Raw genomic sequence first — 56,681 nt, 5'->3', positions numbered from 1 at the left:
TAAGGCTTCCTTTTTTGTTTCTTTTGATTGGTGCTCACCTAGGTTTTGATTAGTTGGTCGTTCAACTTTCTTAACCAAAGTGGGCACTCTTTTTATCCATAACTACCTTTTAAAACAGCTTCTTACTTTTACGATAGTTTTTAAATAAACATAAATTTCATTTAAATTAATCCAGAGGATGTTAATTAGCTAGGAGCTTAACCCTAACCATGCAGGGAAGCATTGGTGCAAGTGAGGATGGAAAACATAAAACGTATGCAGAATGATAAAGTAGAGGTATGGCTGCGTGGCCCCTTGCCGGATATGCCCCCATTGCTACAGCCAGTGGCTCATGCGCTGCTGCAGGCCCGCGAAGAAGTGACGGAGTTGATGGCTGATTTCCCGGAGGAATGGCTGTGGGATCGGCCCGCTGGTCTGGCTTCCGTTGGCTTCCACCTCCAGCACCTCACAGGCGTGTTGAGCCGCCTGTTGACCTATGCCCGAGGAGAGGCGCTGACGGCGCAACAGCTAGCAGCGCTGGCTGCGGAGGGTATAAAGCTAGAAACGGGCACTTGCCATACCCAGGAGTTGGTAAAGGCCTTCGACAGGCAGGTAGACCAGGCACTTGAGCAACTCCGGGGCACAGCAGAGCAAACACTTCCAGAAAAACGCGGAGTCGGACGCGCCCAGGTTCCTTCCACTGTCATCGGGCTATTGGTGCATGCCGCAGAGCATACCATGCGGCATGTAGGGCAGTTGCTGGTGACAACACGCATTATTCGGCAAAAGGCCAACTAGCGTTCTTTTGGAGTGTTACTTATCTATCCCCAAAAGGCGTTCGGCCCGAAACAAATCATCTGCAGCCTGTAGGATCTTGGCGCGGAGTTTTGGGTTATAGTCCGGGTGCGCCTGCAGGAAGCTGCGCACAGTTGCCGCTGCCGAAGCCGTTTGGTATGCTCCAAAAGTGGCCTGTAGCCAGGAGTAGGGGAAAAAGATGTCACCGGTTTGCTGTATCTCTTCTAGTAGTTGCAGGCTTTCAGCTAGGTACTTTTCCGAAGTAGCGCTGCGTTGCGGGTGGTGCAAATATGCCAGCGCCGCATTCACCCAAGCCTCCTTCTCTCTGTTCTTTTCCTGCTTCAGCGAATTGAAAAATGCATCGCGCACCTGCACATTTCCTGAAAGCGCAGGCATCATAAACTGTAGCCGCTTTTTCCTGTCAGGGTTCTGTACGCGCGCCAACTGCTGGCTCAGGATTTTTTCTGATGCCAGGTAATCACGCAGGGCCAAAGCCAGGGCTAGCGCCGTGTAGTCGTCCTCGGTCAACTTCACGCCACCAGGGGCTTCCTGCTGTTTCCAGATCATGTAGAGGCGGTCCTGGGCCTCTTTGCTTAAGGCAATGTTTTGATAAGCCTTGAATAATAGCTTTTTGGCGTTAGCTGCCGTTTGCTGTTGCAGGGCCTGCCAAAGCTCCATTTCCAGTTTGGGTGCCAGTGCAGTGCGTGTGGCCGGGGTAGTAAACTTCCAGAAGATATCCCCTAACTGGCTTGTCAGCAACTTCAGGTTCAGCTCTTCTTTTTCCATCGTCAGGCCGGTGCGGTATAGATCCAGCAACTGCTTCGGGCTGATTGTCCGGCCGTTCAGCATGTTCTCGTACAGGCTAATATAGGCAGAGGCCCTTTCTACTGGGTTTTCCAGTGTAAACAATTTGGGAAGCATTTGCCCGTCCACCGGAAACACGCCATACCCTTTTCCGGTAGAGTTGAAAAGGATGTAGCTTGGCACCGGCTCTCCGGCAGCGGCGGCAATCGTTTTGGTTGCCCGGTCCATCTGAACTGTTATTTCTTTCTGATGGTTGGGGTACACCAGGGTCAGTTCAAAGATTTGTGGCCATACCCTGTCCGAGCCGTCCTCGCCTCGCTGGTTAAGCTCCAATTGCTCAATCCTGCCTCCAGTCGTCTGCAGGTCATAGGTAAAAACAGGGCGGCCCGGCTCATTCACCCATACCTGGTTCCAGGCTTGCAGGTCAGTCGTGGTACGGGCATCCAGCAGCTCAATCAGGTCAGGCCACGCGGCGTTCTGGTGCGCGTAAGTTTTTAGGTACTCTTGCAACCCCTGCCGAAAGGCCGTTTCACCCATCAGCCGTTCGAGCTGGCGCATCACCACGGGTGCTTTGTGGTAAATGATGCTGCCGTAAAGCGAGCCGGCATCCTGCAGGTTATTCAGTGGCTGCCGGATAGGGTTAGCCCCCTCGGTGCGGTCCACGCCATAGGCTGCCGGAAAATGGTCGAGCAGGAACTTCAGGTCGTCATTTGAATCCTGGAGCGACACGTTGGTGATTTTATCTGCCATAAAGTTGGCAAACACCTCCTTCATCCATACATCATCAAACCACTCCATCGTCACGAGGTCGCCAAACCACATGTGCGCCGTTTCGTGGGCAATCAGGTTGGCCCGGGAGATTTTCTGGTCCTGCGTGGCGCCTTCGTCCAGAAACAGTGAGGACGCTTTGTAATCGATGGCCCCAACGTGTTCCATGCCGCCATACTGAAAATCAGGAATGGCGATAAAGTCAAACTTCTGGAAAGGGTAGGGGATTTGGGTATAATCGCTCATAAATGCCAGCGCATCCCCGTGTATCCTGAAAATGGGGTCCAGCGACTGGGCGAGTTTGCTGGCGTCGGTCTCGCGGTGGTAGAAGTTCATCGTCCGGCCATCTACTTTTCGTGTCACCTGCTCAAACTTGCCAGCCGCAAACGAGAAGAGGTAAGTGCTGATCTCATCGGAAGCTCCGAAGCGGTAGGTCTTGGTGTTGCCCGAGGTCAGGGAGTCTTGCAGCAGCCCGTTGGCCAGCGCGTTCCAGCCCTTGGGTACTGTCAGGGTCAGGGCAAAGGTGGCTTTCAGGTTGGGTTGATCAAAGACTGGGAATACCGTGCGCGCCCGGTCCGGCACCAGGAGAGTGTACAGGTAATCTTCATTCCGGTTAAGGGAGAGGTTACCGGCGACAAACTGCAGTTTTACTTCATTCCGGCCTACGCGCAGCGCGGACTGGGGCAACACCAGGTGCTCGTGCTGGTACACAATAGCGACCGGTTTGTCGTTCACGGTTACCTGCTGCAGGTGGTCGGCGGGGGCTTTGAAGTCGAGCTGCAGCGGCCTGCTGTTCTCGCTCAACTGAAAGGTAATGCTCTCGGACGCCAGCACGGGCTCCGCGATATCGGCGGGCACGTTCAGGGTTAGGTCGTAGGCGAGGTTACTGATGGCTTTCTTGCGGTAATCCGCCAGTTCCTTCGATACGCCGGTTTCTACGGTGGCCGTCTCGGCTACAGGTGCCAGTTTGTTGCTGCAGCCAGTGCTGGTGAGTCCGCTGACAAACAACAAGGCCAGGCCCACCCGAGGAATATATTTCTTTTTCATGTTGCCCAAAATTACGATGTATTCCTATATTTATATAACCCCGGTAGCGGCAAATTAGGTATATATGCTTGGCACTGGGCAGAACAGGGCTTCCCAAAAGGGCATTGAATAGGCGCAAATAAGGTGAAGGGGCCGATTCCAGCGCATGGTATACCATACATGAGAGGCATAATGAAAAACCTGAAAGAAAGCGATATTCCCACTGTGCGTTTATACCCACTTGGCGATGCCGCCGTAGTGGTGCACTTCGGGGATGAGATATGCGAGGAGACCAACAGGAAAGTGCGGGCCTTCACAGATCACCTTTCGCTACACCCGTTTGTGGGGCTGGTGGAACTAGTCCCGGCTTTTACCACCGTTACCGTATACTACGACCCCTGGGTTATCAGCGAAAAAGGGCAGTTAAACCCTTATACCAAAGTTACAGGTTGCCTGCAGCGCATGCTGCCCTTGCTGACAGAGGCGGATCATAGTTCGCCCCGGCTTGTCGAGATACCAGTTTTATACGGCGGGGAGTATGGCCCTGATTTAGATGTTGTAGCCTCACACAACGGGCTCTCGGCAGAGGAGGTAATCGCGCTGCACAGCGGCCGGGATTACCTGGTTTACATGATCGGCTTCGTTCCCGGTTTCCCATACCTTGGCGGGTTGAACCCAGAGCTGGCAACGCCTCGCCGGGAAACGCCGCGACCTTCCATACCCGCTGGCTCGGTGGGCATTGCCGGAAACCAGACCGGTATTTATCCGCTTGAAACGCCAGGCGGCTGGCAACTGATCGGCCGTACGCCCCGTGTTCTCTTTAACCCTGCTCAGTCAAAGCCCAGTTTATTAAAGGCCGGTGATGCCGTGCGGTTCATTCCGATAACGGAAGCAGCATTTGCGCAAGAAAAGGAGGTAGTGCATGAGTCTTAACTTTATCAGCCCCGGTTTACTGACTACCATACAGGACCTGGGCCGGAAGGGGTTTCAGAAAGATGGTATGGTGGTGAGCGGTGCCATGGACACATTTGCGCTACGGGCGGCCAACCTGCTGGTCGGGAATGCGGAAGGAGAGGCCGGGCTGGAAATCACGCTGATAGGCCCCAAGGTGTTTTTCCCGGATGCGCAGCTGGTTGCCCTCACGGGTGCCGATCTTTCGCCGATGCTCAATGGTAGACCCGTAAAAGGCTGGCGGCCGATATTTGTAGAGGAGGGAAGCGTGCTGGAATTCGGCACGCCGGTAAGTGGCTGCCGTTCTTACCTGGCAGTAGCAGGTGGCCTGGATGTGCCGGAGGTATTGGGTAGCAAGTCCACGTACCTGCGGGCGGGCATAGGCGGCTATCAGGGGCGGGCGTTGCAAACCGGCGATTCGATTGCCTGCCACGGGATTCCAGCCAGGATGCGAGACTTTCTTCAACTAAAGCACGGGCAGCATGCAAAGCCGGGCGCACAGCCAAACTGGTTCGTGGACTCGTCGATGCAGGTGGCGCACCACAACCCGCAGGAAATACGCGTAATAAAGGGGCCCGAGTATCTGCTGTTCTCAGAACTGAGCCAGCAGGAATTCTTTACGAAGCCCTATCAGGTAAGCGCTCAATCCGACCGGATGGGCTACCAGTTGCGGGGCACGCGCCTACTATTGGATACGACAGAAGAGGCCGTCTCCAGCGCCGTTACTTTCGGCACGGTGCAGGTGCCCCCCTCCGGTAACCCGATTCTGCTCATGGCTGATCACCAGACCACGGGAGGCTATCCGCGTTTGGCGCAGGTTATCTCGGCAGACTTTTCTAAATTAGCCCAATTGGTGCCCCGTCACAAAATCCAGTTTGCAGAAGTCACCCTGGAAGAGGCGCAGTCGCTTTACCTCCGGCAGGAAAAAAACCTCGAGAAACTGCGAGGCGCATTGTCATTCAAAACCACTATATGAGCATACATCAGGCGACGGTAGACCTGAACTGCGACCTGGGCGAGAGCTTTGGGGCGTACCGATTAGGCAACGATGCCGCCATCCTTCCCTTTGTCACCTCCGCCAACATCGCCTGTGGCTATCATGCCGGCGACCCCTTGGTGATGCAGCAAACTGTACGGCTGGCCATGACCCACAACGTAGCCATCGGGGCACATCCGGGACTACCCGACCTGGTAGGTTTTGGGCGGCGTGAGATGGCAATTTCTGTGGAAGAAGCTTATGCCTTCTCGGTTTACCAGATCGGTGCGTTAAAGGCCTTTGTACAAGCAGAAGGAGGCGTGCTACACCATGTAAAGCCGCATGGCGCCCTGTACAACATGGCTGCCGTCAACCCACAATTGGCCGAGGCATTATGTGAAGCCGTTTACAGGGTACAGCCAGAGACGATATTGTATGGCCTGGCAGGCAGCGAACTGATCAAGGCCGGACAGCGCCTGGGACTGGCAACGGCTCATGAAGTGTTTGCCGACAGAACATACCAACCGGACGGCACGCTTACGCCCCGCAGCAAACCCGGTGCCTTGATCACAGACGAGGCGAAAGCCCTCAAGCAAGTGCTGCAAATGGTGCAGGAGGGAAAAGTTGAATCGCAGCAGGGGCAAGTGGTAGAGATACAGGCCGACACGATCTGTATTCACGGCGATGGCCCGCACGCGCTGGACTTTGCCCGAAGAATAGGCGCTGAACTTCAAGCGGCCAACATACAGGTGCAGGCAGTAAACAGGCAAGCCCATGGGCAGTAAGCGCAACTGGAGTGTCTTGTTTGGGGCAGCTTTCCTGATGGCCACCTCCGCTGTTGGCCCTGGCTTCCTGACGCAGACCACGGTTTTTACACAGCGTTTACAGGCCAGTTTTGGTTTTGTCATCCTCATTTCCATTCTCATCGATATTGGGGTGCAGCTGAATGTGTGGCGGGTGATTGCTGTGTCGGAAAAGCGCGCCCAGGACATTGCCAACGCAGTGCTGCCGGGTCTGGGGCTGTTTATCGCTGTGCTGATCATGCTTGGGGGGCTCGCCTTTAACATCGGTAACGTGGGTGGCGCGGGCTTAGGCTTCCAGGTACTGTTCGGCATCTCCCCGGAAGTTGGGGCGGTGCTGGCCGCCGCCATTGCGATAGGCATTTTTCTAGTGCGGGAGGCCGGCAAGGTGATGGACCGCTTCGCGCAGGTGATGGGATTACTGATGATCCTGTTGATCGTGGTGGTGGCCATCACTTCGGCACCTCCGGCCGGGGAGGCGCTAAAACGCACTATATGGCCGGAGGAAGTAGATATTATCGCGATCATTACCCTGGTGGGTGGCACGGTAGGCGGCTATATTACGTTTGCGGGAGGCCACCGCCTGTTAGATGCCGGCGTGAAGGGCCAGCAGGCACTCAGACAAGTTTCTAACAGTGCCGTTTCGGGTATCACGGTAGCATCCGTCATCCGTATATTTTTATTCCTGGCGGCATTGGGCGTAACCAGTAAAGGCTTGAGCATAGATACAGCCAACCCGCCCGCCTCGGTTTTTCAACTGGCAGCGGGTAATCTGGGGTATAAATTCTTCGGCATCGTGATGGTGTCGGCTGCTGTCACGTCGGTGATCGGGGCTGCCTATACCTCTGTTTCCTTCATCAAATCTTTTCATCCCAAGATCAGCAGCAATGAGAATGTGATAATTATCGGCTTTATTGCAGTGTCCACGCTTATTTTCGTGCTAACTGGCCAACCTGTAAAGCTGCTCATACTAGCGGGTGCCCTCAACGGGTTGATCCTGCCGCTCACACTTTCCACGATTTTGATAGCAGCCCATAAACCCGGTTTGGTTGGGAATTACCGGCATCCGTTGTGGCTTACCTTGTTCGGAACATTGGTCGTGCTGGTGATGGCAGGTATGGGCGGATACACGTTAATGAAGCAGTTGCCGATGTTCTTTTAACGGGCGCTAGGTAGGTCAGGATAAAGTAATTCCTGAGTTTTTGCGCTTATATTTGGTTTTCTGCTGATTTTTTCGTATAATACGTAAGAGGAGGTTATGCATGGCATTCCACGTTGTCTCCTGCAGGTCAAGTTTCGGCTGTTGTACAGCCCTCGCGCCGGTTTGGTGCTTTCCTTAATTCCGGCTTCTCAACCACATCACCTCAAGCGGCTTATATTATACTGTCTGCCACTATTGCACGGAGTTATCACACATTTCAAGGGGAAGCACTGCTGCAGTGCAAACACCAGCGAAAGCTTTGCCACATGCCCGTTAGGTAACAGGCGTGCCTATTTTTCACTTAACAATTTACACATGCTCTACACACAGAAAGAAACACAAGAATACAACAAGTTCGCGGCTCAGGTTATCCAATTTGCAGAGAAGTCCGGTTTCGAAGACATCAAAGCAGATTTTGACGGCTATACCACACCTGCGTCGCTCAACATGGTCAGCAAAAACATCACCCTCACGCCAGACTTTACCGCCAAGCGCGGCGAGGACAAATATTATTTCGAACTGGTTGTGAAGAACCCGGAAGAAGACGCGCAACGCAGATTGATCAGCAAATGGAAAGCATTGGAATCCATTGCGAAGATGAAAGGCGGCGACCTGCGGCTTTTCGTGCCACGCGGGAGTTATAAATATGCCCATGCCTTGGTGCAGGAAAATCACATTGAGGCAAAACTCACCAAACTGGCTGACCTATAAGCCTTAAGCCAGTTTACCGGCTGCTCCAGTAAATAGCTATACAATGGCTTGGTCCCATCCCTGGGAAATGCCCTCCAAACCGCTGATATTATTTTAGCAAAGTTCGACACAAAATCCATGAAATTGTACTTTATAGGATTTGTGTTGATTTTTGGCGCTCTTTCGCGGAAGTTCCATTTGCCTGACACCCCACGCATGCGTATTTTGAACATCCAAGATGCTTAAATCAACCGCGCCCATGAAGGCTAGACCAAACGCCCTTTTACTTTCCTTTTGCGCAGCCCTGCTACTGATCGGGTGCGCCCCTGTGAAACCAATTGACAGTGCCGCCACTAGCGAAACCAAAGCCCTGTATAAAAACATGGGCAGGCTTTCAGATAAGCATACCCTGTTCGGGCACCAACATGCAACCGAGTACGGTCACGGCTGGTCAGGGGAGGACAATCGGTCTGATGTAAAGGCGGTCACCGGCTCGCACCCCGCCGTTATCGGGGTTGATTTTAGCGGCTTTTCCGGGCGCTCGCCTGAGGCAATAGCCCAAGCAAAGGAGAGCGTGCGCAAGAATGTGGTGGATACCTATAACCGGGGAGGCGTGACGACAGCGGCCTGGCATTTTTCGAACCCGGTGTCGGGGGGAGGCTTTTATTGGGTGGATTCGCTCTCAAAGCCTGCCGTACGCTACCTCATACCCGGAGGAGAGGCGCACGCGCAATACAAGGAGATTCTGAATGGGATAGGAGAGTGGGCGCATAGCCTGCAAGGGGCGGACGGTAACCTGGCTCCAATCATTTTCAGGCCATACCATGAATTTGACGGAGGGTGGTTTTGGTGGGGAAAGCCCTACGCTACCCGCGAGGAATTTATCTCCTTGTGGCGCTTTACGGTTTCCTACTTACGTGACAGCCTGGGGGTGCACAATTTCATTTATGCTTACTCGCCGGATAACAAGTTCAGGACGGAGGCTGAGTTTCTGGAGCGATACCCCGGAGATGACTGGGTAGACATGGTGGGGATGGACAATTACGGTGACATGGGGCGCGACCGCTACGCCGTAGACACAGCTGCAATGAAACTTAAAATCGTATCGGATTACGCCAAAAAAGCCCGCAAACTGGCGGCTTTTACCGAAACCGGCTTGGAGTCTATCCCGGACACCGCCTGGTGGACGAATACGCTGCTCAAAACCATGAAGCGCGATGACCTGCAACTGGCCTATGTATTGGTCTGGCGCAACGACCGAACCAGCCCAACCCACTATTATGCGCCCTTTCCTGGACAGGTAAGCGTTCCAAACTTCTTGAAGTTCTACCAGGACCCTTATACCCTCTTCGAAAACGACCTGAAAGGCATCTACAAGCGCCGGAAGCTTTTGGGCATTTTCTAGTTTAGCCGTGTTCCAGCTTTTTAAGGGCTTGGATTCTTATTTTCAAAACTGGCCAAAGCTTTTGCTCTGATTTACCCATCCCTGCCTCTCCCAGGAGCAGGGCTGTTTCATTCTAAGCTTGCCTTCGCACGCATCTTGCGCGTGTAGGATATAGTTGGGCCTATGGCCCAGTCGATACGAACTGCATCCGCGCTAACGGACAAACATGGTAGGCACAGTATATCAGGCATCCTGGGTGGCTGCACTGTGCATGATTGCCTGTTCTGAAACTTCGCCCTCTACAAAGTACATATCAATCTCGCCTTTGTTTTTGGCATCCACGCGCCCGCGGTAGGTGCACTGGAAGTCGTCTTTGATGATCTCGTAGGTGGCACCGGAGATATTGACTTTCCCTTCCTCCCCGCACGATTCCATACGTGCCGCCGTGTTTACGGTATCTCCCCAGATGTCGTAGGCAAACTTGGTGGTGCCCACAATGCCCGCTACCACCGGCCCGGTATGAATGCCCACCCGAATCTCAAACTTATGCTTTTTGATATGGCTGTCGTTTGGGTTCAGGTTATTGACGAACTGCACAATTTCGAGGGCAGCTTTCACCACATCGGCCGGGGTATTGGCGCTAGGGTTTGGTATACCGCCAGCACACATATAGGCATCTCCAATAGTCTTGATTTTCTCGATGTTGTAATTGCTGATGATGCGATCGAAAGCGCAGAAATAGAAATCAATAACGGCCACCAGTTCTTCCGGCGTAAGGTGTTCGCTAATCTGGGTAAAGTTCTTGAAATCCGTGAACAGCACCGTCACGTTTTTATAGCTGCGGGCCAGCGTGCGGCCATTCGCCTTCAGTTCCTCGGCTGTTTTGGCGGGCAGGATGTTCAGCAGCAGGTCATCGCTCTTCTTCTTCTCCGCTTCCAGTTCGGCTGTCCGCTCATGCACCAACTTCTCCAGCCCTTTTTGAGTCGTGATGAGGTGGCGGTGCTTGATCTTGACGATGCCCCAGATCACAAGGCCATACAGCAGTACATACAGGGTATACGCCCACCAGGTACGGTAGAAGGGCGGCAATGACACAAACTCAAACGTAGAGGCCAGGTTCACGGTGCCGTAGATGTTCTTGGATCGGACCTTGAACACGTAAGTGCCCTCGTCCAGACCTGTAAATTCCTTTTTGGTCTCGCTTGTCCAGTGCGACCATGTTTTGTCTTCGCCTTCCAGCATGTAGCTGTAGAGCAATTGGTCAGGGGCATCATAGGAGGTGGCGGCATACTCAAAGCTGATGGATTTGACCGCGTGGGGCAACACAAACCTGAAGCGTTTGGTCTGGTTCACAATGGGTTTCCCCTGTTCGCCAAAAGCCCCGAAAAACACGGTGGAGTCGCCGAGCAGCTTTACCTTCCGGAGTACCGTCTGCTGGCGCGTGCCGTAATTCTTTGGCACTTCGGGGTTATACCTGAATATTCCTTCGGTGGTGCCAAGCCATACCACTCCGTCCCTGTCCGTGTGAATCGCCCACACATCTACCCGTGGTATCCGGCTGAGCGGAATCGTATCCCAGACGTAACCATTCTCTGAGACTTTCTTGAACACACCTGTGCTGAACTCAGAGGTGAGCCATACCTTGCCGTCTTGCCCTTGCGTAAGGTTGATGGCCTCACGGGTGCCGTTGGCAAACCGCTTTCCAAAGCTCGTGTCCGGTTTCAGTAGCAGCTTTTTCCCTTCCCTGCGGATGCTGTAGATGCCCTTGCTGGTGCCAAAGTAAATTTTACCATTGATGCTGGAAGCCTGGAACCTGTTAAGCTTTTTAACCAGCTCTTCGGAGGGTTTGTAAGTCGAGACGGCCAGGGTGGGGATGCTGTCTGACTGCACATCGATGGTGGAAATATGATGGTCCGCAGAAGCCCACAGCAGGCCATCGCGGTCTTCCGCCAGCCAGATCACATCATGCATCACCTGCTTCACCTTTCCTTCCCAACGCCACTTGCCGGTCTGCCGCCGCAAGAGCCATACCCCATCAGACGACCCAACGAAGTACAGAGACGGATGCCGCCTGGAGCGTATAATCGTCTTGAAAACAGTTCCGCCCGATTCAGGCGACAGTTGCTGCAGCTGGTTGTTGAGCAGGGTATAAATGCCCGTAGAGCAGACCACCAGAACCGTATCGCCGCCTGCCGGCAGGAGCTTCCACACCTCATTTTGTAGCTGCGGGAACTTCCGGAATTCAGGGTTCGGAGTGTCCTCCTGCGCAACGTACAAGCCAGAGGATGTGCCGGCATACAGGAGGGTGTTGTGTTTGAGTATATCAAGCACAATACCGTCCAGGGCTGCGTTTTCGTTTAGGTAACTGATGGGAGAAGGGTAGTCGATACGGCTGATGCCGATGTTAAGCGAGGCCCACAAGCCGCCTTCCCGGTCTGTGGAAAGGTGGATGACGGTATTGTCGTTCAGCCCCTTCTGCTTGTTAATGACCTGCCGGATGATTCCCTCTTGGTCCATCACGACCACACCCTCTGAAGTTGTCGCCAGCGCAATGGTGCTATCGGACAGCTGCACGGCATGCATAAAAGCAGTGCCCTCTAAAATGTTACCTGGCGTGGGGGAGAGCCTATCCAAAACATCCTCCCGAAACGTGAATAGCCCGTCATCAAAGGTCACGACAACAAAGTCGTGCAGGGATTGGGATTGCTGTTTCAGGGGAATCAGGGCCGTGACGTTGAGCCCTTTGAGTGCTTCGCCGCCCGGCAAGGGAAACAGCTGGCCATGTTGCAACACAGCAAGGCCTATGCCTTTATCAAGCACATAGATTCGGTTGTTGCTCTCGAAGATGCGCGTAAACCCGGCCTCGCTGCTCCACGAGGTCATACGGCCGCCCGACCAGCGGTATAACTTGTCTGCTGTGTTAAAATAGACATCCCGGCCTTCTGTCACCACCTTGTTGATCCTTATTTCCGTGGGTTGCCCCTTGAATGCCGGAAGCAACGAGACAAACTCCATCCGGCCGGCAGAGTCAGGGGCCAGGTACCCGAAGTTATTCAGGCTTCCGACAAAAAGCTGCCCTTCGCTGTTTCTGGCCAACTGGAAGCGCCCGCCATAGCTAGTGCCTTTCACCAGCTGCCACGAGATACCGTCATACTCCAGTACCCCACTGGTATTGCTCACATACATGATTCCCCGGTTGTCCTGAATAATCCCCCAGTTCTGAGGACTCGAGATATAGGCATTGCTTTGATAGTCGGAGGGCGTGAAGCTCTGAATGAACGGGTTCCCAAGCTGCGCGAGGGCATGCAGGCTACTTATCAAAGAGAAAAAGGCAATAAGTAGGTGTTTCTGCATAAAAAATTTTCTGGTAAGCCGATTCTAATGTAGTATATACGTGATGTGCTTATTTAGATTTTAATTTGTATTTTATTTCATGTAAAATTGGTAATAAATTGATTATAAGCGTATAAACTTCTAAAAAATTGTCTTATGCCACAAGGAGTAGTAATTGCTGTAAAGCCGAGCCTGTTAATTGACTATGAGTGGATTGAGCCGTTGGTTGATTTTCTGAGGGATAACAACCGGGTAAATCTGAAAATAGGTGTGATTGAAACCTGTGACACAGAGGGGGAGACAAGCCTCACGGAAGGCCAGAAACTGATGTTTATCATCCCTGTAAAAGACTACCCGGCAGGTATAGAAACCGGTGCTGACTGCAATGCCAAAGGAGCGACGAAGGTTAAGTTCAAGACCAAAAATGATCCATTCACTTACATCTACGAGATCAAATTATAGCATACTTATTCAATTCATACACCATTAAATTTTAACACTATGCCACAAGGAAAAGTAGTACCCGTAAAACCAGCTGCCTCCACTGAGGAAGAAATAACCAGCACATCGTCGCAGCAGATTACCGGAAGCCAGACGACCAGCACAGAAGATAGCGTGAATACCACGACATCTTCAACAAGTACCTCGCAGCCTTCAGACGGACAAACCGGCTCGAGCACAAAGTTCTGAGTTTTGCCAGGATGTAACCCAGCCGTGTAGCCGTTGCATAGGACACCTCATGTTTCGGCCTGAAAAAAGTATTGCCTATTAAATCCGCTTAAGCTATGCCTCAAGGAAAAGTAATTGCCGTAAAGCCATCTTATACCGAAGGCACCAGAAGTGTGCCCCAAGATGAAGGCCACCTGTTCAAGAACCAAAAACCCAAGGAGCGCATCGTTTATATTGGGGTATGCAATGAAGATGGCACTTTCAGATGCAGCAGAAGAAAAGTCCAGGACATTGTCTGGTTCACTGATCTGGAGCGTGAATTCCATGTAGGGGATATCGTGTCCTTTGAAACTGACAGCAACCACACCGAAACCATAGACGCCGCTGTTTTTGTAAAGAAAGTGGGGCATGGGGGCGTGCACCTGCCCGGCAATATTTTCGCGAAAGTGGCTGTGCTGGCTACCTTGCTTTTGTTAGTGACCCTCATAAAAGAGAGCTAACTACATGCCATAGCAACAAATGTGTCTATGAAACTCGCCTGGGAACCACTATCCCGGACGCTTTTTGGTGCCCCGTGTTGCGGGGGCCGTTAAGGGGTCTTCGGGCCAGTTGTGCTTGGGGTAGCGGCCGCGCAGGTCCTTGCGCACCTCGAAGTAACCCGAGGTCCAGAAGCTGCGCAGATCCTGCGTCACCTGCACCGGGCGCGAGGCTGGTGAGAGGAGATGAAGCAGCAGAGGCACCTTGCCGCCCCCGATTAAGGGTGTGTCGAAGAGGCCAAACACCTCCTGCAGCCGCACAGCCAAAATGGGCGTGCGGGCATCTGAGTAATCCAAGGCAATGCGGGAGCCACTTGGCACCTGCAGATGCGTAGGAGCCAGGCGATGCATCTCCTGGCGCTTTTCCCAGGACAGATCCACCAATAGTATTTCCCTGAAGTCAAGTTTAGCCACTTGTTCCATGCTTCGCAATCCCAGCAGATACGGCCCAAGCCATACTTCCATCGTTTCGCTCAGGGTTTCGTCAGATACGTCTGGCCATTCCTGTGGGTGCAGGTGATGCAAAAAGGCCAGGCGTTGGCGTGTGCGCAACGCCTCATCCGTCCAACCAAGCTGGCTTATTCCTTTTTCCTGGAGGGCTTTCAGGAGTACGGCCGTTACTTCTTCCGGATCAGGGTTTGCCAATGGCGACTCTCCGAAGACGAGCGCGCCCAATCTTGTTAGCTGGCGGGCGACGATACGTTCCTTTGTATTGTCCCAACGTATCTCCCGGACTTCCTCTAACTGGCTTTGAAAATGCTGGCGCATCTCCTCTTTAGCGATTGGAGCAGCCAGGAGCACACGCGGCTGCTTGCCGACCTCCAGGTGAGCCACCGCGTAAAAGTCCGCCTCCCCGAATAATTCTGTTGCCAAGCTGGCGCGCTGCCCACTCAGCAGGCGCACCTTTCCCGTGGCTTCACGCTGTGCCAGCCGGTCGGGGTAAGCAAGCGCTGTCAGGATGCCAGCCGCTTCCGGATGTTGCGGGTTGTTTGTTTCCCGGAGGCGTTGGCGTAGGTTCTGTGCCTGTTCCCGCACCCGGCGCAGCGCATTTTCATCTACCACAAACCCAGGTGTAGGTACCCGCCGGCCTGCCAGCAGTTCTATCCGCAGGGGCAAGTCGGGGAGCGGCGCGCTGTAGCCTTGCTGCTGGGATTTGAGTATGTCGCGCTCGGCCAGCAGCGCCGCCAACGCGCAGGCTGTAGCACCGAGGCCAAGGGCATGGCCCCGCATGACAAGGTGCCCCAGCCGGGGCGACAAGCCCAGCGCCGCCAGGGCTTTGCCATGGGGAGTAGCTTGTCCGGTGTCAGTAATGGCCTCCAGGCGGCGCAGCAAGTCCTGCGCCAATGCCAGGGCGGCTTGTGGAGGCGTATCCAGCCAACTCAATGCTGAGGCGTCTTTCACTCCCCAAATAGCTAGCTCCAGGGCCAAGCCAGTTAAATCTGCTTCGCGAATTTCCGGTACCTGGCGGTCGGCGAGTTGCAGTTGGTCGGCAGAGGACCAGAGCCGGTAGCAAACGCCGGGGCCCAGACGGCCCGCGCGACCCCTGCGCTGATCAGCCGCCGCTCTGGACACCACGGTCGTCTCGAGCGTGGTGAGTCCGGTACGGGGTATGAAACGCGGCGCACGGGCGTAGCCGCCGTCAATCACTACTTTCACCCCTTCTATCGTTAAGCTGGTCTCGGCAATGCTGGTGGCCAGCACCACTTTACGGGTGCCTGCCGGTGCAGGCTGAATGGCATCCAGCTGTTTGCTGAGGGGTAGGTCGCCGTGCAGCAGGTGCAGGTCCGTGCCGTACGGCAGTTTACCTTCCAGGCGTTGCGCTACCTTACGCATTTCGCCCATACCGGGCAAAAACACCAACACATCGCCGGTGGCCTCGGTGTTAAAGACCTGCCGAAGGGCAGCAGGTACCAGGTTGGCCAGGCGCTCGGCGGGCCACTTGCCTGCAGCAGCGGCCTCTGCCGGTGTCAGGTAATGGGTTTCAACCGGGTACTGGCGTCCCTCGCTCCGAACAACGGGGGCCTGCAGCCAATTCCCTACCATCGTGGCATCCAGGGTGGCGCTCATCACCAGCAAGCGCAGATCAGGCCGTAACACGGCTTGTGCGTCTAAGGCCAAAGCGAGGCCAAGGTCGGCTTGCAGGCTGCGCTCATGAAACTCATCAAAGATCACGGCGGCTATACCCTCCAGCGCGGGGTCGTCTTGTAGCAGGCGCGTCAGGATTCCTTCGGTCACCACCTCGATCCGGGTTTTGTTCGATACTACATGCTCCATCCGTACCCAGTAACCTACTGTCTGGCCTACCGCCTCGCCCAGCAAATCGGACATGCGCTGTGCGGCTGCACGGGCAGCGAGTCGCCGAGGCTCCAGCACCAGGATCCTGCCTTTCTGGCACCAGTCTGCCTGTAATATGGCAAGGGGCACCAAGGTGGTTTTACCGGCACCGGGAGGGGCCTCCAGCACGGCTTTTGCATTGTTTTCAAAGGCAGCCAGCAGTGCGGGCAGCGCTTCTTTTACAGGCAGGTCAGGCAGGGTAGGGAGTAAGTCTTGAAACGGCATACCTCTCAAAGTTCTGAATTCTTTTGGAGATATAAAGCGGCAGCGCGCATTTCGCGTGATTTATCCTTTTGGTGAGGCCAGCCTCCAACCCGTTAATTATACTTTAGACTAGTTTTGAGATGTTAGCTAATGGGGAAGTTCTGAGAATGGCCCATGTGTATTGGCGTGTTAGCGTGCGTGAATGGGTTGATTTATAAGGGACTATGAGCTAAACTTCCTGGGCTAAAAATCAACCAAAATAAAGGCAGGCACGTTAAATTAATTATAGGATAGTTGACATTTTATACCCCCTTGGCATCGTGTTTTTTTGTTTAGAGAATTAGTTTTTCACATCTAAAGCTTAAAGTACTATGGCAAACTTAGAAAAAAGAAACGGAGGCGTATCAAGTCCCTCCCGCTCTATCTTCTCGGATTTATTTGCAGACGTGGACAGGATGTTTGACAACGACATGTTCCTGATGCCAATGCCCTGGAAGAGAATGAGCGAGCGAAGCGTTCCGGCAGTAAACATCAAAGACAACCAAAAGGAGTACCAGATCGAGATTGCTGCCCCCGGTATGAAGAAGGAGGATTTCAACGTGGACATGGAAAATGGCAGGTTAACGATCAGCAGCCATAAAGAGGAGGAGAAAAACGAGGACAAGGAAAACTACCATCGTCGTGAGTACAACTACAGCTCATTTAGCCGCTCTTTCAACCTGCCTGAGAATGTGAAGCCCGAGGATGTGAAGGCCCAGTATACCGACGGCATCCTGCGCCTGACCGTGCCCAAAAAAGAAGAGCAGGAGAAACCAAAAAAGAGAATCAAAATCGACTAATCGTTCCTGTTGAAAGGAAGAAACAGACCGGGGCCGAAGCAACATACATGCTTCGGCCCCGGTCTGTTTTGTGTCTGTAGGCGTACGGATCGCCTACTTCGTTACAGCTTGAGGTTTCTTGCCCATCACTTCGGCCACGATCTCATAAGAGCGCAGACGGGCTTTCGGTTCGTAGATATGCGACGTGATCATCACCTCATCCACCTGAGTTGCTGCGGCAAACTCTTGTAGTTGCTGCCGGATTGTCTCCGGCGAACCTATGAAAGTGTACTGCAGCATTTGCCGCACGGCATACTGCTCTGAGGCGTCCCATATTCCGGCCATACTGTCCACGGGTGGGTTCATCGGTTTTGCGGTTCCCCGGATCACGTTCAGAAAGGACTGGTAGAGCGATGTGGCCAGGTGCGCAGCCTCTTCATCGGAGTCTGCGGCCACCACATTGATACCCGCCATGGTATAGGGTTTGTCCAGCGTGTCGGAGGGTTGAAAATGGTCGCGGTATATCTTGAGGGCTGTGTGCAACAGGCTTGGCGCGAAGTGGCTGGCAAAGGCGAAAGGCAAGCCTTTGCTGGCAGCCAACTGTGCGCTAAACGTGCTGGAGCCAAGCAACCAGATGGGGATGTCCAGGCCTTCACCCGGCACGGCCCGCACCCGCGAAGAAGCATCTCGCGGCTCCAGGTAACTTTGCAGCTCCTCCAGGTTATCGGGGAAGTCCTCCCCGGCTCCCTGAAGATCGCGGCGCAGGGCCATGGCCGTCACGTGGTCGGTGCCGGGCGCCCGCCCCAGACCCAGGTCGATGCGGCCGGGGTAAAGGGTTTCGAGGGTCCCGAACTGCTCCGCCACCACCAAAGGGGCATGGTTGGGCAGCATAATGCCGCCAGAACCCACCCGAATGGTGGAAGTGCCACCGGCTACATACCCGATCAGCACGGAGGTGGCTGAACTGGCAATGCCGGGCATGTTGTGGTGCTCCGCCATCCAGAAACGCTTGTACCCCCATTTCTCGACATGTTGGGCGAGCGAAAGGGTATGGCTGAAGGATGCAGCCGGAGTTTTGCCAGATAAGACAGGAACAAGGTCCAGCACCGATATTTGCAGGTCTGACGGGTTGATTTCGGGGTTAATCATATGCTTTGATTCTGTTTAAAACGCGGTGGATGGAATGGTACTACTTAGAAAAAAGCGAAGACTTTCAGAAGCGAGAAGCCAAGGCTTAGTCATACCCCTATCAACTGGGAAAAGGCGAAATGGTTTTCAACCGACCAAAAGGGTGCCCGTATGAGTAAAGTCATGAACCTATGATCACTGAAAAACAACTTACATGATGGAGGAAAAATCAACAGCGAAAACATTCAGGCTCGGAGGTGACTTGGAAGTAAACCGCATGGGGTATGGCGCGATGCGCATCACTGGTGAAGGAATCTGGGGACCACCAAAAGACAAGCAAGCAGCCATGAAGGTACTGCAGCGGGCTGTGGAATTGGGTATAAACTTCATCGATACAGCCGACAGCTATGGGCCGAACGTTTCGGAAGAACTGATAGCCGAGGCGCTGCACCCCTACAAGGAGGGGCTGGTAATTGCCACTAAAGGCGGCTTGCTGCGTACCGGCCCAAACGAGTGGCCGATCAATTCGCATCCCGACCACCTGCGCAAAGCACTGGAAGGAAGCCTGGAGCGCCTGAAACTTGACCGGATTGATCTATACCAACTACATCGCGTTGATCCGGAGGTGCCCTTTGAAAAGTCGCTGGAGTTTTTGCAGCAGGCGCAGGAAGAGGGGTTGGTAAAGCACATCGGGCTATCGGAGGTATCGGTGGAGCAAATTAAAAAAGCGCAGGAGTACGTGCAAGTGGTATCGGTACAGAACAAATACAGCGTAAATAACCGGGAGTGGGAGGACGAACTGACTTACTGCCGCGAGCAACAGATGGCCTTTATACCCTGGTACCCTCTGGGTGGCGGCAACCAGGAAATACTGGACAAGGTAGTGCAGGTAGCGAAGAAGCATGCTGCCTCTGCCCATCAGATCGCGTTGAGTTGGCTGCTGCATCATTCCCCGAACATCCTGCTGATTCCGGGAACCTCTCAGGTGAAGCACCTGGAGGAGAACTATGCAGCAGCTTCTATCTCGCTGTCCGAGGAAGACATGCAGGAATTAAACAAGCTTGGCAGTGCTTAAGCTTAGCGTACTTTAGTAAACACAAAGGGAGCCATTCGATTGAGTGGCTCCCTTTGTGTTTAAATGCTTTTCCTTTTTGAGGATTGCAGCGCTTCCGTCAGGAGCTGCAGGACAGCATAGAGCAGCCGGCTTTCTGACTTGCCCAGTCTGGTCGCTTTTTCAAGAACTTGTCGAAATCCCTGGAATAAGGGGCTGCGATGGCCTCCTGCAACTCCCTGAAAAGCTGGTCCTCCCCGCGCTCTAACTCCTCAATGGCCTGGTGGAGCAGGTAATTCCGGAGTATAAACCGAGGATTAGCTGCCCGCATCATCGCCTGGGATTCGCTTCGGGGGCACGTATTCCGCTGTAAGCGCGTGCTGTACTGCAGCATGATGTCGTGCAGGGATTTGGCACTTGTCTGATCGGGGGTATCGTAAAAGCTTTCCTGAAAATGGCTTAAAACCTCTTCCTGGCTTTTTACTTCAAGCGGCAACTCCGTAAGCAGCTGGTAGAATAGGGTCATATCCGGATTGAGGGCAGAGAGCATCTCCTCGAACTGCACGATGAAATCGCTGTCGCCCTCCGTTACCGCATCCAGTCCTAATTTGCGGCCCATCATGGCGTAATACTTTGTATAGAACAGCTCACGGTAAGTTTCCAGCGCAGCCACCAGTTCTTTGGTATCGGGCAGCAGGGGCGCCAGGGCACTGGCCAGGCAGCCCAAATTCCAGTAGGCAACAGAATGCTGCTTCCCGAAAGCATACCTCCGACCGGGCAAATCGGTGGTATTGGGCGTGAAGTCGGGGTCATAATTGTCCAGGAACGAGTATGGGCCGTAGTCGATGGTGAGCCCCAGGATCGACATATTATCGGTGTTCATGACGCCATGCACAAAGCCGACACGCAGCCACTCCACCACCATGGTAGCCGTGCGCTCCACCACTTCCGCATACCAGGCCAGGATTCTGGCGTCGCCTTCGCCGGGTATGTGTGGGTAATAGCGGTTGATTGTCCAATCCGTCAGTTGCTGGAGGTTTTCTTTTTCCTTGCGGGCGGCCAGCATCTCAAAATTCCCGAAACGCAAAAAACTGGGTGCCACGCGCATCACAATGGCTCCGGGCTCATAGGCGGCGTTGCCGTTGTAAAACATATCCCGCATCACCTGGTCGCCGGTGCTCACCAGGCTGAGGGCGCGGGTAGTAGGCACCCCGAGGTAGTGCATGGCTTCGCTCATCAGGTACTCGCGCACCGAAGAGCGCAATACCGCACGTCCGTCGGCCCGGCGGGAGTATGGCGTGGGGCCAGCGCCTTTTAACTGCAGTTCCCAGGTTTTGCCGGCGTCTGTCTCTAGCTCGCCCAGGGTCATGGCGCGTCCGTCGCCCAGTTGTCCGGCCCAGTTGCCGAACTGGTGCCCGGCATAGCAGGCGGCATAAGGCTTCATGCTGTCGGCCACAGCGTTGCCGCCGAGCAAGGCAACCGCCTCTGGGGTATCGGGTTTGGCTATACCTAATTCTTTGGCCAGGGCCGGGGACCATGCCAGCAGGGTTGGGTTCCGGACAGGGGAGGGCTGCACACGGCTGTAGAGCACCCCCGGTGTTTGGCGTGGGCGCAGGTCGCCGCTGCCATCCCCGGGGAAAGTCTCAACAAAGTCATTTTTATAGTGGAGGGTATGGATGGGTTGCATATGTCGTTTTTTAAGGAAAAGGCATGGAAGCCAAAAAGGCTTATCCGGGTTTAAAGGTATGAACTGTTTCGGACATGGTATGGCTAGGCAGGCTCATCCAGTTTTATTAGGCTCGCCGAGTTGATGCAGTAGCGCAGCCCGGTCGGTTCGGGCCCATCGTTCGAGACATGGCCGAGGTGCCCGCCGCATGTATTGCACAACGCCTCCATTCGGTTCATTTTGTGGCTGTCGTCAAACTGGTACCGGATGGCGCTTTTGGTATACGGCTGCTTAAAGCTTGGCCACCCCGAGATGGCATGATACTTTGTGTCCGCATCGAATAAAGGATTTCCGCATCCCGCGCAAGCGTAAAGCCCAGGGGTATAAACCTTGCAGTAGGCATTTCGGTAAGCCTTTTCGGTGTCTTTCTGCCGCAGCACCGCGTACTGCTCCGGCGTTAACTGCCGCCGCCAGGCCTCCTCCGTTTTCTGGACAACCCGCGCCGGCTCCGGATTCCCGTATGTGGCATACTTGATAATGTCGAACCAGCGCAGCATGGGCATAAAAGGTGGCTACTATGTGCTATACCCCAACAGGGTTTCTGCAGCTTTTGTTTACCGTGCTTAAGTAATCGGGCTGTAGTATATTTATGAAGGAATCAAAGCACTGCCGAAACCGGCTAATCCCATCCCTACGTTAATTCATTACCCCGGCATTGTTTATCGATTCAGGGATATTGTTCGTACCATTGTGTAAAAATACCAAGTATATGTCGATCATGATATTTAGCCAGCGGAAGGATGTGAGTCCCTGGGTGAATGCACTAAAGGAAAAAAGGCCCGATGTTCCCGTGCGGGTATACCCGGATGGGGAGGAGAATGAGGGCGTTACATTTGCGCTTGCCTGGAACCATCCCCTGGGTGCATTTCAAGAGTTTCCGAACCTGAAGTGTATCTCCTCGATGGGCGCAGGCGCCGACCATATCCTGAAAGACCCGACTATCCCCGCCGATGTGACCATTACCAGAATCAAGGACATCAACCTGACCCGCGACATGGGTGCTTTCGTGCTGTCGCTTGTCTTGAATCACCTGCGGGGGCTTGCAGCTTACAAGGACAAGCAACAAGCAAATATCTGGAAACCAAGGCGCTATACCCGCCCTGAGGAGGTTACGGTCGGCATTATGGGTATGGGCGAATTAGGGGGCCACGTAGCCCGGTTGATGCGGCAACTTGGCTGCAAGGTATGCGGCTGGGCCACTTCCAGAAAAGCGATAGAAGGGATGCAGGTGTTTGCCGGCCCAACTGAATTAAGTGCATTTCTGGCCCAGACGGACATATTGGTTTGCCTCCTGCCACTGACCCCTGATACTGCCAACATCCTGAACAAAGATACTTTGTCGCAGTTGCCTAAGGGTGCTTTCCTGATCAACGTGGCCCGTGGGGAGCATTTGGTGGAAGAAGATCTGCTGGAGTTATTAGAAACAGGCCACCTGTCTGGCGCGAGCCTGGACGTGTTCCGTCAGGAGCCCTTGCCAGCTGGGCACCCTTTCTGGAGCCATCCCCGCATCAGCATTACCCCTCATATTGCCAGCATCACGGATCCTGGTTCGGTTGTAGAGCAGGTGCTGGAGAACTATGACCGATTACAGGCAGGCCAACCCCTCCAAAATATTGTTTCCCGGACAAAAGGATATTAACCCCTCCATCTCTATGAACCCATTTCACTACGCTTTCAAAGTAAAGGACATCGCTTCTACCCGAACTTTCTATACCGAAATTTTAGGCTGCGCCGAAGGCCGCAGCACAGCGCAATGGATAGACTTCGACTTCTTCGGGCATCAGTTGTCAGCGCACGTAAGCACTAACCGTCCTGCGCTTGACTATTGCGGGAAAGTAGATGGCGTTAGCGTACCGATTCCGCATTTCGGGTGCATCTTGTCTATGGAGGAATTTGAGCAGGTGCAGGCGCGTCTGCAACAGCACCAGATCGAGTTTGTGGTAGAGCCCCAAACCAGGTATGAAGGCCAGAAGGGAGAGCAGCGGACCATGTTCGTGCTGGACCTAAGTGGCAACCCCATTGAGTTCAAGGCTTTCCGCAACCGGGAAGAGGTGTTTGTAGCGTAGGAAGGAAAAAGCCTTTACTGCCTGGTAAGGTTTGTCGGGACCTCAGCCAATGAAAACCAGTCATGCCAGGCGCGGTGATCAATCAGGGCCGGAAGTTTGGTGTTGATACCGAAAAAAGTATGGCCATACCTTCAGCTCCTGGTTTTTCAAAAAAAAAATTGCTTGTAACAAGTAAGTAATTCGAGCAATTACGAAGCTGTTTATGCGGTACTTTCAGTGCAATTACCTTTTTTTGAAGCGATGCTTTTTCTTACTCTACAAGTTAATTGGCAAGGGTGGGGCTGAGTTTGACCAAAATATTTTGTGTAGTTAAGCATCTCCTAACCCACACCATGCTTAACTTATGAATAAAGCAGGTCAATTTTAAGATGGCTACTTTATTTCGGGATAAGGTTTTTTCTATATTAAAATGTATTTTATATATAACACACGGTAAAGGTTTACACGTAATATGAAGCATGCCTCATGATTGATATTTGGGTTTGCTGGTTGCAGGCGCTTGCAGGTCTCAGTTGTGGCTAAATTTCATGCTATACAATTAAACCATTTATCATGACAAAAAATCTTTACAAACTCTGTTTTGCTTTAGCGTTTTGTCTTTTGCAGTTATCTGTTGCAAAGTCAGCTTCTGCCACCACCGCGCCAGGCGGTGATACGCCTCCAACTTATGCATGCAGGGTAGGAGAGGGCGCTTTCTCTAATGTTGTGTATACCTCAGGAGGTAATACATCAACCAGTTTAACTCCCGAATTTGTGAAACCAGGCGAAATTCTGAAAGTGTGTTTCGACATCTCGAATGTTTCCAGTACGAATACAGTTCCCTGGTAAGTTATGAAGCTCCTAATGCTACATCAGACAATATTGAAGAACAGGAAGTGCATGATTTTATGACAATGGATATCACTTCAAACGGATCCTATTGCCTGGAGATTGTTGTGCCGAACTGCTACTACCAGGTTGACTTTGTAAAAGGGTGTATCATTGAGAAACTAGGCAGCGGAAATCTATATGGCACCAGAAAAATCTCTTTCGCCAATGGTGGAACCACTGCCTGTGTTCCTACAGAGCCGGAAGGTTGTACGCCAGGTTACTGGAAAAACCACACCGATCGATGGGTGGGGTATAGCACGAGTGAAAGCTTCCAGACTGTTTTTGGCATTACCAATATGCAAGGATTGGGCAACCTTACGCTGTTGGGCGCGCTTAACCTGGGCGGTGGCGGCTTTGCCAGCCTGGCGCGCCATGCGACAGCTGGTTTACTGAGTGCTTCGCACAGTGATGTAGATTATACCTATTCGGCTGACAATATAAAGGCTTTGGTAAAAAGTGCCTTTGATGCAGGAGAACTAGGGGATCTTAAAAGTAATCTTGAGCGCGCCAATGAAGCAGGTTGCCCTCTAGGCGGATCATCGGCTACTACTTCATTGCAGGGAAACAGTAGCAAGAAGTCGATGCAGCAGTTGCAGGGTATCAGCCTCAGCGCTTACCCAACGCCGTTTGCTGATAAAGCCACGATTGCATTCACGCTGCAGCGCACAGAACAATTTACCATAGACCTGTATGATATGAAAGGCAGCCTGGTGAAGCGGTTAAAAGCCGGTACAGCCGTAGGCGGTCAATTGACTGAGGTTGAGGTTGATGGTGCCAGCTTAGGCAATGGGCTGTATCTGGCCCGTTTAGTAAGCCAGTCAGAGTCTAAAGTTGTAAAGCTGCTGCTGAAGAAACAGTAACTTACAGCACATCAATTGTAAGGAAGGGTATACTGCGAGAGATCGCAGTATACCCTTCCTTTTTTTAGGGTAACCCGCTGCACACATTTTGCTGCATCCAGACTCTGAGCACTATCCTTATTTAACCTAATTCTAAATTGGGCTTCTGAGCGTGCTTTGTGCAACTATGCAAGGCTAAATCCTAGTATAAAAGGCTGGTAACATGATGTTGAATTTAAATACTACGAACATGGAAGCAACATGCAATCACTGCTCTCACTGGGAGCAAGATCCAAATAAAATAGAAATGCAAACCAAGGACTTCGGCGTATGCGATGAGCTGACAGGCCAGCATGCCATGGAGCCATCCTATGTGCTGCCTCTGGTACACGAAGGGCCGAGCGGGGATATGAAGCCAAAGCAATTCGAAATGATCACAGGTGCTACCTTTGGCTGTAACCATTTTAGCAGTCGCGGAAACTGGGTGAAGTAGCCTAATATTGATTTTACCCGGACGAGGGGTGGGTTTATACGAACGGCAGGTATAAACCCACCCCTCGTTTATTTTTAGATTATACCTGACCAGAACTGTTAAGAGAGCGCATATGCCGGTAGTATTTCCGTTCTTTGCGCTTTAGCTGATTCCGGTATAAACGCATTACTCCCATGGTCTTCGATTTCCGGCTGCAGGTTTTCTATCAGGTAGCCCAAAAACTCAGTTTCACCAAAGCTGCCCAGGCGTTGTTTATCAGTCAGCCCGCCGTAACCAAGCACATCAACGAACTAGAGCAGCAATTGGGAACTGGCCTGTTTAAGCGGCATGGCAACAGCATCAGCCTGACCCCGGCCGGCACTATTCTGGTTACTTATGCCGAGAAGATTCTCAGAACCTATACCGAGCTCGAAAACGAACTGCTGCAACTGCAGGAAGCGACAAGTGGCCAACTGCGCATTGGGGCCAGCACCACCCTGGCGCAGTATGTACTGCCTAAAGTGCTAGCCTCTTTCCGCAGTGCTTACCCAGCTATTCATTTCTCGTTTGCGGCGGGCAATACCGAGGCGATCGAAGAACAGGTGATTTGCGGGAAAGCTGATCTGGGGGTAGTGGAAGGCGATTCGCATCACCCGCAAATAACATACGCCCCCTTCCTGAAAGACGAAATCGTGCTGGTGACCCGCACATCCAACAAGCACGTTACGCAAGCCGAGATAAAACCTGAGCTGCTGAAATCCCTGCCACTGGTTTTGCGCGAGCCTGGTTCCGGTACCCTTGATGTACTGTATAAAGCACTCGCCAAAGTCCAGATCCAGCCGAAAGACCTGCAGCCCGAGCTATACCTGGAGAGCACGGAGAGTATAAAACAGTACCTGCTGCACTCCGACAGCCTTGCATTCTTGTCTGTTCATGCGGTGCTGCAAGAAATCACCCGAAACGAGTTGCGCATCCTGGACGTGAGAGGGCTCAGTGTATCACGCACCTTCCAGTTCGTGCAGCTGCATGGGCAAACCTCTAAACTGGCTGATTTTTTCAGAAGGCATTGTATTAGTCATTATAACTTAAAGTAATACCAAATTACTTTTTGTGATTTGATTTCGGTATGCTTAAATGGCACCTTTGCTTGCTCCATAGGATAACGCCAGGTGCCATGAAAAAAGTAAAGGATGACAGCCGGAAACAAACGAAGCACCCCGAGGGGGCGCTCGACCGGCGTATCACCACACGGCAGCTGCTGTTTCTGCTGTTCGTGGTGCTGTGCCTGACGCCCTACATTTCAGCGCCGTTTGCCTTATTACTGGGAGTGGTTGTCGCACAGTTTATCGGGCACCCGTTTCTGCACCTTAACCACAAGGCCACGCACCTGTTGCTGCAAGTGTCAGTGGTAGGGTTAGGGTTTGGCATGAATGGGCATGCGGCGTTAGTGGCTGGCAAGAGCGGCTTGCTGCTAACGGTGGTTTCCATTGCATTCACGCTGGTGCTGGGAACATTGCTGGGCAAGTGGTTGGGCATAGAGCAAAAAACAACTCACCTCATCACTGCCGGTACTGCCATCTGCGGCGGCAGCGCTATTGCCGCTTTGTCTCCCCTGGTAGGTGCTGGTGAAAGGCGCATTTCTGTAGCCTTGGGCACCGTGTTTATTCTCAATGCGGTGGCGCTGTTTCTTTTTCCGGCAATTGGCAGGTATCTGGGCCTGTCGCAGGCGCAGTTTGGGCTGTGGTGCGCCATCGCCATCCACGACACCAGTTCGGTGGTAGGGGCAGCCAGCAAATACGGTCCACAGGCCCTGGAGGTGGCTACTACCGTTAAACTGGCCAGGGCCCTCTGGATTATACCCCTCAGCCTGGCGACAGCCTATGCGTTCAAAAATAAAGCGGGTCATCTTAAATTCCCTTATTTTATTTTAGCCTTTGTGCTGGCTATGCTGGCGAATACTTATTTGCCGATGGTGCAGCAGGCGAGCCCGTTTTTTGTTCAAGTGGCCAAAGCCGGTCTTACCTTAACCCTTTTCCTCATCGGGGCAGGGCTTTCCCGCAAGGCACTAAAGGCGGTGGGGGCAAAGCCGCTCCTGTTGGGTGTGCTGCTGTGGGCGGCAATCTCAGCCCTTTCTTTACGCATCATTCTGCATTAGGCAGCCTACCTTTCAAGCACTCAACCCGGAGGGTAAAAGCAACCACACGGGGACATTTGGGTTTTGTAAACGACTGCTGCATCAGGAAAAAATTTTCATGTTATAAGGCAATGGACCGCAAGCTGCCGCCACGCTATTTTTTATTGTTTCAGTTCAATTTATCCTCTGCGTAAAATATGCTGGCAGCGCGGCCACTAACTGCTTCGGAAAGATAAAAGAGCTTGCCTGATAGCTTATTTACAAGGATTCTGCGTGTTTTTGTGACCTCAGGGGCAAAGTCCCCGTAAAAATATATAAGCCGCAACCAACCTCTAAAGCTATACAATTATGGTAGTTAACTTATACCCCACTGCTTCTAAAGACGGGAGAAGAAAGAAGCGTCTGGCCATCCTTAAATGGACTTTGCTGGGAGCGCTGGTGCTGGTGATCGGCGTGGTAGCTGCTATCGTGTTATATGAGGTAAAAACATCCCGGTTCCAGGCCCAGGAACTTTCAGCCTATGCCAAGTCCCTGACCTACGAATTGAAGGAGGGCCCAAGCGATGCCATCGAGTTTCCGAAAGGAGGCCCCTTTGATACCCGGCTCGGGTATGCGCAAATGCCAAACCTATTAACCAGAGCCAATAAGCGGGGCCTGGAGGTAAAACAACAAGCACGGTTCTCACCTGAACTGCTAACTTATACCTCCGAGGGCTTTTATGTGCCTTATGCTGAGAAAACGCAGGTAGGCTTACATATCATGGACAGCAAAGGGCAACCCATCTACCAATTCACGTATCCCCAGCGCATTTATCCGGACTTTGCCTCCATTCCACCTCTGGTAGTACAGTCGCTGTTGTTTATTGAAAACCGCACGCTATTGGATACCACGCAGCTTTTCATGAACCCGGCAGTGGATTGGGTTCGTTTCACGAAGGCGTCTATCCATGAGGCAGCCAAAATGGTAGGACTGAACTACAAAACCATCGGAGGCAGTACCTTGGCTACCCAAATCGAAAAATACCGCCATTCCCCTGAGGGGATCACCGCCAGCCCTATCCAAAAATTGCAGCAAATGGCCTCTGCCAGTGTGCGGGTATATCAACAGGGGGCTAAAACGCTGCCTGCGCGTAAAAACCTGGTGCTGACCTATGTCAACACGGTGCCACTATCCGGTGCGCCGGGGTATGGGGAGGTGCACGGCCTGGGCGATGGCCTCTGGGTATGGTTTAATGCTGATTTGAACAACGTCAATCAACTCCTGACAACCTCTAGCACCAATACTGATACACTGCTTGCACAGGGACAGGCACTCCGGCAGGTGCTTTCGCTGATGATCGCCCAGCGCAGGCCTTCTTTTTACCTGAGCGCGCAGGGCAGAAATGAACTGAACGGCCTGACGGGGAGCTATCTGCGGCTGCTTGCTAACAACGGATACATTAGCCCGGAACTGCGCGATGCCGGTCTGGCACAGGAGGTCAATTTCCGGGATTTCAAGAACAATGCGCCTGATTTCCCGAACAAAACAGACAAGGGCTCTTTAATGGCGCGTACCCACCTTTCCGGGATGCTGGGCAAAACACTCTACGACCTCGACCGCCTGGATTTATCCGCCACGACAACCCTGCAAAACGACCTCCAGAAGAAAATAGGCGCTTACTTGGATAGCCTGAACAATGGTGCTTTCGCCAAGGAAGCCGGTATGTTCGGGGACAGACTGCTGTCATCGGGCGGAACGGAGCAGGTACATTATAGCTTTACGCTGTTCAAGCGGAGCCCTTACGGGAACCTAGTGCGGGTACAGACAGATAACACGGACCAGCCTTTCGACCTGAACGAGGGCAGTAAGCTTGAACTCGGGTCCACTGCCAAACTGCGCGTGTTGGCTACGTATTTAGAGGTGATCGCAGAAGTGCACGGGAAATATGCCAATCAGCCGAAAGAGGCCATTCAGAAAGCGCTGAAAGAGCCGCAGGATAACCTGAGCCTTTGGGTGCTGCAGTACCTGGCCTATTCCAAAGACAGTAGCCTAAAAGCGACGTTGGAAGCTTCCCTGGAGCGCAGCTACTCCGCTAGCCCGTATGAGTCGTTCTTTACGGGTGGGGGGATGCACACTTTTCATAATTACCGCAACGAAGACAATGGCCGCCGCCCTACCGTTCGGGAAGCTTTCCTGAAGTCAATCAACCTGCCCTTTATCCGGATGATGCGTGATATCGTGAAGTACACGACCTACCAGCAAGTGGAGAACGTGCCTGCCCTCATGGGCAACGACCACGACCCGCGCCGCCGCGCCTACCTTACGGAATTTGCCGACCGGGAAGGGAAAAAATACATGCGCCGCTTCTGGAACAAGTATAACGGGAAAAACGCTGAGGAACGACTGACTTTGCTTTTGGATGGGCTGCGCCAGAACCCGGTGCGCTTGGCGGTAGCGCATCGCTACCTGTATCCTAACACGGATTCGGTGCAGTTCGAGAAAATGCTGCGCTCCAGAGTGGATGACCGAAAACTGACGCACGATCGGGTTATGGAGCTTTACCACCGGTACGGGCCAGAGGCTTACAGCCTGCCTGACCAGGGATATGTTGCTAAGGTGCACCCTTTGGAACTATGGATGCTCGGCTATAAGCTGCAACACCCCGATGCTACCTGGGCTAACGTAGTAGAGGCAAGCCAGGCCCAACGACAGGAAGTTTATACCTGGTTGTTCCGAACAAAATACAAGAGCGCCCGCGATTCTCGCATCCGAACCATGATGGAATTAGATGCCTTCAAGGACATCCAGCAGCGCTGGGCAAGACTGGGATACCCTTTCAGGGAGATGGTGCCCTCTTTGGCAAGTGCATTGGGCTCGTCCGGTGACCGCCCGGAAGCCTTGGCTGAACTGATGGGCATTATCCTTAACAAGGGCTTGCGGCAGCCAACGCTACGCATCGAGTCGTTGCATTTTGCGGCAGACACCCCTTACGAGACCCTTTTGCGCCAGCAGGCCCATGCCGGGAAGCAAGTCATGGCACCGGAAGTGGCCGAGGTGCTGCGGGGTGCCTTACTCGATGTGGTGGACGAAGGAACAGCCCGCCGCTTGGTAGGCGGCTTTAAAAAGCCAAACGGTGAGCCCATGCAGATGGGAGGCAAGACCGGTACCGGCGACAACCGCTATGTAACGCTGAGCGTACGGGGGCACCGGGTTGCCTCGCGCGCCGTGAACCGCACCGCCACATTTGTTTTCTTTTTAGGGGATAGCCACTTTGGTGCCCTGACAGCCTTTGTGCCAGGGCGCAAGGCGGAGAGTTTTCATTTCACTTCTTCGTTGCCCGTGCAGGTGCTAAAAGGTATGGCCCCCATCCTGGAACCATACCTGGCCGCTGACGCCGCCAACCAGGACCTAAACCTGAAAAATGAAAACTTATTGGCAACACAAGACACCCTCGGAAACTCTTTCATCAAAACAAGTTACAAGAATAGCCCTGCGCCAGTCGCAAGCCAAAAACAGTAGTTGCCCGAGGCTTGTATTTGGTCAGCAGCGATAAACAAACCCAGCCCTTGGTTTAAGTATAATAACTGCCCGCTATCTGTTGATGGCGGGCACACACTTATCAAACTTAAGAGTATGGCTCCATTCATCAAACTATTCCGTGACATCAGCTATAAAGACCTGAGCCTGGTAGGCGGTAAAAATGCCTCCCTGGGCGAGATGTTCAACCAATTGAACCCCGAGGGTATACTGGTGCCCAATGGCTACGCTACTACAGCTGATGCGTACTGGCATTTCCTGGACCACAATAACCTGCGTGAGAAACTGGGGCAGGTGCTGGACAACCTCGACAAGGATAGCTTCGATAACTTGTCTGCAGTAGGGCAGGAGGCAAGGGCGCTGATTCTGGAAGGCGAGTTTCCGGGAGATGTGAAGCAGGAAATAGCAAAGGGGTATGAGTACCTGCAATCAGAGTGCGAGGAGGAGCTGTCGTTGGCGGTACGGAGCAGCGCCACTGCCGAGGATCTGCCCAAGGCCAGCTTTGCGGGACAGTTGGAGACCTACCTGAACGTTTGCGGCTTACAGAACCTGTACAAAGCTTGCCACCACAGCTACGCCTCGCTTTTCACGGATCGGGCGATCAAGTATCGGGTAGATAACGGGTTTGAGCACATGCAGGTGGCGCTGTCGGTGGGGGTGCAGGTCATGGTGCGTTCTGACCTATCCTGCTCTGGCGTTATGTTCACGCTAGACCCCGATACAGGTTTTGAGAATGTCGTCGTAATTTCAGGGGCCTGGGGCCTGGGGGAGAATGTGGTGCAGGGTACTGTCAATACAGATGAGTTTGTCGTGTTTAAACCCATGCTCGGCAAAGCCCGGCAACCCATCCTTTCGCATAAACTAGGCAGCAAGGCCAAAACCATGGTATACGCCGACAAAGCCGGAGATGAACTGCAGCGACCACAGGAGGCTATCCTAAACACCGACACCCCGCCGGAAAAACAGGAAGCATATGTGCTTCGGGATGAGGAAATAGTACAGCTGGCACAATGGGGCGTGCGAATTGAAGCGCACTATGGCCAGGCCATGGACATCGAGTGGGCAAAGGATGGCATGACCGAAGAGTTATTTATTGTGCAGGCACGGCCCGAAACGGTGCAGAGCCAGAAGCAGAACCAACAGTGCTTTACAGAATACAGCCTGAAGGAGGAAGGCAAGGTGCTGTGCGCGGGCATTGGCCTGAGCAGCCGCATTGTGTCCGGCACTGCCCGCATCCTCAGCTCGCCCAAAGAAATTGATAAACTGCAAAAGGGCGAGGTACTGGTAACCCGTAGAACAGACCCCGACTGGGACCCCATCCTGAAGAAAGCCAGCGCCATTATCACAGAGCAGGGGGGCAGGACCAGCCATGCAGCGATTGTGGCGCGCGAGGTCGGGGCCGTGGCCGTGCTGGGAACCAACAATGCAACCAGCGCGATACGGGACGGGCAGGAAGTGACCGTTTCCACGGCGGGCGGTGAGAAAGGGTATGTGTACGAAGGCAAGTTGGAGTGGTCGGAGAAGCAGACAGACCTGAGTAAGCTGGGCAAGTCGCGCACCAAAGCAAGGCTTATTCTCGGCGACCCGGAACAGGCTTTTAAATACTCGTTTTTACCCAATGATGGCGTTGGACTCATGCGTATGGAGTTCATCATCAACAATTCCATCCAGATTCACCCGATGGCGCTAAAGCACTTCGACAAAGTGGAAGACCAGGAGGCGAAGGATAAAATCGCGCAACTCACGCATGATCACGCCAACAAAGCAGGTTACTTTGTGGACCAATTGGCAGAGGCTACGGCAGTAATGGCAGCGGCCTTTTACCCCAAGGACGTTATCGTGCGGATGAGTGACTTTAAATCGAATGAATACGCCAACCTGATCGGGGGGCGTCAGTTTGAGCCCGAGGAAGCCAACCCGATGTTAGGGCTGCGAGGGGCTTCGCGGTATTACCACCCGCTCTACCAGGAGGCTTTTGAACTGGAGTGCCAGGCTATGCGACGGGTGCGCGACGAAATGGGATTGCAGAATGTAAAGCTGATGGTCCCTTTTTGCAGAACCTTGGAAGAGGCAGAGAAAGTGCTGGCCCTGATGGCGGAGTATGGCTTAAAAAGGGGAGAGAACGAATTGGAAATCTATATGATGGTGGAGGTGCCGAGCAATGCCTTGTTGGCTGATAAGTTTGCAGCGCACTTCGATGGCTTTTCTATTGGCTCTAACGACCTCACACAACTGGCGCTGGGCGCAGACCGTGACTCTAGCCTGCTGAGTGATCTGTTCACGGCATTTGACCCGGCAGTGCAGCAGCTGATCAACATGACGCTGCAAAAAGCGAAGGAGAAAGGCATCCCAACCGGTCTTTGCGGCCAGGCCCCCAGTGATTACCCCGAATACGCGGCCTTTCTGGTGGAAAACGGCATCGACAGCATCTCCTTTAACCCCGACGCCTTTCTAAGAGGGCTAAAGAATATACTGGAAGCCGAGAAAAAGAATAATTAGCGCGCTATTGTGAGCCTGCTGGCTTGGCTTGCCGGGCATGCTGTTCTTTTGTAAGGCAGGCAGTGGCCGGTGACGCCACTTTGCCGGGTTCGTGCACGTCTTTCTCTTCCACAGCGTGCTCCTCCATTTTCTCTTCCGCCCATTCTAAATCCGCTTCGTCGGCCTCCAGACCTTCCTGATCTGCCCCATGTGCCACATCATACAATAGCTCTACCAGCATCGGAAAATGGTCTGACCCGAAGCCAGGCAGCCGTTCGATATACGTGAGGGTAAAATGCTCGCTATGGAAGAGGTGGTCAAGGGGCCAGCGCGCAAACCAATAATTGGCATGGAAGGTGTTGAACATGCCGCGCCCAACCCGTGGGTCCAGCAAACCACTGATTTTCCTGAAAAGCCGGGTAGTAGCAGACCAGGCCACATCGTTCAAATCACCGGTCACGATAATGGGTACATGCTCATCAGCAACACTCTTGCCCACGACCAATATTTCAGCATCCCGCTCTGAGGAAGCCTCGTTCTCTGTTGGGCTTGGCGGGGCAGGGTGCAGGAAATGCACGCGTACCTTAACGCCGGATCGCAGGACAACCAAGGCATGTATGGACGGTACGTCTTCTTCAACCAAGAACTGAATGGCGGTATCGTCGAGCGGCAGGCGGGAATATACGTGCATGCCATACAGGTTGTCGAGTGGGCATTTAACAGTATAACAGTATGCTGTTTCCAACTCCCTTAGCTGCTCCTCCCACCATTTATCTGTTTCGAGGGTCACGACTACGTCAGGGTGGTGTTTGTGAACCAGGTCCAGTAAACCCTGCGCATTGCGATTAGGCGTGAGCACATTCGCCGTCATGATGCGGATGAGGTTTTGCTGGTTAGGATGCTTTGCGGCTTTTACTTCTACCGGAAAAAAACGGGTATAGGGTAGGATCCAGGTGAGGTGGTAGACAAGGCAGCCAAAAGCCAAGCCAACCAGCACCAAGGTTTCTCTTTCGCCAAAGTCCAGCACCGCGATGTCTATACCTAGTATCACCAGGGCCATCACCATAAACTGCAGCCTCGGGAAATCTAACCCACGCACCCACCAGGCATCATGGCGCCAGAGGGGCAGCACTGTCATCAATACTAACAGCGCAGTAACGATTTCTATAAATATTACCATTGTCCTCTAAGCATTACGGAATCAGGTTTTAATATGCGGTGCATGGCGTAATGATGATACGAGACAAGTGCAGAAGAGAGTGCAAGAACGGAGAGAATTTTTTAGCTGGAATAACTGGAACGTCAACTTATACCAACCTGATCTAAGCAGGATTTTGCGGCACATCGAACAAATGATAGAAATATATTTGTCTTAATAATTTTTTAGGCGAACCTAAAAATGTAGTTTTGAGTATTAAAATTAAATAGCATGATTTATCTAAACAAAATATATGAAGCAATTTAACATCCTGATAGTTATTTTACTAGCATGCGCAGTACAGTTAATGGCTCAAAAGGGGACCATCAGCGGGTACGTGCGGTCCGGTGGGGAACCGCTGGAATTTGTAAATGTCGGGCTGGAAAATACGGTTCTCGGCGCATCGACCAACAGCACCGGGTACTTTAAAGTGATGGGGGTGCCATACGGTACTTATACCGTCATTACCTCGTTTATCGGGTTCGAGCCGCAGCGCAAGCAGGTAACCGTACATGAGGCGCAACCGGAAGCAAAGGCTAACTTTAACCTGAGAGAGTCTGCTGCCAGGATCAATGAAGTGGTGATTTCGGGCACGATGAAGGAGGTGAGCAAGCTGGAAAGCGCCGTGCCGGTGGAAATCTATACCAAGGCTTTTTTCAAGGCTAATCCCACTCCATCGGTTTTCGAGTCGATGCAGAGCGTGAATGGGGTTCGTCCGCAACTCAACTGCAACGTTTGTAATACCGGCGACATCCACATCAATGGTTTGGAGGGGCCTTATACCATGGTGATGATAGACGGCATGCCGATCGTAAGCGGACTATCCACTGTCTATGGCCTGACAGGCATCCCGCAGTCGTTGATGGAGCGGGTGGAAATTGTGAAAGGACCTGCCTCTACGCTCTACGGCTCTGAAGCCGTGGGTGGCCTGATCAACATCATCACCAAGAAACCCACTGCAGCGCCTTTAGCAGCCGTGGATATCTTTAGTACAAGCTGGGGAGAGGTAAACACCGATGTAGGCGTACGGTATGGGGTTGGAGCCAAAGCGCAGGGCCTGTTGGGCGTGAACTATTTTAACTACCAAAACCCGATTGACAACAACGGCGACGGCTTTACGGACGTGACCCTGCAGGACCGGATCTCGGTGTTCAATAAACTCAGCTTCGAGCGGAAGAGCAACAAGGCTTTCTCGGTGGCCGGACGCTATGTGTACGAAGACCGCTGGGGTGGCGAGATGAATTGGAAGAAGGAGCATCGGGGTGGAGAGGAGGTATACGGGGAGAGCATTTATACCAAGCGCTGGGAAGCCTTCGGTACCTACCAGCTGCCCGTTCAGGAAGTCGTCAACCTGCAGTTTAGCGCAAATGGCCATCAGCACAATTCAGTATATGGCAGCACGGTCTACATCGCCGACCAGTACATAGGCTTCGGGCAACTTACCTGGAACAAGCTCCTGGGCGACAAGCACGACCTGTTGACCGGCCTTGCCTACCGCTATACCTATTACGACGACAACACCCCGGCTACTACAGGAGCGAACGACCAGTCCAATGCGCCTGCCATCACACATTTGCCCGGTGCTTTTGTGCAGGACGAGATCACCCTGAATGAGCAGCATAAACTATTGCTGGGTGCCCGCTATGATTACAACAGCTTGCATGGCAGCATCCTTACGCCGCGCATCAACTATAAATGGACATCAGAGAACAAGAAAAATGTGATACGGATGAGTGTGGGCAACGGCTACCGCGTGGCCAATGTCTTTACCGAGGACCATGCGGCCCTGACAGGTGCCCGCAAGGTAGTGTTTGAAGGCGAACTAGCACCGGAAACCTCGTGGAACGCCAACCTGAATGTGGTGAAGCAGATCTATACCAGCAACAACGCATTTATTGGCCTGGATGGTAGCCTGTTTTACACCTTCTTCAACAACCGCATTGTGCCGGATTATGACACGGACCCAAACAAGATTATCTATGGCAACCTGGATGGCTCCGCCGTGTCGAAAGGCGTATCGCTGAACCTGGACATCGCCTGGACCAATGGCCTGAAGGTGCTGGCGGGCGGTACGCTGATGGATGTAACATTAGAGGAGAATGGCCAAAGCAGACGGCAAATCCTGACGGAGCAGTTTACAGGGGTATGGAGCATCGGTTATACCCTTGCCGGTGCCCGGCTGGCCGTGGACTATACAGGTAACATCTACGGACCGATGCGCTTGCCTTTGCTAGGCCCTCTGGATAACCGGGCGGAATACTCGCCCTGGTGGAGCCTGCAGAACATCCAGTTGACCAAAAGCCTCGGCAAGCAGTGGGAGGTTTACGGCGGCGTGAAGAACCTGCTCAACTTTACGCCACCCGCCAATAGTATCGCCCGCGCCTTCGACCCATTCGATAAAAACGTGCAGTTTGATGCGCAAGGCCAGGTGATCCCGACCGAGGATAACCCCAATGCGCTGACCTTTGACCCTTCGTATGTATATGCACCGAACCAAGGCATCCGAGGCTTTTTAGGGGTTCGTTACACACTCAACAGGTAATGCGGTTTTTACTCATTCTCCTGTTAAGTTTTGGCCTGCACCCCAAGGTGCAGGCGCAAAGCATCAAATGGACCGCCTTTGAGGAATTGCAAGCAAAGCTGCGAACAGAGAAAAAGCCGCTGCTCATTTTCATTGAAACAGATTGGTGCAAGTACTGCAAGTTGCAGCAGAACACCACATTCTCTGACCCGATGCTGGTACAGGAACTGAACAAGAATTTCTATTGCCTTCGCCTGGACGCCGAACACAGGCAACCGATCAGATTCCTGAACAGAACTTACCAACCTACCTCAACCGGCTACCATGAGCTGGCGGAGCTATTGGCAATGGAGGGCGGAACGGTCAGTTTCCCGACTACGTTACTGCTCGACATGAACTTGCAGCTTTACCAACGCTTCCGGGGATTTATAGCGGCAAAGGAGTTGAGGCGGGAGCTAAAGGCGCTAAGTGGCAGGTAATTAGTGTAAGCAAGCATGCATCAGCAAGGTAACTGGATAATGAACTCAGCACCTTGCCCTTCTTCTGTCGCTACTTTCAGGTCGCCGCCGTGGCCTTTTGTGATGATCTCGTAACTCAGTGACAAGCCCAGGCCCGTGCCCTCGCCGGTTGGTTTGGTCGTGAAAAAAGGCTGGAAGATCTTATCCAACACATGCCGGGGTACACCAAATCCATTGTCGAGGATAGAGATTTCTACCCAGTCGCCCATACTCCTGGTGGTGACCCTTATGGTTGGCTCGAAGGCTCCGTTCAGCTGTTTTTTCTTTTCTGTGATGGAGTAGAAGGCGTTATTGTACAGGTTGAGAAAAACCCTCCCCATCTCGTCCGGCGCAACCGGAATCTTGCCGATCGTTTCGTCAAACTCGGTGGTGAACTTGGCATTGAATGACTTGTCTTTTGCCCGAAGGCCGTGATAGCTGAGGCGCAGGAATTCGTCTGCCAGCCTGTTTATATCCGTTGGCGCTTTTGCGCCTGAGCTGCTGCGGGAGTGCTGCAGCATGCCCTTCACAATGGAATCGGCTCGTCTCCCGTGGTACAGGATTTTTTCTTCGTTTGATTTGATGGTGTTGGCGAGGTATTCGGCCTCACCCTGACCACCGGACTTATACTCCTCCAGCATTTCCTCCAGCAACTCCCTGTTGATCTCAGCGAAGTTATTGACAAAGTTCAGGGGATTCTGTATTTCATGGGCGATCCCGGCGGTTAGCTCCCCGAGCGAGGCCATTTTCTCTTTCTGGATCAGTTGTGCCTGTGTGGAGCGGAGCTCCTGCACGGTGTTTTCGAGGGTTTCGTTGGTAGTGGCCAGCGAGGTGTTTGCTTCCCGCAGTTTATTGGTCGTCACCGACAGGTAATCCACCATCCTGTTGAACGACTTGCCCAGTTCTCCGATCTCATCACCTGAGCTGTTTGAGACATGGGTCGTGAAATCGCCTTTGCCTACACGTATGGCCGCGTTTCGCAAGGCCAGCACAGGGCCCGAAATAGTTTTTGATAGCCAAAAGCCAATCAGTATCCCGATTAGAAAAACTATACCACTCACAATCAGGGAGGTGTTCCGGATACGCGCTTTACCGACGTTGATGGCTTCCGTAGAAAACCCGATCAGCACCGCTCCGCTCATCACCGCCGTCTGGAAAGGCGAGCGTTTCACGATGGTTTGCTGGTCTGATGCGGTCAGGGCGGTGGAGGCGTGGCTTTCGGGGTATGTTTTGAACACCTTTTCCTGCAGCCGGTAACTGGTATGGTTGGCAGACCAAACGGTATCCTGCTGCAACAGACTGATGAACTCTAGTCTTGGGTCGTCTTTCACGAACTCCATGGCTGTCTGCACACCTTCAAAATTCTGCTCGGTCATGGCAATCTTCACACCCAACGATACTGTGTTAGCCAGGTTCTGCACCTCGTTGTTATAGTTTTCCAGTAGCAGCTTGGCCTGCTGGTCCGGGAAGTAGTAGAGTGTAAAGAAAGAGAACATCAGCACGATCACAGCGATGGTGAGCCAAATCTTCCTTTTAAGGTTCATGATCATATGCCGCGTCGTTTGATATTGTGTTTCCTTGCCTGCTTTGGTGCTGCTTTGCTACAGCGTTTTCTTGCCATCCACTAAAACCGTTCTGATAGCTGACGTGGGTACAATTTCATTTACAATGCCAATGGAGCCGGGGTTTTGGCCAACAAAAGTCTGCAGTTCCGAAACAGTGTTGAAAAAGTTAGGGGCGGAGACCTTCCCCTGAAAAACCAGCGCAAGCCAGTACTTATTCAGTTCGTCGGGTTTCATGTTGTATACCTGCCGGCAAATGGCCTCGCCGAGGTCGTTGTTTGTCTTGAGCAGGGCGATGGTTACCTTGATGCCGTTGTTCCAGCGTTGTTTTTCGCCAAAGAAAACGGTGTGCAACTCTGCGGAGGAAAGTGTGGCGGGTGCGCCTTTCTGGTTGGCAATCACAGTCAGGGCTTCCTGTGCGTTTGCCTGTAAGCCTGACAAGAGCAAAAAGCCGGTGGCTAAAAGCACTGCGAAGGACTTCTGGAGGCTGCTGTGGTTGCGTGTGCTCTTTCCCATGTTAAAAGCCGATGGCCACTTGAGTTGAAAGGATATTGCTGTTCGGCCGAAGCTCGGACTGCAAGTGCTGGTATTCCAGTTTCACAACCGCTAGGTAGTTCAACTGGTAGCGTATGCCAGCCAAATAGGAGGAAGAGTTGTTTTTCCGGAAACCGATCTCACCAGCCTGGTATGCCAGGTTATCAAAACGAACGTATGGCGTGATTTTCTCGGTGGCTTTGTAACCGGCATACACATACGAGGAGAGCGATTTCCGATAGCCCGTGGTATCACTATGCGTTACCCCAAACATGCTTTCGGCCAGTACCTCTACCTGTTTGCCGAAACTGGCGACAGACGCGGTAATCAGGTGCTCTTTTATGCGCCAATTCAGTTGGTGCCCGCTGTGCAGTTGCGCTCCCCTGGCCAGTACATCCTGGTAATAAGAGAGCCCCAACCGGAGCGACTGCTTGGGTTTGATGTGCATGGCCAGCGTTACGGACTTGTTGCTGTTAAAATCAACGACCTCCGACGATTGTATCCCGTTCCCGACCATGATGTCATACCCAAACCGCAGTTCGCCCAGGTTCAGCCCCTGAAGGCTTATACCCGTGGTGTGCAGCGGGAAGATCTCTGTGGCAAAAAACAAAGGCCTGTTGATGGTCGGGAAAAACACCCTGCCATGGTGATAGGTGTCGTTCCAGTAGTTGAGCGGGGTATGGTGCTTCCCAACCAAAATGTTGTGGTTTCCTTTGATGTTGTATTTGATGATGATGCGCTCGATGCTGACTGAGAACTTGGTTTGAGAAGTGGGGTCAAATTTAAACACGGTTTCTCCCAGAAAAGAGAACCTGTCGCTGATGTCGGAGGTGATGAACAGGTCCTGCTCCCCGAGCCCGAAGGAAAGCCTTTGGTCGTTATAGGTGGCAGAGACATCCACAAATCCCCTGATCTGGGTATTGCTCTGGCCAATCGCGCTGGTAGCGGCGCACAGAGTTACAAGGAGCAGGAGCAGGCAAGGACTGATCTTTCTATAGCAAACCATAAGAGGCTTATATAAGGTTAAATCCTGGTGAATCTCCGCTCCAGACAACTAACAGGCTGACAAGTAATCTCTATATCAAAAACTGATCACAGGTATAAGCTGAAGCGAAAGCGATGAATAGGGTGCTCTTTGCGCTGGTTCAGAACTAAGTGGCTGGATAATAGTATGGTATAAATATATTATTTATTTGTGTTAAATATTACTATTTATTTAAGTTTATTCCGGGGATCATTTAACCCTACGCGGGTTTTTCAAGCGGTATAAATGCTCGCAAGCCATAGAATACCAGGCATCTGTAAATTTTGCAGCCGCTAAACTTTAATACGAACGCTTTATGAAAATACTGGTAGTTGACGATGAGGCAGATGTGCAGCCGTTGTTTGAGCAGCACTTCAGGAAAGAGATTAAAAGCGGAGAATTTGACTTTTCTTTTGCCCTTTCCGGCGAGGAAGCGTTAAAATATTTAACGGTTCATCCCTCGGAGGTGGTGCTTATTCTCTCAGACATCAACATGCCGGGTATGAGCGGCCTGGAATTGTTGCAGCAAATACGGCAGCGGTACAATACGCTGCCCCCTTTCGTGATGATGGTGACGGCTTACGGCGACGCGCAGAACTTTGAGCAGGCCATGAGCTTGGGCGCGAACGACTTCGTGTCGAAACCTGTGGACTTTAAGGGATTGAAGAAGAAACTTATGACGCTTGACGTGTAATGGCTAAAATACTGGTAGTAGATGATGAAGTGGATCTGGAGGTGCTCATTAAGCAAAAGTTCAGGCGCAAGATACGGGAAAACGTGTATGAGTTCGTGTTTGCCCACAATGGCCTCGAAGCACTCGAGAAACTGAAAGACCACCCTGACCTGGACATACTCCTGAGCGACATCAACATGCCCGAAATGGATGGGCTGACCTTGCTTACAAAGCTCCCCGAGGCAAACCCTATCCTGAGGGCGGTGATGGTATCTGCGTACGGGGACATGGACAACATACGGCTGGCCATGAACCGCGGGGCCTTCGACTTTGTGTGCAAGCCCGTCAACTTCCAGGACCTGGAAGTGACAATCGAAAAGGCGATCAGCAATGTGCAGCAACTGCGGGAGACCCTGAAGGCCATCAAGGAAAACGACATCCTGAAGATGTACGTGGACGAGAACGTACTCAATTTTATGACGCACAAGGAGTTTGAGAACAGCCTGCTTGTTAACGAAACCATCGAGGCCACCGTGATCTTTATTGATATCTGCGGCTTCACGGCGATTACCCAAAAGGTGCCCGCCAACACCGTGGTTAGCCTCATCAACAGCCTGTTCGACCTGATCGTGAAAGAGATCATCGCGCAGGAGGGCCACGTAGACAAGTTTATGGGGGATGCCGTGATGGCGGTTTTCCGGGGGAAGTACCACCTGGACCGGGCCATTGATGCTGCGCTGGCCATTAAGCAGCACTTTACCGATAGGAAGGAAATCCTCTCAGATGCCCTCACGCTTTCGCTTCAGGTGTCCATCGGCATTAACTCAGGCGAGATGGTGTCGGGCAACATTGGGGCGGTTTCACTGCGGCGGCTGGATTTTACCGTGATCGGGGATGCCGTTAACCTGGCCCAGCGCCTCCAGTCCGTGGCCCACGCAGGCCAGATCATCATCTCGGAGGAGGTATACGAGAAAGCCAAGGAGTCTTTTAGCTGCGCCAGGCTTGGAGAGGTGAGCCTTAAAAACATCACAAACCCGGTTACCATCTACGAAGTGCTGGGCTGATCTGGCCCGGTAAAATTCTTTTTGGCTTTGCGCCAAATTACTCAGGATCCTGCTCTATATTTAGGGATCAATTATGTGTTGGAGTTGAGGTATGGCTATTTTTCAAAAACGGTTTTCTTTCCTACAGGCTTTTGCAGCCCTTGCGCTTTTAGTGTTGGTCTTTTCCTGCCAGGAATTGGGAAAAGACGGCCAGGGGTTTAGTTGGTTTTCCAGGGAAGAATTACGGGAGGAGATTGAGGTGCCAGGCTGGTTTACGGCAGACAGCGCCCAGCAACTAAGCGACAAACTGGACGCCATGTTCAGGCACCTGCACAAGAAAAAAGGCTTCAATGGCACCGTGCTCATCACCAAATACGACCAGGTGGTGTACAAAGGCGCGTTTGGCTATGCCAATTTCAAACAGAAGGATACCCTCACCACCCATACCTCCTTTCAGCTCGCCTCCGTATCCAAGCAGTTCACGGCCATGGCTGTCATGATGCTGCAGGAAGAAGGCGAGTTGCAGTATGACGACAGCGTACAGCAGTACCTGCCCGACTTCCCATACCATGGCATCACGATTCGTCATTTGCTGACCCACCGCTCCGGCTTGCCCAATTACTCCTATTTTAGCGACGAGTTGTGGCCCGACCGTAAAGTGGCGCTCCTGAACAAGGATGTGCTGCACATGATGCAGCAGCACAAGCCAAAAATATACTACCAACCCGGTTTGCGCTTTAACTACAGCAACACAGGATATCTGGTGCTGGCTGCCATTGTTGAAGAGGTGGCAGAAGTCCCGTTCGAACAGTTTGTGCAGGAGCGTATCTTCAAGCCTTTGCAAATGGACCATACCTTCACTTTTCACCCTGACCTGGTAAACCAGACAGATACGGTAGCGGTTGGCCATGGTGGAGGCAAACGCAAACGGACGCCGGACTACCAGGACACCGTGCTGGGCGACAAGGGGGTATACTCTACAGTGGAAGACCTGTACAAATGGGACCAGGCCCTGTACACCAACAAACTGGTGAAGTTCGAGACGCTGCAGGAAGCCTTTACCGGCGCGTGGCTGGATAAGAAAAAGGACGAGGACTATGGGTATGGCTGGCGCATCAAGCCGCTCGGAAACGGCGACACAGCGGTATACCATGGCGGTTTGTGGCATGGCTACAGCACCTACCTGCTGCGCAACCCCAAAGACCACAGCGCCATTATTGTGTTGAGTAACCTGACCAATGGCAGCCTGAACTACCTGAAGGATCTGCGCAGCCTTTTATACCCCGCCACGCCTAAAAAAGCGAGCCAAAACACCCAGCCTAAAATCGTACGGGCGCAGCTTTAGTATACATCAGCTTAGCAATCTTCGGCTCGGGCAGTGGCTACGGGAGTCTTATAAAACCGCGAAAGCCAAAAACACATTGCTTCTAAAATGAGGTATAAGGCAGTTACGCTAATGGAATACGCGAGGCATTTTTGTCCAGCCACCTGCTAAACGACTGCAGATCCGGGTTCAGTTCTCTTGAAAATGCTACGTCGCGCACAGTATTGCACACCTCGTCAAAATCACGGTAAAACTGAAACATGTTGCCTAAGTCGTCTGCACCCGGAAAGCCAAGGTTACGGAATGTTTCAGGCGGAATGGCATTGTAGGTTACTTCCTGGCCCAAAGCGTTGGAAAAGGCGGCTGCCATTTCCGAGCCGGACAGGTGCTCGCCGGCCACTCCTACTGTTTTGCCCACCAACTCAGTTCCTCGCTTGAATATGCCATAGGCGCACTTACCGATATCTTCAGCGGCAATGCCGGCCATTTTCTTCTCGCCAATGGGTAGCGAAAGCGTTAGCTTGCCGTTCGGGCTTTTCTTAGGGCCCAACCCGAAGTTGATAAAGTTATCCCAGTAAAATGAGGCCCGGAGGAAAGTGGTGGGAACCCCTAGCTCAGTGAAGAAGTGGTCCGCTGCCCCTTTGGCGTCGAAGTGCGGCACTTTATACTTTCCCTGCAAGGTTGGCATCCGGTCACTGTCCAGAGGTACCCACTGTCGCGTATCTTCCAGCGTAGACCAGATGGCGTGTTGCAGCCCAGTCTCTTTGGCGGCTTCTGCCATGCGCTTTGCCTCTTTGTACTCCTGCTCCGGCGAAAAGTGCGCCCAAAAGAAGGTGACAAAGTAAGCTCCATAGGCTCCCCGCAAAACCCGTATGATGCTTTCCTTATCGTCAATATCAGCCGCTACCACTTCCGCCCCCAGCGCGACTAATGCCTTCGCCTTGTCCGACTGAGGATCCCGGGTAACGGCCCTCACGGCAAATTCACGGTTTTTGTCTTGTAAAATTGCGCGCGCAACGCCACCCCCCTGGGCACCTGTTGCACCAAATACGGTAATAATTTTCTGAGCAGCCATAGCAATATGAAAAGAATATTTTAAACGGAACCTCTTTTAATGCTTACGAGCAATGTGAAAACTGGTAAAAATTTATCGCTTTAAATTAGTGCGGCAAGCCGGGGGCAGATAGGTATGTCTTTTGGCACAGGTCGCGTTTTATCCGTTGCGCCACCTGAAGCCTGGTTTAATTCCCCTACCGTATCCACGCAAGACAGCACGAAGCCTCTGGGCAATGACGTAACAAAATGTATAAATGTATAATAGAGTTAACTGCTGATAATTTCTCTTATATTTAATAGAGGGAATAAGCACTCGGGACAATTACGCAAATCAATCTATCGACAGGGCATGGAAAAAAAGGCGTCATCTTTCAATAGAAGCGTGCTAATGGAAAAGCTGGCGCAACAAGGCCATGTCTGGGATTTGATTGTGATTGGGGGAGGCGCGACAGGGCTAGGAGTGGGGGTAGATGCAGCCTCCCGTGGATTACAAACCTTACTCCTGGAGCAGGCCGATTTTGCGAAGGGTACCTCTAGCCGGAGCACCAAGCTGGTGCATGGCGGTGTCCGTTACCTGGCCCAGGGAAACATCGCACTGGTATTGGAGGCATTGCGCGAAAGGGGCTATCTGCTGCAGAATGCGCCCCATGTGGTACACCCACAGGCCTTTGTAATCCCGTGTTACACGTGGTTCAGCAAGCTTCTCTACGGACTCGGGCTGAAGGTATACGACCTGATGGCGGGCCGCTACCGGCTGAAGGGCACTGCATTGCTTGGTAAAGCAGCCGTTGCGAACCTGCTGCCCAACGTGAAGAGAGAAGGCCTGGTTGGTGGGGTGGTATATTACGATGGCCAATTCGATGATGCCCGGCTGGCTGTAAACCTGGCGCAGACATGCATTGAGCAAGGTGGCGTTGCCCTGAACTACATGCGTGTGGAGGGGCTGTTGAAGGATGCCGCTGGAAAAGTAACCGGCGTGAGGGCACACGACTTAGAGAGCGGAGCACAATATGAGCTGCAGGCTAAAGCAGTGGTCAATGCCACCGGGGTGTTCGTCAACGAAGTCCTACACCTGGACACCCCCAACCAAGCACCGTTGGTGCGCCCCAGTCAGGGGGTGCATGTGGTGGTAAGCCGCGATTTTCTGAAGGGCAGCCATGCACTTATGTTGCCTGAAACACCGGACGGGCGTGTGCTGTTTGCCGTTCCCTGGAACAGGCATGTGCTGTTAGGCACCACAGACACCCCCCTGGAGGAGTATAGCCTGGAGCCAACGGCGCTGGAGCAGGAAATCGATTTTATTCTGGACACCGCCGGGCAATACCTGGAAATGAAACCTGCCCGAAAAGATGTATTGAGCGTGTTTGCCGGACTTCGGCCATTGGCAGCACCTGTCAGCAGCACCGGAAGCACCAAGGAAATATCCCGTAGCCATAAACTCTTGGTGGCGGCTTCCGGGCTCATTACCATCACGGGGGGCAAATGGACCACTTACCGCAAAATGGCCGCAGACGTGGTGGCCAAAGCCATAACCTTAGGCAAATTGGCAGCGCAGCCATGCCATACCCAACACCTGCACTTGCATGGTGCAGACAGCCTAACTGTTCCTGAATTACCGCACCTGCGTATCTATGGCTCCGATGCAGCAGGTATCGCTGCGCTCATACAGCACCAGCCGCACCTGGGCCACAAACTGCACGAGAAGTTTCCGCATGTGCTGGCAGAGGTGGTATGGGCAGCCCGGCATGAGATGGCCCGAACCGTGGAGGATGTGCTGGCCAGGCGGTTGCGCGTCTTGTTTCTGGATGCCAGGGTCGCGCTAGAGATAGCCCCTCAGGTGGCAGAACTGCTGGCTTTGGAGCTTGGCTTTGGGGAGGACTGGCAACAGCATCAACTAAAGGCATTCACGAAACTCGCCGAAAACTATTTATTAAAACCGCTGGATGTGGCAACGCCAGCAGCAGTCCCTAAAGTTTAACCTAACCGCATCGCTATGCAAACCTATATTCTCGCTTTAGACCAGGGCACCACCAGTTCCCGTGCCATCATCTTTAACAAGGCCGGCGCGCCTGTTTCGGTGGCCCAGAAAGAGTTCACGCAGCATTACCCGCAGCCCGGTTGGGTAGAGCATGACCCGAACGAGATCTGGTCTACGCAAGTGGGAGTGGCTGCAGAGGCTATTCTGAAGGCGGGGTTACAGGCAAAGGACATACAAGCCATTGGCATTACCAACCAGCGCGAAACAACGGTGGTGTGGGACAGGCGAACAGGTGAGGAGGTATACCCGGCGATTGTGTGGCAGGATAGGCGCACCTCCCAGTTCTGCGACCAGCTGAAGGCGCAGGGGCTGGAGGAAATGATCCGGGCAAAAACGGGGCTCGTAATAGACGCCTATTTCTCGGCCACCAAAATCTGGTGGATTCTGGAGCATGTGCCCGATGCCCGCCGGAAGGCGGAAGCGGGGCATTTGGTGTGCGGCACAATCGATACATGGCTGATCTGGAAAATGACAGGAGGGAAAGAACATGTCACGGACGTGACCAACGCCTCCCGCACGCTGCTATACAACATCCATACCCTCGACTGGGACCCGGAACTGCTTTCGCTCTTTAAAATTCCGGCGAGCATGCTACCGGAGGTAAAATCGTCGAGCGAGGTTGTGGGGTATACTGCAGGCTCGCTGTTCTCTGCCAGGATCCCGATTGCCGGGATTGCCGGAGACCAGCAGGCGGCATTATTCGGGCAGATGTGCACCAAGCCCGGTATGGTCAAGAACACGTATGGCACCGGTTGCTTCATGCTGATGAACATCGGCGAAGCTCCGATCATCTCCAAACACAGGCTGGTTACCACCATTGCCTGGAAGATACAGGGACGAGTGCATTACGCCCTGGAAGGCAGTATTTTTATTGCAGGTGCAGTGGTGCAGTGGCTGCGTGACGGCTTGGGCGTGATCTCGTCTTCGGAGGAGGTGGAGGCATTGGCAGGCAAAGTGTCCGGCAGCGACGGCGTGTACCTGGTGCCGGCTTTTGTAGGAATGGGTGCCCCACACTGGGACCAGCACGCACGCGGCACCATGGTGGGCATGACCAGGGGCACCACAGCCGCGCACATTGCCCGTGCCGCCCTGGAGAGCATCGCCTACCAGACATTCGAGGTGCTGAAGGCCATGGAAGCAGATGCAAACCTGTCCATCAGCGAGTTGCGGGTAGATGGCGGCGCCACGGAAAACAACCTGCTCATGCAGTTTCAGGCGAATATTCTGGGTACCCGTGTGGTGAAACCGCAAGTGACAGAAGTAACCGCATTGGGCGCGGCTTACCTGGCAGGCCTGGCGACCGGCTTCTGGTCTAGCATAGCGGATATACAGGAGCAATGGAAGATAAGCAAGCGCTTTGAGCCTGATGCCAGCCTGCCTTCCGAAGAATTGCTAAAAGGATGGCACCAGGCAGTGAAAGCTGCCAAGGCCTGGGTATAACATTATCTGCATCACTATATAAACCAATCCATGTACATGACTCCTTTTTCAGCTGAATTCATCGGCACAATGCTCTTAGTGTTGCTAGGCAACGGGGTAGTGGCCAATGTTGTCTTAAACGGTACCAAGGGAAATAACAGTGGCTGGATCGTGATAACGACTGGCTGGGCGCTCTCAGTGTTTACGGGTGTGGTAATTGCCGCTCCCTACAGCGGAGCCCACCTGAATCCGGCGGTGACGCTTGGCCTTGCCCTGGCCGGTAAATTCGGTTGGCAGCAGGTAGGCGGGTATATGGTCGCGCAGCTTTTGGGAGCGATGCTGGGGGCATTCCTGGTATGGGTCCTCTACCGGCCGCACTTCGACGCGACCGAGGATGCCCCGAGCAAACTAGCCGTCTTTTGCACGGGCCCAGCCATCCGGCACCGTTTCTCAAACATGTTCAGCGAGGCCCTGGGCTCTTTTGTCCTGATCTTTGTGATCTTCTATTTTACCGACCCCGCGATCGGGGATCAAAAGACGCCCATCGGGATGGGCTCTTTAGGGGCCTTGCCGGTGGCCTTGTTGGTATGGGGCATCGGCTTGTCGCTGGGCGGCACGACAGGCTATGCCATCAACCCGGCCCGTGACCTGGGGCCCAGGCTGGTGCACGCCCTGATGCCTATCAAAAACAAATGCCACAGCGATTGGGGTTATGCCTGGGTGCCCGTGGCAGGACCCCTGCTCGGAGCTGTAGCAGGCGCAGTGTTATACCTGATCTTAAGCCATTAATTGCAAACAGAAAGAAGCTATACTGCCCCTTTGGCTACGGCCTGCTTCACGGCCGGGGCCACCACCGTACCCAGTAACTCAATCGCGCGCATCACCTTCGCATGGGGCAGGGTGCCCACGCTTACATGAAACAGGAAACGGGTGTTTCCAAACAGTTCATACTCCCATAGGATCTTGTCGATAACCTGTTGCGGACTTCCAACCAGCAGGGAGCCTTGCGGTGCGCGCATCTGGTCATACTGCTCCCGCGTCATGGCCGACCAGCCGCGCTCACGGCCTATCTTGCTCATCACGTAGGCATAAGGCCCATAGTATTCGTTTGCGGCCTGCTGCGAATCATCAGCAATATAGCCGTGTGAGTTGATCGCGAGCTGGAGCTTTGCCGCCTCGTGTCCGGCTTTATGGTATACCTCCTTGTAAAGATCTGTAAAGGGCACAAAACGCTCCGGCATACCCCCGATGATGGCCAGGGCCATCGGCAAGCCCAGGGTTGCCGCCCGCACCACCGATTCTGGCGTGCCCCCCACCGCTACCCAAATCGGCAGTTCTTTTTGGTAAGGTCGTGGGTATACCCCCTGGTTATCGATGGCTGGCCTGTGCTTGCCCTCCCAGCGCACCTTTTCGCTTTTGTTGAGTTTAAGGAGCAGCTCCAGCTTCTCTTGGAAGAGCGTGTCGTAGTCTTTCAGGTCGTTGCCAAAAAGCGGGAAGGACTCTATGAAGGAACCCCGACCGGCCATTATCTCTGCCCGGCCTTTGGAGAGCAGATCGACATGGGCGAAGTCCTGGAAAACCCGCACCGGATCGTCTGAGCTCAGGACTGTAACCGCGCTGGAGAGTTTTATCTGGGTGGTTTTAACCGCCGCTGCTGCGAGCACCACAGCCGGCGACGACACAATGAAGTCCAGGCGGTGGTGCTCCCCAATGGAAAACACATCCAGCCCCAGCTGGTCTGACAACTCAATCTCCTCCATCAGATTCATCATGCGCTCGTGTGGGCTGCGCATTTTCCCGGTAGTCGGGTCAGGGGTGTTTTCTGCAAAAGTGGTGATGCCTATTTCCATGGTGCCTAGCGTTTGTCTTAAACTTAAGGTACAGCAAATTTTAAGGTATAGCCGGGGGGAGTTCAACTTAAGGGGGAAACTCACTTTACAAAAGCTACCCATACCCCGACCTGTTCTGGTGCTATCCCGTTTTAAAGAAGACAGCAAATTACGTTAAAATGTTATGCTAGATATTGTGATAGAAGCACGAAAGGCCTCCATCGGGCCTGGAATGGATGTGCGTCGGATTCTCCCGTTCAGGTTGCGCCGGATGGTGGGGCCTTTTATTTTCATGGACCACGCAGGCCCGGTGCATATGCAGCCCCAGGCCACCCATGCCATGGACGTGCTGCCGCATCCGCACATCGGCCTGTCCACGGTAAGCTATCTGTTCGGGGGGCAGGTAACGCATCGCGACAGCCTGGGTGTGGAGCAGATCATCCGGCCAGGGGAGGTGAACTGGATGACCGCCGGAAGCGGTATCGCACACTCCGAGCGTTTTGAAGACCCGGCGGCCCTGGCAGGCGGCGAACTGGAGATGATACAAACCTGGGTGGCGCTACCGGAAAAAGACGAGGAAGATGCCCCTGCTTTTCATAACTATAAACCCGGGCAGCTGCCCATTTTTACGGAGAAGGGGGTATGGATGCGGCTGATTGCCGGGAATGCCTTTGGCTTGCAAAGCCAGGTTAAAACCCATTCGCCATTGTTTTACCTGCATGTTGTGCTGCAAAGCGGAGCCCATTTTGGCTTGCCCAGGGAGCACTCGGAACGGGGCATTTATATAGCCAAAGGCAGCGTGGAGGTTTCCGGGAGAACCTATGCGGCAGGGCAGATGCTCGTCTTCAACAAAGGTGCTGACCCCATAATTTTTGCGAAGGAGCCTACTACCTTGATGCTGCTTGGAGGCGAACCGCTGGGAGAAAGGTTCATCTGGTGGAATTTTGTCTCTTCCCGTAAAGACCGCATCGAGCAAGCCAAAGCTGACTGGAAAGAGGGCAAAATCCTGCTTCCCCCAACCGACAACCTGGAATTTGTGCCGCTCCCGACAGACCGTTCTAAGCCCACTGGCAGCCCGCCTCCGCAAGCGCTTTCCTGATATTGGTTTCTGCCGCAACGGTATCATTTAACGCGCTGTCGGTTGTTTGGTAGGTATGCAAGTTATGTGGCGAAAACCCACCCCTAACCCCTCCGAGGAGTAGGGCCGTTTCATTTTAAAATTGCCTTCGCACGCGTCCCGCGCGTGTGAGGTATAGTTGCGCCTCTGGCCCAGTCGATTAACAAACCCAACATCATTATTTAGACACCCCGAAAGCTTTCTGGTCGCCATCAAAACGTAAGATAAAACGGCCCTGCTCCCGAGAGTAGGATAGATTACACTTAAAGAAATTCCCCTGCTCGGAGGGGTAGGGGTGGGTATATCATTAGAAAAGTTTTATACATCGCAAACTGAGTCAACTTCTTGCTTCATTCCGTATCATTTATTAATGAAATATTGTTATAAGATGCTTGTATACAAATATTTAGTGGCCTTTCACTTATGAATTTCTTCACGATGGAGATGAAAAAGAAAACAGCGATTACAGCGGAGCAAGGAGACACGTTTGATTTCGGTGGCCTGGGTGTGCACTGGAAATTGGAAGGAGCAGACTCTAAAGGGCGCTTTTCGGTGGTGCATCATCCGCTTGCGCCTCATGCACTGGCCGCTCCGCTACACTACCACCACAGAGAGGATGAGTATTCTTATGTGTTGGAGGGCAAACTGGGGGCATTGCTGGGCGACGACGTCGTGACCGCCGAGCCTGGCACCTGGGTACTAAAGCCACGCGGCCAATGGCACACCTTCTGGAACGCCGGTGACACACCTTGTACCATCATTGAGATTATCTCCCCGGCGGGCTTTGAAAACTACTTTCGGGAAATTTCTGCTGTATGGGGAGATATGAAACGGCTGGCAGAAATAAACGAGAAATATGCCCTGGAGATGGAACTGGCTAGTGTGCCAAAACTCTGCGAACGCTTTGGGCTTACTTTTCCGGCGACGGAAGACAAAAGCTAATTGCATGGATTTGTGGCTTCCGTCGCCGGCAGTATCGGTGTAAAAAGTGTAACCTGGCTTTGTGCACATCTCTGGTGTAGCCGGAGCGATTGTGCGCGGTACAGAAGGCAAGGCCTCTCGTCAAGCAAAGCCACCAGGGCTTAAATGACTGGCAAAGTTAGTTTATACCAGTCCTGGCCCAGGCGTATGCAGCACTTTTTGCCGGCTGGCTAGGCTATAGAGTACCAGCCCGCTGATGATGATCAGCATACCGATGTTGCCGAGCCCGTTTGGCCAGGCAATGCCCAGGAGCAAAGCTTCCCCGATAACCGTAAACAGGATTTCTACTGCCTGCGTAGCCTCCACAGCCGCCAGCGACGAAGCGTCCAGTCGAGCCAGGTGCATGGCTTTGAAGAACAGAATGCTGCCCACTACACCCGAACTCAGTGAAATGATGCATACCGCCAGCAATTGCTCCTGCCCCGGAAGGCCTGCCTGTGCGTAGCCATACCCCATCAGGAGCAGCTGCGCTGGAATACAGCCAATAGCAGTGCCCGCTACCCGTTGGATCGCGCTTAAGTGCAACCTGCTTTCCTCTACATGCAGCAGGAGTTTTCTGTTGGCAAGCGGCCAGGTAAAGGCCACAAGCAATACAAGGCCGATGCAGGTCCACAGTTGTTGCAGGGTATAGGCGCCATCTTTCTGGCTCCACTGCATACAGGCAATTCCAACGATGATGAGGATGGAAAGCAGCAGCGCTTTGAGGGGTATTTTGGCGCGATGATCTTTATACAAGAAAGGCGAAAGCAGAATTCCGGCCACAATAGTGAACTGAAACACGCCGGCCACCAGCCAGCCCGGCCCAAACGATGCCGCATAAGTCAATAGGTAGAAGTTGAGGCCAAAGGCCACGCTTCCCCAGAACAGCCATACCCAAATATGCTGCCTCATGACCCGTAACAAATGGCCTAGCTGCCCTTTGGCGGCGAGCAGCAGCGAGAGTAAAATCACCAGGAAAAAGGTGCGCAAGCCCGCTGTCCAGGCCCAGTGCCCGCCCTTGGCAGCCAAAAAGCTGTTCAGGATGTATGTGGAGCTGAAAAAAGCGCAGGCTACGGTGCCTAACAAGATTGCTTTCGTATGGCTGTTTGGTTGCATCATCAGAACGTTTCTGCAAAACTACAGCGGCGGGCTCCCTAACTAGTAGGATTTTGAGCGGCAGGAACGGTACTTTCAGCACCACTGCTTCGCATTTGGGTAGGTGTCAGGCTGGTGAGGCGCTTGAAGAACCGGATAAAGTAAGACACATCCTCAAAGCCAAGCTGGTAAGCGATCTCCTTTACTGACAGGCTGCTGAAGAGCAACAGGCGCTTGCTTTCAACTAACAGCCGCTCGTGCTGCATGTTGGCTACAGTGGTTTGCAGGTACTGGCGGCAGAGGCTGTTCAGGTGCTTGGGCGTGATGTCGAGGGCACTGGCATAAAAGGCGATGCTGCGGTGCTCGTGGTAGTGCTCTTCTATCAGGCTGCTCAGGCGGAACAGGCGCTCCGAGTGTCGTGCAGGCGTTATTTTACCTAGTTGCACCTGGCATTCCCGGAGCAGGTACTGCAGCAAAATATACAGGTAGCGGGAGAGAATAGCCATTTCCGGGTCAGGCTCTTGCAGCTCCTTGATCATCAGGCTGATCAACTCCTCAAAAATGAGCTTTAGTTTTGCTGGCAGGTCGAGGTAGGGGTGCTGGTATACGGAGCTGAAAATGATAAACGCGTCGTGGGAGCGGATGCCTGTTTCCTGCAGAAAACGTTCAGAAAAAGACACCAGCACCCCTTTTTCCTGGCGGGACTCCCGTTGATGGGCCTGCCCTGGCCGCAACAGAAACACCCGGTCGGCCTGCAGGGGGTAGTGCTGGAAATCGATCAGGTGAGCACCTCCCTTTGTTTCCTGCACATACATAATCATGTAGGCGTCGTGGCTGTGGGGTACCTCCGACAGCTCGTTCACAAATGTCTCCAGCGGCATGATGGTCAGTGCCTTTTGGTTCAGCAAATCCTGGATCGGGAGGCGGTTTGTTTTCGAGCGCTTCATGCGGCAAAGTACGTAAAAGGCAACACCACTTACAGCATCCTTGCTTTATTTTAAACGAATGCTGGCAGGGCTATCGGTTCCTGCTTCCTGGCAGACATAGCGGCTTCTTTTTCAACAGGATGACCAAGGCGCCTGTGCTCTGAATACTGGTTGATTCAACAGCCTGATTAGCCTGCTCCCTTGTAGAATGACGCTCAGCCCAGGTAAAAAACTTTTAACTTAGAGCTGGATTTATTTCTTCCGAAGCCAGGGTAGTATGTAACTTAAGCAGACGCTCAAGTTAATATCCTGCAAATCTTAACACCGGCTGAATGGTGGCTGATGCCTGTCAGATCAATCAAATCAGGACGATAGCTTTTCCTGGAAGAAATCGATGGTGCGGTTCCAGGCGAGCGCTGCTGCTGCCTTGTCGTAGCGGGGGGTGGTGTCATTATGGAAACCGTGGTTGGCGCTGGCATACATGTACGCCTGATAGGATTTGTCGTGCTTTTTCAGCGCAGCTTCATAGGCTGGCCAACCTTCATTCACGCGCGTATCCAGTTCGGCATAGTGCAGCAGGAGGGGAGCCTGTATCCTGGCCACGTCTTCGGTAGCCGGTTGTCCGCCGTAAAAAGGAACAGCAGCTGCCAAACTGGGCAGGCGCACGGCCATCATGTTGGCAACCCAGCCGCCAAAGCAAAAGCCCACCACGCCTACCTGGCCATTGCAATCTTTGTGGTCTTTCAGATAATCAAAAGCAGCTATAAAGTCTTCCAGCATGTCATCCCGATCGCGTTTGCTCTGCATAGCCCGGCCATCGTCGTCGTTGCCGGGGTAGCCGCCCAGCGGAGTTAGGGCATCGGGTGCGAGGGTTATAAAGCCTGCCAGGGCAGCCCTTCTGGCCACATCTTCGATGTGCGGGTTCAGGCCCCTGTTTTCATGCACCACCACAATGCCACCCAGCTTCTTGCTGGCATTTGCAGGCATCGACAGCAAACCTTTCATGGTGCCGCCCCCTTTTGGCGAGGTATAGGTAATATACGATGACTTCAGGCGCGGATCATCCGCTTTCACCTGAACGCCACCCTTGTAATCGGGCATCAGGAAACTCATGAGGGAGGCCACCGTTAAACCCCCTACGGCATAAACAGACAGCTTTTGGATAAACTCGCGCCGCTCTACTCTGTTGTGCGCATAATCATCATAGAGGTCAAATACTTCCTGTTTGATGTCTTCTTTTTTTATCTCGTCCATAGCCGATCGCTTTCATAGTGTGCTATAAGTTAAGCAATTCCATCCCATCCGGCAGCCACAAGCGCCTATTTTTATTTATGCCTGGCAGGGAAGCACGAAAGATGCAGCGATATGTTGAGTCTTTTTATCGGGAAAGCAAACCGGGCCTATGCTATTTTCTGTTGCAGCCATTTTATAGATAGATAACAGGGTTTGGTCTATATTATTTTCGAAATATGCCCGCATCCGCTATCTTGTTTACGTTTTAATTTACTGATCCACAAAACATGATAAAGCAAATAGGTTTGAGCATGGTGCTGACGGCAAGCGTAATTAGCGCGGCAGAGGCTCAGACAAAATTAGTTGAGAAGGTAACAAAGCAAGGGAGCGAGCTCGTGATACCTTACGCCAAATATAAGCTGGCAAACGGCCTGACCCTGATCGTGCACGAAGACCACTCTGACCCGGTGGTGCACGTGGATGTGACGTACCATGTGGGTTCTGCCCGCGAGGAGGTAGGCAAGTCGGGTTTTGCCCACTTCTTTGAGCACATGATGTTCCAGGGCTCCGATAACGTGGCCGACGAGGAGCATTTCAAAATCGTGTCGGAGTCGGGCGGAACGCTGAACGGCACCACCAACCGCGATAGAACCAACTACTTCGAGACGGTGCCGAGCAACCAATTGGCTACGGCCCTCTGGCTGGAGGCAGACCGCATGGGCTTTTTGCTGGATGCCGTAACACAGAAGAAATTTGAGGTACAGCGCGAAACCGTGAAAAACGAGCGTGGCCAGAACTACGACAACCGCCCCTATGGCCTGGTATCAGAGATTACCTCGAAAAACCTATACCCTTACGGCCACCCATACTCCTGGATGACCATCGGTTACCTGGAAGATTTGAACCGGGTAAACGTGAATGACCTGAAAAACTTCTTCCTGCGCTGGTATGGCCCGAACAACGCCACCGTTACGGTGGGTGGTGACGTGAAGCCCGAGGAAGTAGTACAGCTGGTGGAGAAGTACTTTGGCTCGATTCCGGCTGGACCGGAGGTGCGAAACATGGCCCCTAAACTGGCCAAGCT

47 protein-coding genes (1 of these 47 running past the window's edge) are annotated in these 56,681 nt (G+C 53.0%); 32 read left to right on the top strand and 15 right to left on the bottom strand.

The genetic code is table 11. The features are described 5' to 3' along the window. Positions 1 to 255 precede the first annotated feature (255 nt). Complete coding sequence (locus tag ACXYMU_RS09890) at positions 256 to 777, top strand: DinB family protein (protein WP_458986220.1); 522 nt, start codon at positions 256 to 258, stop codon at positions 775 to 777. Between the two features lie 15 nt (positions 778 to 792). Here ACXYMU_RS09890 and ACXYMU_RS09885 read toward each other — a convergent pair whose 3' ends face one another. Beyond that, the gene (locus ACXYMU_RS09885; RefSeq protein WP_458986219.1) at positions 793 to 3,393 is read right to left on the bottom strand and encodes a M1 family metallopeptidase; all 2,601 of its coding nucleotides are present in this window, start codon (positions 3,391 to 3,393) and stop codon (positions 793 to 795) included. Between the two features lie 171 nt (positions 3,394 to 3,564). On the opposite strand from ACXYMU_RS09885, the gene pxpB reads away from it, so the two are divergent. The 6 genes from pxpB to ACXYMU_RS09855 all read left to right on the top strand — a co-directional run bounded on the left by pxpB (position 3,565) and on the right by ACXYMU_RS09855 (position 9,395). Next, the gene (pxpB, locus tag ACXYMU_RS09880; protein ID WP_458986218.1) at positions 3,565 to 4,305 is read left to right on the top strand and encodes a 5-oxoprolinase subunit PxpB; all 741 of its coding nucleotides are present in this window, start codon (positions 3,565 to 3,567) and stop codon (positions 4,303 to 4,305) included. Further along, complete coding sequence (locus ACXYMU_RS09875) at positions 4,295 to 5,299, top strand: 5-oxoprolinase subunit C family protein (protein WP_458986217.1); 1,005 nt, start codon at positions 4,295 to 4,297, stop codon at positions 5,297 to 5,299. Before pxpB ends, ACXYMU_RS09875 begins: the two co-directional genes overlap by 11 nt. After that, the gene (locus tag ACXYMU_RS09870) at positions 5,296 to 6,084 is read left to right on the top strand and encodes a LamB/YcsF family protein (protein WP_458986216.1); all 789 of its coding nucleotides are present in this window, start codon (positions 5,296 to 5,298) and stop codon (positions 6,082 to 6,084) included. Before ACXYMU_RS09875 ends, ACXYMU_RS09870 begins: the two co-directional genes overlap by 4 nt. After that, entirely contained in the window at positions 6,074 to 7,261 is a 1,188-nt protein-coding gene (locus ACXYMU_RS09865) for an NRAMP family divalent metal transporter (RefSeq protein ID WP_458986215.1), read from the top strand. The genes ACXYMU_RS09870 and ACXYMU_RS09865 overlap by 11 nt, the downstream gene beginning before the upstream one ends. Positions 7,262 to 7,615: 354 nt before the next feature. After that, positions 7,616 to 8,011, top strand: coding sequence for a hypothetical protein (locus tag ACXYMU_RS09860; RefSeq protein ID WP_458986214.1), 396 nt, complete (start codon positions 7,616 to 7,618; stop codon positions 8,009 to 8,011). A 238-nt stretch (positions 8,012 to 8,249) separates the two neighbouring features. Continuing rightward, positions 8,250 to 9,395 carry a glycoside hydrolase family 26 protein gene (locus ACXYMU_RS09855; protein ID WP_458986213.1) on the top strand — a complete coding sequence of 382 codons (1,146 nt, stop codon included), beginning with the start codon at positions 8,250 to 8,252 and terminating at the stop codon, positions 9,393 to 9,395. A 222-nt stretch (positions 9,396 to 9,617) separates the two neighbouring features. Here the strand turns inward: ACXYMU_RS09855 and ACXYMU_RS09850 are convergent, their stop codons facing one another. Continuing rightward, on the bottom strand, positions 9,618 to 12,728 hold the full coding sequence (locus ACXYMU_RS09850) for an adenylate/guanylate cyclase domain-containing protein (RefSeq protein WP_458986212.1): 3,111 nt from the start codon (positions 12,726 to 12,728) through the stop codon (positions 9,618 to 9,620). A gap of 135 nt (positions 12,729 to 12,863) precedes the next feature. Here ACXYMU_RS09850 and ACXYMU_RS09845 point away from each other — a divergent pair, with 135 nt between their 5' ends. From ACXYMU_RS09845 to ACXYMU_RS09835, 3 genes are all read left to right on the top strand, one after another. Continuing rightward, entirely contained in the window at positions 12,864 to 13,169 is a 306-nt protein-coding gene (locus ACXYMU_RS09845; protein WP_458986211.1) for a hypothetical protein, read from the top strand. A gap of 39 nt (positions 13,170 to 13,208) precedes the next feature. Then, complete coding sequence (locus tag ACXYMU_RS09840; RefSeq protein WP_458986210.1) at positions 13,209 to 13,397, top strand: hypothetical protein; 189 nt, start codon at positions 13,209 to 13,211, stop codon at positions 13,395 to 13,397. A gap of 95 nt (positions 13,398 to 13,492) precedes the next feature. Next, positions 13,493 to 13,876 (top strand): hypothetical protein, encoded by a 384-nt coding sequence (locus tag ACXYMU_RS09835; protein WP_458986209.1) that lies wholly within the window; start codon positions 13,493 to 13,495, stop codon positions 13,874 to 13,876. A 48-nt stretch (positions 13,877 to 13,924) separates the two neighbouring features. Here the strand turns inward: ACXYMU_RS09835 and hrpB are convergent, their stop codons facing one another. After that, positions 13,925 to 16,471 carry an ATP-dependent helicase HrpB gene (gene hrpB, locus ACXYMU_RS09830; RefSeq protein ID WP_458986208.1) on the bottom strand — a complete coding sequence of 849 codons (2,547 nt, stop codon included), beginning with the start codon at positions 16,469 to 16,471 and terminating at the stop codon, positions 13,925 to 13,927. A gap of 350 nt (positions 16,472 to 16,821) precedes the next feature. Here hrpB and ACXYMU_RS09825 point away from each other — a divergent pair, with 350 nt between their 5' ends. Continuing rightward, the gene (locus ACXYMU_RS09825; protein ID WP_458986207.1) at positions 16,822 to 17,289 is read left to right on the top strand and encodes an Hsp20/alpha crystallin family protein; all 468 of its coding nucleotides are present in this window, start codon (positions 16,822 to 16,824) and stop codon (positions 17,287 to 17,289) included. Between the two features lie 93 nt (positions 17,290 to 17,382). Here the strand turns inward: ACXYMU_RS09825 and ACXYMU_RS09820 are convergent, their stop codons facing one another. Next, positions 17,383 to 18,417, bottom strand: a complete 1,035-nt coding sequence (locus ACXYMU_RS09820) for an LLM class flavin-dependent oxidoreductase (RefSeq protein WP_458986206.1) — start codon at positions 18,415 to 18,417, stop codon at positions 17,383 to 17,385. Between the two features lie 193 nt (positions 18,418 to 18,610). On the opposite strand from ACXYMU_RS09820, the gene ACXYMU_RS09815 reads away from it, so the two are divergent. Beyond that, on the top strand, positions 18,611 to 19,471 hold the full coding sequence (locus tag ACXYMU_RS09815; protein ID WP_458986205.1) for an aldo/keto reductase: 861 nt from the start codon (positions 18,611 to 18,613) through the stop codon (positions 19,469 to 19,471). A gap of 97 nt (positions 19,472 to 19,568) precedes the next feature. Here ACXYMU_RS09815 and ACXYMU_RS09810 read toward each other — a convergent pair whose 3' ends face one another. Together ACXYMU_RS09810 and msrB are read right to left on the bottom strand one after the other, a co-directional pair. Beyond that, complete coding sequence (locus ACXYMU_RS09810; RefSeq protein WP_458986204.1) at positions 19,569 to 21,134, bottom strand: protein adenylyltransferase SelO; 1,566 nt, start codon at positions 21,132 to 21,134, stop codon at positions 19,569 to 19,571. 83 nt (positions 21,135 to 21,217) lie between these two features. Continuing rightward, on the bottom strand, positions 21,218 to 21,670 hold the full coding sequence (msrB, locus tag ACXYMU_RS09805; RefSeq protein WP_458986203.1) for a peptide-methionine (R)-S-oxide reductase MsrB: 453 nt from the start codon (positions 21,668 to 21,670) through the stop codon (positions 21,218 to 21,220). 212 nt (positions 21,671 to 21,882) lie between these two features. Between msrB and ACXYMU_RS09800 the strand changes: the two genes are divergently transcribed. The 9 genes from ACXYMU_RS09800 to ppsA all read left to right on the top strand — a co-directional run bounded on the left by ACXYMU_RS09800 (position 21,883) and on the right by ppsA (position 33,569). Then, positions 21,883 to 22,812, top strand: a complete 930-nt coding sequence (locus tag ACXYMU_RS09800; RefSeq protein WP_458986202.1) for a 2-hydroxyacid dehydrogenase — start codon at positions 21,883 to 21,885, stop codon at positions 22,810 to 22,812. A gap of 13 nt (positions 22,813 to 22,825) precedes the next feature. Next, positions 22,826 to 23,239 (top strand): VOC family protein, encoded by a 414-nt coding sequence (locus ACXYMU_RS09795; protein WP_458986201.1) that lies wholly within the window; start codon positions 22,826 to 22,828, stop codon positions 23,237 to 23,239. A gap of 552 nt (positions 23,240 to 23,791) precedes the next feature. Then, complete coding sequence (locus ACXYMU_RS09790; RefSeq protein WP_458986200.1) at positions 23,792 to 24,067, top strand: hypothetical protein; 276 nt, start codon at positions 23,792 to 23,794, stop codon at positions 24,065 to 24,067. Between the two features lie 65 nt (positions 24,068 to 24,132). After that, positions 24,133 to 24,969 carry a T9SS type A sorting domain-containing protein gene (locus ACXYMU_RS09785; protein ID WP_458986199.1) on the top strand — a complete coding sequence of 279 codons (837 nt, stop codon included), beginning with the start codon at positions 24,133 to 24,135 and terminating at the stop codon, positions 24,967 to 24,969. A gap of 286 nt (positions 24,970 to 25,255) precedes the next feature. Continuing rightward, positions 25,256 to 25,441, top strand: a complete 186-nt coding sequence (locus tag ACXYMU_RS09780) for a hypothetical protein (protein WP_458986198.1) — start codon at positions 25,256 to 25,258, stop codon at positions 25,439 to 25,441. A 173-nt stretch (positions 25,442 to 25,614) separates the two neighbouring features. Continuing rightward, positions 25,615 to 26,514, top strand: a complete 900-nt coding sequence (locus ACXYMU_RS09775) for a LysR substrate-binding domain-containing protein (protein ID WP_458986197.1) — start codon at positions 25,615 to 25,617, stop codon at positions 26,512 to 26,514. Between the two features lie 80 nt (positions 26,515 to 26,594). After that, on the top strand, positions 26,595 to 27,575 hold the full coding sequence (locus ACXYMU_RS09770) for a YeiH family protein (protein ID WP_458986196.1): 981 nt from the start codon (positions 26,595 to 26,597) through the stop codon (positions 27,573 to 27,575). 327 nt (positions 27,576 to 27,902) lie between these two features. Continuing rightward, positions 27,903 to 31,052, top strand: a complete 3,150-nt coding sequence (locus tag ACXYMU_RS09765) for a transglycosylase domain-containing protein (RefSeq protein WP_458986195.1) — start codon at positions 27,903 to 27,905, stop codon at positions 31,050 to 31,052. A gap of 114 nt (positions 31,053 to 31,166) precedes the next feature. Further along, the gene (ppsA, locus tag ACXYMU_RS09760; protein ID WP_458986194.1) at positions 31,167 to 33,569 is read left to right on the top strand and encodes a phosphoenolpyruvate synthase; all 2,403 of its coding nucleotides are present in this window, start codon (positions 31,167 to 31,169) and stop codon (positions 33,567 to 33,569) included. A gap of 4 nt (positions 33,570 to 33,573) precedes the next feature. On the opposite strand, the gene ACXYMU_RS09755 is transcribed toward ppsA, so the two are convergent. Next, positions 33,574 to 34,728, bottom strand: coding sequence for an endonuclease/exonuclease/phosphatase family protein (locus tag ACXYMU_RS09755; protein ID WP_458986193.1), 1,155 nt, complete (start codon positions 34,726 to 34,728; stop codon positions 33,574 to 33,576). A gap of 271 nt (positions 34,729 to 34,999) precedes the next feature. On the opposite strand from ACXYMU_RS09755, the gene ACXYMU_RS09750 reads away from it, so the two are divergent. Together ACXYMU_RS09750 and ACXYMU_RS09745 are read left to right on the top strand one after the other, a co-directional pair. Continuing rightward, entirely contained in the window at positions 35,000 to 37,288 is a 2,289-nt protein-coding gene (locus ACXYMU_RS09750) for a TonB-dependent receptor (RefSeq protein WP_458986192.1), read from the top strand. Then, a complete protein-coding gene (locus ACXYMU_RS09745) occupies positions 37,288 to 37,746 on the top strand; it encodes a thioredoxin family protein (protein ID WP_458986191.1) in 459 nt (152 codons plus the stop codon). The genes ACXYMU_RS09750 and ACXYMU_RS09745 overlap by 1 nt, the downstream gene beginning before the upstream one ends. 20 nt (positions 37,747 to 37,766) lie before the next feature. Here the strand turns inward: ACXYMU_RS09745 and ACXYMU_RS09740 are convergent, their stop codons facing one another. Genes ACXYMU_RS09740 through ACXYMU_RS09730 form a run of 3 tightly spaced genes read right to left on the bottom strand, consistent with a single transcriptional unit; the run spans position 37,767 to position 40,866 of the window. Then, entirely contained in the window at positions 37,767 to 39,314 is a 1,548-nt protein-coding gene (locus ACXYMU_RS09740; RefSeq protein WP_458986190.1) for a sensor histidine kinase, read from the bottom strand. Positions 39,315 to 39,365: 51 nt separating this feature from the next. Then, the gene (locus ACXYMU_RS09735) at positions 39,366 to 39,842 is read right to left on the bottom strand and encodes a hypothetical protein (RefSeq protein WP_458986189.1); all 477 of its coding nucleotides are present in this window, start codon (positions 39,840 to 39,842) and stop codon (positions 39,366 to 39,368) included. A 1-nt stretch (position 39,843) separates the two neighbouring features. Beyond that, positions 39,844 to 40,866 carry a hypothetical protein gene (locus ACXYMU_RS09730; protein ID WP_458986188.1) on the bottom strand — a complete coding sequence of 341 codons (1,023 nt, stop codon included), beginning with the start codon at positions 40,864 to 40,866 and terminating at the stop codon, positions 39,844 to 39,846. Positions 40,867 to 41,200: 334 nt separating this feature from the next. On the opposite strand from ACXYMU_RS09730, the gene ACXYMU_RS09725 reads away from it, so the two are divergent. The 3 genes from ACXYMU_RS09725 to ACXYMU_RS09715 all read left to right on the top strand — a co-directional run bounded on the left by ACXYMU_RS09725 (position 41,201) and on the right by ACXYMU_RS09715 (position 43,945). Next, positions 41,201 to 41,578, top strand: coding sequence for a response regulator (locus ACXYMU_RS09725; protein ID WP_458986187.1), 378 nt, complete (start codon positions 41,201 to 41,203; stop codon positions 41,576 to 41,578). Next, positions 41,578 to 42,621: an adenylate/guanylate cyclase domain-containing protein gene (locus ACXYMU_RS09720; RefSeq protein WP_458986186.1), complete on the top strand. Its 1,044-nt coding sequence runs from the start codon at positions 41,578 to 41,580 to the stop codon at positions 42,619 to 42,621. Before ACXYMU_RS09725 ends, ACXYMU_RS09720 begins: the two co-directional genes overlap by 1 nt. 91 nt (positions 42,622 to 42,712) lie before the next feature. Continuing rightward, positions 42,713 to 43,945, top strand: coding sequence for a serine hydrolase domain-containing protein (locus tag ACXYMU_RS09715; RefSeq protein WP_458986185.1), 1,233 nt, complete (start codon positions 42,713 to 42,715; stop codon positions 43,943 to 43,945). A 103-nt stretch (positions 43,946 to 44,048) separates the two neighbouring features. On the opposite strand, the gene ACXYMU_RS09710 is transcribed toward ACXYMU_RS09715, so the two are convergent. Beyond that, the gene (locus tag ACXYMU_RS09710; protein ID WP_458986184.1) at positions 44,049 to 44,999 is read right to left on the bottom strand and encodes an NmrA/HSCARG family protein; all 951 of its coding nucleotides are present in this window, start codon (positions 44,997 to 44,999) and stop codon (positions 44,049 to 44,051) included. A gap of 330 nt (positions 45,000 to 45,329) precedes the next feature. On the opposite strand from ACXYMU_RS09710, the gene ACXYMU_RS09705 reads away from it, so the two are divergent. Genes ACXYMU_RS09705 through ACXYMU_RS09695 form a run of 3 tightly spaced genes read left to right on the top strand, consistent with a single transcriptional unit; the run spans position 45,330 to position 49,226 of the window. After that, positions 45,330 to 46,958 carry a glycerol-3-phosphate dehydrogenase/oxidase gene (locus tag ACXYMU_RS09705; protein ID WP_458986183.1) on the top strand — a complete coding sequence of 543 codons (1,629 nt, stop codon included), beginning with the start codon at positions 45,330 to 45,332 and terminating at the stop codon, positions 46,956 to 46,958. Between the two features lie 15 nt (positions 46,959 to 46,973). Next, positions 46,974 to 48,458 (top strand): glycerol kinase GlpK, encoded by a 1,485-nt coding sequence (glpK, locus tag ACXYMU_RS09700; protein WP_458986182.1) that lies wholly within the window; start codon positions 46,974 to 46,976, stop codon positions 48,456 to 48,458. A 36-nt stretch (positions 48,459 to 48,494) separates the two neighbouring features. Beyond that, positions 48,495 to 49,226 (top strand): MIP/aquaporin family protein, encoded by a 732-nt coding sequence (locus tag ACXYMU_RS09695; protein ID WP_458986181.1) that lies wholly within the window; start codon positions 48,495 to 48,497, stop codon positions 49,224 to 49,226. A gap of 17 nt (positions 49,227 to 49,243) precedes the next feature. Here the strand turns inward: ACXYMU_RS09695 and ACXYMU_RS09690 are convergent, their stop codons facing one another. Continuing rightward, positions 49,244 to 50,287, bottom strand: a complete 1,044-nt coding sequence (locus ACXYMU_RS09690) for an LLM class flavin-dependent oxidoreductase (RefSeq protein ID WP_458986180.1) — start codon at positions 50,285 to 50,287, stop codon at positions 49,244 to 49,246. A 163-nt stretch (positions 50,288 to 50,450) separates the two neighbouring features. Between ACXYMU_RS09690 and ACXYMU_RS09685 the strand changes: the two genes are divergently transcribed. Further along, positions 50,451 to 51,365, top strand: coding sequence for a pirin family protein (locus ACXYMU_RS09685; RefSeq protein ID WP_458986179.1), 915 nt, complete (start codon positions 50,451 to 50,453; stop codon positions 51,363 to 51,365). Positions 51,366 to 51,806: 441 nt separating this feature from the next. Further along, positions 51,807 to 52,325, top strand: a complete 519-nt coding sequence (locus tag ACXYMU_RS09680) for a cupin domain-containing protein (RefSeq protein WP_458986178.1) — start codon at positions 51,807 to 51,809, stop codon at positions 52,323 to 52,325. A 162-nt stretch (positions 52,326 to 52,487) separates the two neighbouring features. Here the strand turns inward: ACXYMU_RS09680 and ACXYMU_RS09675 are convergent, their stop codons facing one another. The 3 genes from ACXYMU_RS09675 to ACXYMU_RS09665 all read right to left on the bottom strand — a co-directional run bounded on the left by ACXYMU_RS09675 (position 52,488) and on the right by ACXYMU_RS09665 (position 55,618). After that, entirely contained in the window at positions 52,488 to 53,462 is a 975-nt protein-coding gene (locus ACXYMU_RS09675; protein ID WP_458986177.1) for a multidrug resistance efflux transporter family protein, read from the bottom strand. Positions 53,463 to 53,497: 35 nt separating this feature from the next. After that, positions 53,498 to 54,385, bottom strand: coding sequence for a helix-turn-helix domain-containing protein (locus ACXYMU_RS09670; RefSeq protein ID WP_458986176.1), 888 nt, complete (start codon positions 54,383 to 54,385; stop codon positions 53,498 to 53,500). Between the two features lie 342 nt (positions 54,386 to 54,727). After that, a complete protein-coding gene (locus ACXYMU_RS09665) occupies positions 54,728 to 55,618 on the bottom strand; it encodes a dienelactone hydrolase family protein (protein WP_458986175.1) in 891 nt (296 codons plus the stop codon). A gap of 266 nt (positions 55,619 to 55,884) precedes the next feature. Between ACXYMU_RS09665 and ACXYMU_RS09660 the strand changes: the two genes are divergently transcribed. Continuing rightward, positions 55,885 to 56,681, top strand: partial view of a M16 family metallopeptidase gene (locus ACXYMU_RS09660; RefSeq protein WP_458986174.1) — the start only. The gene runs 2,053 nt beyond the window's last position; 797 of the gene's 2,850 nt are visible here — the first part of the coding sequence; the start codon lies at positions 55,885 to 55,887; its stop codon lies off the right edge, out of view.

Source organism: Pontibacter sp. CAU 1760 (genome assembly GCF_054482735.1).
Note: the sequence above shows the minus strand (reverse complement) of the source record. Positions and strands in the feature narration are given on the sequence as shown.

Coding starts and splice junctions, on each gene's coding strand:
- ACXYMU_RS09890 (WP_458986220.1), top strand. CDS start 256: ATGCAGAATGATAAAGTAGAGGTATGGCTGCGTGGCCCCTTGCCGGAT.
- ACXYMU_RS09885 (WP_458986219.1), bottom strand. CDS start 3,393: ATGAAAAAGAAATATATTCCTCGGGTGGGCCTGGCCTTGTTGTTTGTC.
- pxpB (WP_458986218.1), top strand. CDS start 3,565: ATGAAAAACCTGAAAGAAAGCGATATTCCCACTGTGCGTTTATACCCA.
- ACXYMU_RS09875 (WP_458986217.1), top strand. CDS start 4,295: ATGAGTCTTAACTTTATCAGCCCCGGTTTACTGACTACCATACAGGAC.
- ACXYMU_RS09870 (WP_458986216.1), top strand. CDS start 5,296: ATGAGCATACATCAGGCGACGGTAGACCTGAACTGCGACCTGGGCGAG.
- ACXYMU_RS09865 (WP_458986215.1), top strand. CDS start 6,074: ATGGGCAGTAAGCGCAACTGGAGTGTCTTGTTTGGGGCAGCTTTCCTG.
- ACXYMU_RS09860 (WP_458986214.1), top strand. CDS start 7,616: ATGCTCTACACACAGAAAGAAACACAAGAATACAACAAGTTCGCGGCT.
- ACXYMU_RS09855 (WP_458986213.1), top strand. CDS start 8,250: ATGAAGGCTAGACCAAACGCCCTTTTACTTTCCTTTTGCGCAGCCCTG.
- ACXYMU_RS09850 (WP_458986212.1), bottom strand. CDS start 12,728: ATGCAGAAACACCTACTTATTGCCTTTTTCTCTTTGATAAGTAGCCTG.
- ACXYMU_RS09845 (WP_458986211.1), top strand. CDS start 12,864: ATGCCACAAGGAGTAGTAATTGCTGTAAAGCCGAGCCTGTTAATTGAC.
- ACXYMU_RS09840 (WP_458986210.1), top strand. CDS start 13,209: ATGCCACAAGGAAAAGTAGTACCCGTAAAACCAGCTGCCTCCACTGAG.
- ACXYMU_RS09835 (WP_458986209.1), top strand. CDS start 13,493: ATGCCTCAAGGAAAAGTAATTGCCGTAAAGCCATCTTATACCGAAGGC.
- hrpB (WP_458986208.1), bottom strand. CDS start 16,471: ATGCCGTTTCAAGACTTACTCCCTACCCTGCCTGACCTGCCTGTAAAA.
- ACXYMU_RS09825 (WP_458986207.1), top strand. CDS start 16,822: ATGGCAAACTTAGAAAAAAGAAACGGAGGCGTATCAAGTCCCTCCCGC.
- ACXYMU_RS09820 (WP_458986206.1), bottom strand. CDS start 18,417: ATGATTAACCCCGAAATCAACCCGTCAGACCTGCAAATATCGGTGCTG.
- ACXYMU_RS09815 (WP_458986205.1), top strand. CDS start 18,611: ATGATGGAGGAAAAATCAACAGCGAAAACATTCAGGCTCGGAGGTGAC.
- ACXYMU_RS09810 (WP_458986204.1), bottom strand. CDS start 21,134: ATGCAACCCATCCATACCCTCCACTATAAAAATGACTTTGTTGAGACT.
- msrB (WP_458986203.1), bottom strand. CDS start 21,670: ATGCTGCGCTGGTTCGACATTATCAAGTATGCCACATACGGGAATCCG.
- ACXYMU_RS09800 (WP_458986202.1), top strand. CDS start 21,883: ATGTCGATCATGATATTTAGCCAGCGGAAGGATGTGAGTCCCTGGGTG.
- ACXYMU_RS09795 (WP_458986201.1), top strand. CDS start 22,826: ATGAACCCATTTCACTACGCTTTCAAAGTAAAGGACATCGCTTCTACC.
- ACXYMU_RS09790 (WP_458986200.1), top strand. CDS start 23,792: ATGACAAAAAATCTTTACAAACTCTGTTTTGCTTTAGCGTTTTGTCTT.
- ACXYMU_RS09785 (WP_458986199.1), top strand. CDS start 24,133: ATGGATATCACTTCAAACGGATCCTATTGCCTGGAGATTGTTGTGCCG.
- ACXYMU_RS09780 (WP_458986198.1), top strand. CDS start 25,256: ATGCAAACCAAGGACTTCGGCGTATGCGATGAGCTGACAGGCCAGCAT.
- ACXYMU_RS09775 (WP_458986197.1), top strand. CDS start 25,615: ATGGTCTTCGATTTCCGGCTGCAGGTTTTCTATCAGGTAGCCCAAAAA.
- ACXYMU_RS09770 (WP_458986196.1), top strand. CDS start 26,595: ATGAAAAAAGTAAAGGATGACAGCCGGAAACAAACGAAGCACCCCGAG.
- ACXYMU_RS09765 (WP_458986195.1), top strand. CDS start 27,903: ATGGTAGTTAACTTATACCCCACTGCTTCTAAAGACGGGAGAAGAAAG.
- ppsA (WP_458986194.1), top strand. CDS start 31,167: ATGGCTCCATTCATCAAACTATTCCGTGACATCAGCTATAAAGACCTG.
- ACXYMU_RS09755 (WP_458986193.1), bottom strand. CDS start 34,728: ATGGTAATATTTATAGAAATCGTTACTGCGCTGTTAGTATTGATGACA.
- ACXYMU_RS09750 (WP_458986192.1), top strand. CDS start 35,000: ATGAAGCAATTTAACATCCTGATAGTTATTTTACTAGCATGCGCAGTA.
- ACXYMU_RS09745 (WP_458986191.1), top strand. CDS start 37,288: ATGCGGTTTTTACTCATTCTCCTGTTAAGTTTTGGCCTGCACCCCAAG.
- ACXYMU_RS09740 (WP_458986190.1), bottom strand. CDS start 39,314: ATGATCATGAACCTTAAAAGGAAGATTTGGCTCACCATCGCTGTGATC.
- ACXYMU_RS09735 (WP_458986189.1), bottom strand. CDS start 39,842: ATGGGAAAGAGCACACGCAACCACAGCAGCCTCCAGAAGTCCTTCGCA.
- ACXYMU_RS09730 (WP_458986188.1), bottom strand. CDS start 40,866: ATGGTTTGCTATAGAAAGATCAGTCCTTGCCTGCTCCTGCTCCTTGTA.
- ACXYMU_RS09725 (WP_458986187.1), top strand. CDS start 41,201: ATGAAAATACTGGTAGTTGACGATGAGGCAGATGTGCAGCCGTTGTTT.
- ACXYMU_RS09720 (WP_458986186.1), top strand. CDS start 41,578: ATGGCTAAAATACTGGTAGTAGATGATGAAGTGGATCTGGAGGTGCTC.
- ACXYMU_RS09715 (WP_458986185.1), top strand. CDS start 42,713: ATGGCTATTTTTCAAAAACGGTTTTCTTTCCTACAGGCTTTTGCAGCC.
- ACXYMU_RS09710 (WP_458986184.1), bottom strand. CDS start 44,999: ATGGCTGCTCAGAAAATTATTACCGTATTTGGTGCAACAGGTGCCCAG.
- ACXYMU_RS09705 (WP_458986183.1), top strand. CDS start 45,330: ATGGAAAAAAAGGCGTCATCTTTCAATAGAAGCGTGCTAATGGAAAAG.
- glpK (WP_458986182.1), top strand. CDS start 46,974: ATGCAAACCTATATTCTCGCTTTAGACCAGGGCACCACCAGTTCCCGT.
- ACXYMU_RS09695 (WP_458986181.1), top strand. CDS start 48,495: ATGACTCCTTTTTCAGCTGAATTCATCGGCACAATGCTCTTAGTGTTG.
- ACXYMU_RS09690 (WP_458986180.1), bottom strand. CDS start 50,287: ATGGAAATAGGCATCACCACTTTTGCAGAAAACACCCCTGACCCGACT.
- ACXYMU_RS09685 (WP_458986179.1), top strand. CDS start 50,451: ATGCTAGATATTGTGATAGAAGCACGAAAGGCCTCCATCGGGCCTGGA.
- ACXYMU_RS09680 (WP_458986178.1), top strand. CDS start 51,807: ATGAATTTCTTCACGATGGAGATGAAAAAGAAAACAGCGATTACAGCG.
- ACXYMU_RS09675 (WP_458986177.1), bottom strand. CDS start 53,462: ATGATGCAACCAAACAGCCATACGAAAGCAATCTTGTTAGGCACCGTA.
- ACXYMU_RS09670 (WP_458986176.1), bottom strand. CDS start 54,385: ATGAAGCGCTCGAAAACAAACCGCCTCCCGATCCAGGATTTGCTGAAC.
- ACXYMU_RS09665 (WP_458986175.1), bottom strand. CDS start 55,618: ATGGACGAGATAAAAAAAGAAGACATCAAACAGGAAGTATTTGACCTC.